The sequence below is a fragment of the Curtobacterium sp. MCLR17_036 genome, from assembly GCF_003234445.2.
Classification (GTDB): Bacteria; Actinomycetota; Actinomycetes; order Actinomycetales; family Microbacteriaceae; genus Curtobacterium.
Genome location: NZ_CP126269.1, coordinates 2,102,365 through 2,159,250, shown reverse-complemented (window position 1 = coordinate 2,159,250; position 56,886 = coordinate 2,102,365). Strand labels below are relative to the sequence as shown.

Here is a 56,886-nt window from a genome sequence, read left to right as displayed (position 1 = left end):
GCCGCTGCGGTCTACGACGACGTGCCGGGTCCGCTCGTGGCCGAGGACGTCGCCGAGGCGATCGTGCACGCGGTCGAGCTGCCGGCGCACGTCAACCTCGACCTGATCACGATCCGGCCGGTCGCCCAGTCCGCGCAGCACAAGCTCGCCCGGGGCACGCTGGCGCCGAAGGGCTGACGCACCCGGTCCGAGCCGCTGACCGCTGCTCGGCCACTGGCCGCTGACCGCTGCTCGGCCACTGGCTGCCCTGCCGCGCGCAGCGCCCGGGGTCCGGTCGCGGGTCGCGGGCGCGGGGTCGGTGCCGGTACCGTTGTCGGATGCCGATCAGCAGCGAGCCCGGGCCCACGGCACCGGCTCAGTCGACCGTGACCGTGACGAGCGGGCCCGAGGTGCTCGGATGGCTGGAGTTCGGCGACGCCGCCCGCCTGCTGGCGAAGGACGTGCTGTCCTCCGGCTTCGAGCCCGAGGTCGTCGTGGCGGTCGCCCGCGGCGGCCTGATCATCGCCGGCGCCGTGGCCTACGCGCTCGGCACCAAGGAGTGCGGCTCGATCAACGTCGAGTTCTACACCGACGTCGAGCAGCGGCTGGACGAACCGGTCGTGCTCGCGCCGGCGCTCGACGCGCCGAGCCTCGCCGGCAAGCGCGTCCTGGTCGTCGACGACGTCTCCGACTCCGGCCGGACCCTGCGCCTCGTCGTCGACATCATCCGCGACGCTGGGGCCGACGTCCGCAGCGCCTGCCTGTACTCGAAGCCCGGCACCGTCCTCGAACCCGACCACGTGTGGCGTCGGGTCGACGGCTGGATCACGTTCCCCTGGAGTGCCCTCGCACCGGTGACGGCCGAGTCGTGAGCATCCACCTCGTCGGCGGCGGACCCTTCGCCGCCTCGGACGCCGCCGCCCCGTTCCTCGCCGAGGCCACCGCGCGCTCGGCCGCCGTGGGGCGCACCGTCCCGCGCATCGCACTGCTCTCGGTCTGCCGCGCGGACGGCACCAGCCCGTCGTCCACCGCGGACATCGCCGAGGTCCTGGGCGGCGCACGCGCCGCCGAGGTCGTCACCACCGAGGTCGCGTCCGGTCAGGCCTTCGACACCACGGTCCTGAGCGACGTCGACGCCCTCGTGGTCGCCGGCGGGCTCACGCCCGACTACCTGGCCGCCGTCGCGCCGCTCGTCGACCAGGTCCGCCTGCTCGTCGCCGACGGCCTGCCGTACCTCGGCTACTCGGCGGGCGCGATGATCGCGGCCGACCGGGCCCTCGTCGGCGGCTGGCGCATCGGCGGCGTCGAGGTCTGCCCCGAGGGTGCCTCGGAGGGTCTCGACGAGGTCGAGCTCCGGGAAGGACTCGGACTCGTCGACCTGACGATCGACGTGCACGCGGTCCAGGCGGGCACGCTCGCACGGCTCGTCGCGAGCGCAGAGGCCGAGTTCGTGACCGCCGGCCTGGCCATCGACGAGGACACCGCCCTGGTCGTCGGCGAGGGCGCCCTCGAGGTCCGCGGCACCGGCAGCGTCTGGCGCGTCGTCGCGGGCGACGAGTCGGTGGCCGTCGCGACCATGGGCGCGTAGCCGCCGTGGAGCCGCGGCCCCTCGCCGACCTCGTCGACCCGGACTGGGCCACCGCGCTCGCCCCCGTCGAGGGCGACGTCCACCGCATGGGCGACTGGCTCCGCGACGAGCACGCTGCCGGCCGGCAGACCCTGCCCGCCGGCGGCGACGTCCTCCGTGCCTTCACCACGCCGTTCGACGCCGTCAAGGTCCTGGTCGTCGGCCAGGACCCGTACCCGACGCCCGGGCACCCGATCGGCCTGTCCTTCGCCGTCGACCCCGCGGTGCGGCCCGTGCCGCGCAGCCTGGCGAACGTCTACCGCGAGCTCGAGTCCGACCTCGGCACGACCCCGCCGCCGCACGGCGATCTGCGGGCCTGGGCCGACCAGGGCGTCCTGCTGCTCAACCGCGTGCTCACCGTGCGGGCGGGCGAGGCCGGCAGCCACCGCGGCAAGGGCTGGGAGGCCGTCACCGACCAGGCCGTGCGTGCCCTGGTCGGCCGGGGCAAGCCGCTCGTCGCCGTCCTCTGGGGTGCCCAGGCGGCATCGGTCCGCCCGCTGCTCGGCGACACCCCGGTGGTGGCGTCGGCGCACCCGAGCCCGCTCAGCGCCTCGCGCGGGTTCTTCGGCAGCCGACCGTTCTCGCAGGTGAACACCCTGCTCGAGGAACAGGGCGCGACGCCCGTCGACTGGTCCCTGCCCGCTCAGTAGGCTCGACGTCGTGCTCGAGGAGGAATACCAGCGACGGCGTGTCCTGCCGCGACACCTGCGTGCTCCGGCGCCGACCGAGACCGCCTTCACGTACCGCATCCGTGCGGCCGAGACCGGCGACCTGCCCCACGTCCGCGAGATCCACGCGCACTACGTCCGCAACTCGTCGGTCACCTTCGACCCGTCGGTGCTGACCTTCGCCGGCTGGAAGCAGCGCTACGACGAGATCCGCCGCCGAGCACTGCCGTTCCTGGTGGCGGAGAACCCCGCCGGCCAGATCCTCGGCTACGCCCTGGTCGACCCGTGGAACCCCCGCGACCGCTCGAACCGCGTCGTCGAGGACTCGATCTACCTGGGGGCGGCCTCCGGCGGCAAGGGCCTCGGCCGGGCGCTCATGGAGGCCCTGCTCGACGAGTGCCGCTCGGCGGGAGTGCGCGAGGTGGTCGCGGTCATCGCGGACCGGCAGGCCGAGGCGTCGATCCGGTTGCACGAGCGGCTCGGCTTCGAGGAGGTCGGGCGGATGGGCAAGGTCGGCTACAAGTACGACCGCTGGCTCGGCACGGTGACGATGCGCCTGCGCCTGCGCGGGCCCCGGCTCTTCGCGCGGCGGTAGGGGCGCGGGACGCAGCGCGGAGGGGGCCGTTCCGCGCGGAGAGGGTCGTTCCGCGCGGGGGAGGTCGTTCCGCGCGTGGGAGGTCGTTTCGCGCGTAGGAGGTCGTTTAGCGCGTGGGAGGTTCTTCCGCGCGTAGGAGGCCCGTCGTTCCGCCCTCCGACGCGCGATCTCGCTTCCCATTCCACGCGCGATGGGACGAATCGTGCGCGCACCGGCGACGACAGCACCGGCGGACGACGGCGACGGCGACGGCGACGGCGACGGCGACAGCAGCCTCAGCCGCAGCCCCGGACCCGCAGCCCCGGCCCCCTCAGCCCCGCGGCGCCTCCGCCGTGAACTCGTCGTGGGTGACCTGCACGAGCGCGGTCATCGCGGCCGATGCAGCGGCCCCGTCGCCCGCGACGACCGCCCGCCCGACGGCCTCGTGCCGGAGCGCCGCCGAGCGCGTCCACCCGGTGATGGTGTCCCGCGACTCCGAGGTGCGGGTGCGCAGCAGGGCCTCGACGGTGCCCGCGAAGTGGGCGAACACGGCGTTGCCGGAGCCGGTGAGCAGCGCCCGGTGGAAGCGGACGTCGGCTTCGAGGTAGGCGCGGCTGTCCTCCGCTGCGCAGGCGGCGAGCATGTCCTGCGCCGCGTCGAGGACGTCCGTGCCGCCGGGGCCGGTGGCGGTGAGCGACGCCGCGACGGGCTCCACGCCGAGGCGGAGTTCGAGGAGCTCCCGCTGTTGCACGAAGTACGCCGGCGATGCGCCGCGCCACCGGATGACGGTCGGCGCGAGCAGTTCCCACGACGTGGTCCCGAGCACCTGCGTCCCGACGCGCTGTCGTGGCTCGACGAGGCCGAGCGACTGCAGGACCCGGAGCGCCTCGCGGACGACGGACCGTGACACGCCGAACTCGTCCGCGACGAGCTCGGGCCGCAGGACGGTGCCCGGCGCGAGGTCGCCGTCGACGATGCGCTGCCCGATGGTGTCGAGCACGTGGGCGTGGAGACCACGGGCGGGGGGCATGGGACCTCCGGACGGGACGGGCTGGCAGGACGCGACCAGCACGGTGCGGAACGCGCTGCTCATCGAAACGGCAGACTGCGACGCACAGTGGGAGGCGCGCGGCACATCCCCGTGTAGTCTGATTAATCAGATTATTGCGGGCGAGCAAGCACGACGCCACCCGCCCTCGACACCAAGGCGACGGAGCCGCGCGGCAGCGGCTCCAGGAAGGGGCACCGATGCCTCACGCTCCAGTCCACCTCGGAACCGTGCTCGCGGCCGAGACCGGCGGCACCGAGACGGTCGACCCGTCCGGCCCGATCCCGCAGCTGATCATCGCGGCGCTGCTCGGCATCGTCGTGATCATCGCGCTCATCACCTGGCTCAAGGTGCACCCGTTCATCGCGCTCGTCATCGGCGCGCTCGGTGTCGGCATCGGCGCAGGGCTCGCGCCGGACAAGGCGGTGACGAGCTTCGGCAACGGCTTCGGTGCGACGATGACGAGCGTCGGCATCCTGGTCGGCCTCGGGTCGATGTTCGGCAAGATGCTCGTCGACTCCGGCGCAGCCGACCGGGTGGTCGACACCCTGGTCCGCAGGTCGTCGAAGGCGATGCTGCCGTGGACGATGGCACTCATCGGCGCCCTCATCGGTCTGCCGATGTTCTTCGAGGTCGGCCTCGTGCTCCTCATCCCGATCATCGTCCTCGTCGCGAAGCGCAGCGGCGTGCCGATCATGAAGATCGCCGTGCCCGCCCTGGTCGGCCTGTCGACGATGCACGCCTTCGTGCCGCCGCACCCCGGCCCGCTCGTCGCGATCTCGACGGTCGGCGCGGACCTCGGCACGACCCTCGCCTTCGGCATCGTGCTCGCGATCCCGGTCATCGTGCTCGCCGGACCGGTCTTCGCCCGCTTCGCGGCGCGCTGGGTCGACATCCCGGTCCCCGACATGTTCGGGTCGCGCGGATCGGCCACCGGTGGCGACGACCCGGCACACGCCGGACGGGAGGCACGGCGCGGCCCCGCCACGCAGGACACCGCATCCCTGCCCAACGGCAAGAGTGACTTCACGCGCGTCATCAGCGAGCCGCGCAGCCCGTCGTTCGCGGTCGCTCTCGTCGGCATCCTGCTGCCCGTGGTGCTCATGCTGGCCCAGGCGATCCGCGAGGCGACGATGCCCGACGCCGCCGGCTCGTGGGTGAGCCTGCTCGACTTCCTCGGGTCGCCGATGATCGCGATCGGGATCGCCGCGGTCTACGCCATGGTGTTCTTCGCGATCGGCGGCGGGATGGACCGGTCCGCGGTGTCGAAGTCGCTCGAGAGCGCGCTGCCCCCGGTGGCCGGGGTCCTGCTCATCGTCGGCGCCGGCGGCGGGTTCAAGCAGGTGCTCATCGACACGGGCATCGGCGGCGTGATCGCCGACGCCGTGAAGGAGTCCGGCATCTCGGTGCTGCTCGTCGCGTGGCTCGTCTCCGCCCTGGTGCGGGTCGCCACGGGGTCGGCGACGGTCGCGACCGTGACCGCCGCGGGCATCATGGCGCCGATCGCCGCGGACCTGTCCTCGCCGATGACGTCGCTGCTCGTGCTCGCGATCGGCGCCGGGTCGGTGTTCCTGTCGCACGTGAACGACGCCGGGTTCTGGCTCGTCAAGGGCTACCTCAACACGACGGTGGGGCAGACCTTCAAGACGTGGACGGTGCTCGAGTGCCTCATCTCGGTGCTCGGCCTGCTCGGTGTGCTGCTCGCCGGGGTGTTCATCCGATGAGCGGACCGACAGCGGAGACCGATGCGCTCGATGCCCGTGTCCTGGTGGTGATGGGGGTGTCCGGCTCGGGCAAGTCCACCGTCGCCGCGATGGTCGCGGAACGCCTCGGGTGGGACTTCGCCGAGGGCGATGCCATGCACCCGCAGGCGAACGTCGACAAGATGCACGCCGGCACCCCGCTGACCGACGAGGACCGCTGGCCCTGGCTCGACGTCGTCGCCGGGTGGATCCGCGGGCACCTGGACGCCGGAACGCACGGGGTGGTGACCTGCTCGGCACTGAAGCGCGCCTACCGCGACGTGCTGCGGGCGCCCGGGGTGGTGTTCGTCCACGTCGCGGGCGACGGCGCGCTCATCGAGGAGCGGATGTCGCAGCGGTCCGGGCACTTCATGCCGACGTCGCTGCTCCGGTCCCAGCTCGACACGCTCGAGCCGCCGGAGGCCGACGAGGCGCACCTGACGATCGCCGCCGACCGCACCCCGGAGCAGGAGAGCGTGGAGGTCCTGGAGCGCCTGGGTCTGCGGCCCGTCAGCTGAACCGGATCGGGGTGCCGACGGGCAGCGCCGCGAGCGTGCGGGTCATCTCCGCCGAGACCCGGACGCACCCGTGCGAGCTGCCCGTCGGGTCGGGGTAGTAGTGCAGCGCGGTGAGTGCCGCGTTGCCGCCGTAGGACGGGATGCGCGACGAGTGCGCGCCGGTCAGGATGATCGGGTTGCCCTGCGTGTACGCGACCCGGGTGTCGACGTAGGCCGCCTCGACGTAGGTGGCGGTGTCGATCGGGGTGGGGTCCTCCGGGGTCCCGAGCCGAGCGGCCTCGCTGGTCGTGACGGAGCCGTCCCGCGTGACGACGGACACCTCGCTCGTCGCGACGTCCACCCGGATCATCCGGTCGGTGGGGCGGACGGTGAAGTCCGCTGCCCGTGCCCACGCGAAGGTGGCGCTCGGGGCCTCGGCGGTGCCGCCGTCCCCGGGGGTGCGGTTCCGTGCCGGCGTCGACACGAGGAGCATGCCGCCGTCGACCCCCGGTGACCGTCCCCAGACGGCCGTCGCGGCGGGCAGGTCGATCGTCGAGACGCGGTGGGACAGCGTCGCCACCGGACGGGCCCGCGACGACGGGCTCGCGTACAGGGCGACGAGGTCGTGCCGCGGGGTGGCGATCCGGAAGGTGTCCTCGGGGGTGACGGTCGACCCGTCGAGCAGGCGCGGGACGACGGCGTCGTGGAAGGCCAGCGGCAGGGCGGCGAGCTCGGCCGGCGTCGGCGCCGCGGGGACGGCGGCCAGCGGCTCGGCCGTGGGGGTCGGCGTCGGATGCGAAGTCGCCGCCGCCCGGGTCGGGGCGACCGCGGGTGCGTCGGAGCGTGTCGTCACGACGACGACGGCACCGGCGGCGACGAGCAGCGCGCCGACGACGGTCGCGGCGATCCCGGTCCTGCGGCGCATCCGTCCCCCTCGGTGGTCAGCGTTCGGTGACCCGCCCGGCCTCCACCCGCCACTGGCGGTCCAACCGCACGGTCTCGAGCATACGGCGGTCGTGGGTGACGAGCAGGAGCGTGCCGTCGTACGACTCGAGCGCCTGCTCGAGCTGCTCGATGGCGGCGAGGTCGAGGTGGTTCGTCGGCTCGTCGAGCACGAGCACGTTGACGCCCCGTGCCTGGAGCAGTGCGAGGCCCGCGCGGGTGCGCTCACCGGGCGAGAGCGCCGACGCGGGACGACCGACGTGGTCCGCCTTCAGCCCGAACTTCGCGAGCAGGGTCCGCACGTCGGCCGTGGTGTACTCGGGCACGATCGCCTCGAACGCCGCGGCGAGGGGCTGGTCACCGGTGAAGGCCGCCCGGGCCTGGTCGATCTCTCCGATCGCGACGCTCGACCCGGTCGAGGCGGTGCCGGTCGTGGGGGACTGCGCGCCGAGCAGCGCGCGGAGCAGCGTCGACTTGCCGGCGCCGTTCGGCCCGGTGATGCCGATGCGGTCGCCGCCGTCGACCTGCAGCGACACCGGACCGAGCGTGAAGTCGCCCTGGGTGAAGGTGGCGTCGGACAGCGTCGCGACGACCGCCGACGACCGGGGTGCGCTGCCGATGGTGAACTCGAGCTGCCACTCCTTGCGCGGCTCCTCGACCTCGTCGAGGCGGGCGATGCGCGACTCCATCTGCCGGACCTTCTGCGCCTGCTTCTCGCTCGACTCCGAGGCGGCCCGGCGGCGGATCTTGTCGTTGTCCGGGTTCTTCTTCATCGCGTTCCGGACGCCCTGGCTCGACCACTCCCGCTGCGTCCGGGCACGCGAGACGAGGTCGGCCTTCGTGGACGCGAACTCGTCGTAGGCGTCGCGCTTGTGCTGCCGGGCGATCTCGCGCTCCTCGAGGAACGAGTCGTACCCGCCGCCGAACAGCCGGTGCGAGGACTGCGCCAGGTCGAGCTCGAGCACCGACGTCACCGAGCGCGCCAGGAACTCGCGGTCGTGGCTGACGAGCACCACCCCGCCGCGCAGGCCCTTGACGAACGCCTCGATCCGGTCGAGGCCGTCCAGGTCGAGGTCGTTCGTCGGCTCGTCGAGCAGGACCACGTCGAACCGCGAGAGCAGCAGTGCGGCGAGCCCGACCCGTGCGGCCTGGCCGCCGGAGAGCGCGGTCATGAGCGACTCCGGACCGACGCCGTCCTCGTCGGAGCCGACGTCGAGCCCGAGGTCGGCGAGCACCGCCGGGATCCGGTCGTCCAGGTCGGCGGCACCGGCGGCGAGCCACCGGTCGAGCGCCGCGGAGTACCGCTCGGCGGCCGCGTCACCCGCGTCGGGATCGGCGAGCGCCGCCGCGGCCGTGTCCATCGCCTCGGTCGCCTCCGCCGAACCGGTGCGCCGGGCGATGTAGCCCGCGACGGTCTCGCCCGCCACGCGTTCGTGCTCCTGCGGCAGCCACCCGACGAAGGCGTCGGCCGGGGCGGTGGACACCGTGCCGGCGAGGGGCTGGTCGACACCGGCGAGCAGCCGCAGCAACGTCGACTTGCCGGCGCCGTTCACCCCGACGACGCCGATGACGTCACCGGGGGCCACCGTGAGGTCGAGGGAGTCGAACAGCGTGCGTGCGGCGTACCCGCCGGACAGGCCCTTGGCGACGAGCGTGGCGGTCATCCCGCAATCGTCCCACGCTGCGGGAGCGCCGACCGTCAGCGGCGGGGGACGACCAACCGTCCGGGCAGGAAGGGCAGCGGCCCGACCCGGTACTCGAGCTCGGTCGCCTCGCCGACCCGCACCGCGGCGGCACCGGAGCGCCAGACCCGGTTGAACAGGAAGACCCCGACGACGGTGTCCCCGTCGTCGGCGACCGCCCACGTCCCCGTGCCCCACTGCGCCGGGTGCCCGACGCCGTCGATCGTGACGGTGGGCCGTGCGCCCCAGGTCAGCAGGGGCCGCACCAGCCGCAGGCCGACCCGGCGCTTCGTCGTGCCGGAGGCAGCGGGTGTGTCCATGCCGACAGGGTACGGGGCGCCGGACCTGTGCCCCGGTGACCCGGCCGTCCGTAGCGTGGTCGCCATGACCACCACCGTCCTCGTCGCAGGCGCCACCGGAGACCTCGGTCGCCGCATCGTCCGCGAGCTCCTGCAGCACGACACCCGTGTCCGCGTCCTCACCCGCCCAGGCAGCGACAGCGCCCGCCAGCACTTCGGCGACGAGGAGCACGTCGACGTCGTCACCGCCGCCTACACCGATCACCCCGCGCTCGTGGCCGCCGCGTCCGGCGTCGACGTCGTCGTCTCCGCGGTCAGCGGGACCCGTGCGGTGATCGTCGACGCGCAGCGCGCGCTGCTCGACGCCGCGGTCGAGGCGGGCGTGCCCCGCTTCGTGCCGTCCGACTACAGCGCCGACTACCGGTCGATCACCCCCGGGACGAACCGCAACTTCGAGCTCCGGCGCGAGTTCGCCGCGGCCGTCGACGCCGCGCCGATCCGTGCGACGTCGATCCTGAACGGCGCGTTCGCCGACATGCTCACCGGCCAGGCGCCGCTCGTGCTCTTCGACCGGCGGCGCGTCCTGTACTGGTCGTCGCCGGACCAGGTCCTCGACTTCACCACGAAGGACGACGTCGCCCGCGTGACGGCGCTCGCCGCGCTCGACCCGGACGCACCCCGGTACGTCGAGGTCGCGGGGGACCGCGTCACCTCGCGGACCATCGCCGCCACGATGTCCCGCCTGACCGGCACCACCTTCCGGCTGCAGTGGGCCGGCACCGCCGGCACCCTGTCCGCGATGGCCCGGGTCGGTCGGCGCCTGTCGAAGGACGACGACGCGCCGTTCCCCGCCTGGCAGGGCATGCAGTACTTCGTGAGCATGTTCAGCGGCGAGGCCGAGCTGCACCACGTCGACGACGACCGCTGGGGTCCGCACACCTGGACGACGGTGCACGACGTGCTGGCGGCCCACGTGGGCCGCTGACCTGACGGGAGGCCCGGCGTGCGCCCGCCGGTCGGCGCGCGTCGGGGACGCCTAGGCTCGGGAACCGTGTTCGAACTCCACCACCTCTCCGCGCAGGAACTCTGGGACTGGATCCGCCGGGGGGAGGCGACCGCCCGCGAGGTGGCCGAGCACTACCTGGCCCGCGTGGAACGCCTCGACCCCGGACTCGGCGCCTTCGTGACGGTCACGGCGGACGCGGCACGGTTGCGTGCCGACCGTCTCGGCCACCTGGTGCCGACGTCGCGACCGTTGTGGGGCCTCCCGTCCGCCGACAAGGACCTGTACGACCGCGCCGGGGTCCCCACGCGCAGCGGCACCACGAGCCTGCCGGAGCGCCCCGCCGGGGCCGACCACCCGCTCGTCGCGGCGCTCGACGCGGCCGGCACGGTGAGCCTCGGCAAGACGGCGTCGCCGGAGTTCGGCCTGTCGTCGTCGTCGGAGACACGGCTCGGGGTGACCCGGAACCCGTACGACACCGCGCGGGCGCCCGGTGGCTCGTCGAGCGGTGCCGCGGTGGCCGTCGCCGCCGGGCTGCTGCCGGCGGCGGTCGGTTCCGACGGCGGGGGTTCCGTGCGGATCCCAGCCGCGGCGACCGGACTCGTCGGCCTCAAGCCGAGCCGCGGACGCGTGCCGTCGATGCCCGGGCGGTCCGGCGTCGGCGGGCTCTCGGTGGCGGGGCCGCTCACCCGGAACGTCGCCGACGCGGGCATGCTGCTCGACGCCCTCGTGGCACCGACCGGGCTGACCGAGCCGTCGCCGTACGCGCTCGTCACCCCGGACGTCGGCGAGGGGCCGTTCACCGCGGCGGCCGTCCGCGGCGAGGGGCGCTTCGTCGTCGGGCTGCTCGAGGGCTCACCGTGGGACGACACCGTCGACGTCGTCGTCGACCCCGCGGCGCGTGCCGTCGTCGAGACCGCCGTGCGGGTGCTCGGCGAACTGGGGCACGGCGTCGAGGACGTGCGGATGCCCCGGGTGCCCTACGCCGACGCCTTCCGCACGGCGTGGGAGAGCTCCGCGGCGCGGCTGCCGACGGTCCCCGGCATCGACCTGTCCGCGCTCACTCCGCTCGTGGCGTGGCTCGTGGAGCGGGGGCAGCGGCTCAGCGGCACGCAGGTGCTCGACGCGATGACCGCGCTCGACACGTTCTCGGCGACCCTCGTCGGCGCGTTCGACCGGTACGACGCGGTGCTCACACCGACGCTCGCGCTCACCCCACGGCCCCTCGGCTGGTACGGCGACTACCCGGAGGAGGACTTCCGCCGCCAGTGCGCCTACTCGCCGTGGACCTCGATGGCGAACGTGTCGGGGCTCCCCGCGATCACGCTGCCCGTCGGCGTCACCGCGGAGGACCACCCCGACGGCGGCGGCCTGCCGATGGGCGTGCAGCTGATCGGCCGACCGGGCGGCGAGCGCGTCCTGCTCGCCATCGGCGCCCAGCTCGAGCGGCGGCTGCGGTGGCAGCGCCGGCACCCGGGGGCCTGGACGGCCTGAGGCGGGGGCCGGTGCAGTTGCCGGTGCCGGCACCGGTGCCGGCACCGGTGCCGGTGCCTGCGCGTGGATGCGGGTTCTCGTGCTGATGCGTGCCGATGCCGGTGCGTGCCGGTGCTGACGCGCTCTGCGACCGAACACCCGTCGTTCGACCGGTGTCCCGTCGCACCATGCGCTCGCATCGTCTGCGCGTGCATGTTCCGACGGAGCACGTGTCGATCGTCGCGTGGTCTGTCGCAGGATGCGCGTGCATCGACCCGCCGGGGCGTTCCGCCGCCACTGCCGAGCGGGGTCGAGGTCGCGCGGCTCCGGGGCCCAGGCGCGACCGGCTGACCTACTGCGGAGGGCCGGTGCCCCTCGCCGAGTTGGATGTGTGCGCACCTTGCGACCGGACACCCGAGGTTCGACCGGTGTCCCGTCGCACCATGCGCTCGCATCGTCTGCGCGTGCATGTTCCGACGGAGCACGTGTCGATCGTCGCGTGGTCTGTCGCAGGATGCGCGTGCATCGAGCCCCGAGCCCCGAGCCCCGAACCGCCCCGACCCGCCCGGCTCCGCGCCGTGTGGGCCCCTGCGACAATGTCGCTGTCGTACGACGTCGATGTTGTCGTGCGCGCCGCCCCGACCCGCCCGACCCCGCGCCGTGTGGGCCCGCGCGACAAGGTCGCTGTCGTACGACGTCGACGTTGTCGCACGTCCCGGCACCCCAGCGTCCGCCGCCCCGGCCGCACCAACCGCCGCCCCCCCCGCCCCCCGACGCCCTCGGCGCCGACGCCCTACGGCAACGTCGGCGCCGCCGCCACCAACGCCTGGGTCACCGGGTGCTGCGGCGCGTCGAGCAGCGACACCGGCCCCCGCTCGACGATGCGCCCCGCCGACATGACCGCGACGGTGTCGCACAGGCGCTGCACGACTCCGATGTCGTGCGAGACGAGCACGAGCGTCAGACCGAGGTCGTCGGCGAGGGAGCGGAACAGCTCGATCACGCGGGTGCGGACGACCACGTCGAGGGCGCTCATCGGCTCGTCGCCGAACAGGATGCGGGGGGAGTGCACGACGGCCCGGGCGATCGCGATGCGCTGCCGTTGGCCGCCCGAGAACTCGTGCGGGTACCGGTTCGCCGCGTCGGCGGGCAGGTCGACCCGCTCCAGCACGTCGCGCACGAGCGACGCGTGCGAGCCGTCGACCCGGAGCGCCCGGAGGGGTTCGGCGACGATCGCACCGACGCGCATCCGCGGGTCGAGCGAGGCGTACGGGTCCTGGAAGACGATGCCGGTCTCGCGGCGGAACCAGCGCATCGCGGCAGCGGAGCCGGACGCGTCCACCTGGCGGCCGGAGGCGGTGACGGTGCCGGCGGAAGGGGCCTCCAGGCCGGCGAGCAGGCGGACCAGGGTCGACTTGCCCGATCCCGACTCGCCGACGATCCCGAGGCGGGCGCCGGGGGCGACCGTCAGGTCGACACCGTCGACGGCGGTGCGCACCGGGCCGGGCTCGAAGGGTCCGCGGCGGGGGAGCCGGTAGGTGCGGTGCAGGCCGGTGGCGTGCAGGGCGTCGGTCACGCGGTGCCTCCAGGGCGGCGGGCGGTGGCGCGGGCGGCGTCGACGAGCGCGACGGTGGCGGGGTGCCGTGGTGCGGCGAGCAGGTCCGCGACCCGACCCTGCTCGATCACCCGGCCGGCGTCGAGCACCACCGCGGTGTCGGCGATGCGGGCGAGCACGGCGAGGTCGTGGGTGACGAAGACCATGCCCGCCGACAGGCCCTCGAACAGGTCGAGGATGCGTGCCTCGGTGGTGACGTCGAGCGCCGTGGTCGGCTCGTCGGCGACCAGGTAGGACGGCTCGCCGGCCATCGCCATCGCGATGCAGACGCGCTGCCGCTGCCCGCCGGAGAGCTGGTGCGGGTACTGCCGCAGCAGCGACGCCGGGTCGGGCAGCCCCACCGACGCGGCGAGGTCGACCGCGGCCGCGCGGGCTCCCCGGCGGTCCAGGCCGCGGTGCAGCCGGAGCGGTTCGGCGATCTGCGCGCCGACGCGGCGGAGCGGGTCGAGGGCGGTGCCCGGCTCCTGGAACACCATCCCGATGCCGGCGCCGCGGTACCGGGCACGTTCGCGGTCGGGCAGGCCGACGAGTTCGGTGCCGTCGAGGCGGATGCTGCCGGTGACGGTCGCGCCCGCGGGTTCCAGGCCCATCAGGGCGAGCGAGGTCATCGACTTGCCGGATCCGGACGCGCCGATCACGCCGACACGCCGGCCGGGAGGCACGGTGAACGTCACGTCGTCCAGGATCGTCCGCCCCGTGATGCGGACCGACAGCCCGGTCACCTCGAGGCCGCCGGTCGCGGCGGCGGGGTCGCCGGACCGGGCAGTGTGGTCGGTCATGCGGTCACCCCGGGAGTGGTCGTCGCGGCGTCGTCGGCACGCCCCGTGCCCGGCCCCGCACCCGGACCGGGCGGCACGGACCGGCGGTCGCCCGTGGTCAGGCGCGGGTCGGTCGCGTCGCGCACCGCGTCGCCGAGCAGGGAGAGCGCGGCGACGACGAGGGCGATCGCGGCGCCCGGCCAGGTGGCGCTCCACGGGTGCACGCCGATGTAGGTCTGCAGGTCGGACAGCAGGCTGCCCCACGACGCGGTGTCCGAGCCGGCGCCGTAGCCCAGGTAGGACAGGCCGGCCTCGGCGAGGACCGCGGTCGCCATCGCGAGCGACAACTGCACGGTGAACAGCGGCGCCGCGTTCGGCACGAGGTGGCGGAACAGCACCCCGGCACCCCCGACGCCCGAGGCCCGCGCTGCGGTGACGTAGTCGCTGCGGGCGATGCGGCGGATCTCGCCGCGGGCGACGCGGGCGATCGTCACGCCGAAGGACAGCCCGACGCTGACGACCACCACACCGAGCGAGCCACCGAACACCGCCGTCAGGAGCATCGCGGTGAGCAGGGTCGGGAACGCCACCAGGATGTCGAGCAGGACCGCCGTGCCCTCGCGGACCCAGCGGGCGGTGAGCGAGCCGACCGCGGTGAGCAGGACCCCGACGACGCTCGCGATGACCCCGGACCCGACGGCGACGAGCACCGTCGTGCGGGTGCCGGCGAGCAGGTAGCTCGCGATGTCGCGGCCGGCGGCGTCGGTGCCGAACCAGTGCGCGCCGCTCGGGCGTTCCCACTGGTGGAACGGGTCCGTGCGGAACGGGTCCTGCGGCGTCCAGACGAGCGACACGACGGCGAGCACGACGAGCAGCCCGAGCACGACGACCGCGAAGAGCCCGGTGGGGCGGGAGACCAGGCGGCGGATCACTCGTGTGCCTCTCGCTGGCGGGGGTCGAGGGCGCGGTGCACGACGTCGACGGCGAACCCGACGAGCAGGACGAGCCCGGTCAGGACGAGGAGCTCGGACTGCACCTTCGTGACGTCGCGACGGCCGACGTCGGTCACGAGCATGCGCCCGACACCGGGGAGCGAGAAGACCTGCTCGACCACGACGGCGCCGACCAGCAGCCCGGCGATCTGCACCCCGAGCACCGCGAGCACGGTCAGCGCGACCGACGGCAGCCCGTGCCGGAGCAGCGCCCCGGTCCGGGTGAGGCCGATCGCTGCCGCGGTGCGCAGGTGGTCGGCGTCGAGCACGGACAGCGTCGCGGAGCGGGTGAAGCGGAGGATGACGGCACCCTCGACGGCGCCGATCGTCAGCGCGGGCAGCACGAGCGCGGCGAACGCCCGTCCGGGTGCCGACCAGCCGTCGAGGGGGAAGCCCTGTGCGGGCAGCCAGTGCAGTGTCACGGCGAACAGGGCCACGAGGAGCATGCCGGCCCACACGATCGGTACCGCGGCCACGGCCTGGGCCGCGAAGGCGATTACGGCGCCGCCGGGGCGTCGACGGAGCACCGCGGCGAGGACGCCGAGCGGGACCCCGATGACGAGGGCCGCCAGCAACGACATCCCGGCGAGCGGCAGCGTCACCGCGAGCTTCTGGGCGATCTCCGGACCGACCCGACCGTTCGTGACGAGCGAGTTGCCGAGGTCGCCGCGGAACACCCCGCCGATCCAGTCGAGGTACTGCACGACCACGGGGCGGTCCAGCCCGAGCTCCTGGCGGAGCCGTTCAACCTGGGCCGGGGTGGACTCGGTGCCGGCGACGACCTGGGCGACGTCGCCGGGCAGCACGCGCAGCACGGCGAAGACGATGACGCTCGCCACGAGCAGGCCGACGACGAGCAGCAGCACCCGCCCGATGAGGAACCGGGTCACGACGCCGGTGCCCCGGGGACGGGACGGATCGCCGTCACTTGACCGCGAGCCGCGACAGGTCGAGTCGCGAGTTGCCGCCGTCCACCGGGAAGCCGGTCACGCCGGAGCGCACGGCGGTGATCTCGGTCGCCGTGTACAGCCACTCGCCGGCGGCGTCCTCGCTCACGATGCGCGCGGCCTTGCGGAGCGCGTCGACCTTGTCGGCCTCGGTCGTCGCTGCGATCGACTCGGCGTAGAGCGCCTGCACCTCGGGGTTGTCGTACCCGAAGTAGTACTCGGGGTTCGCCCAATTGCCGAAGTCGCGGGCCTCGACGTGGTCGACCATCGACAGGTCGAAGTCGCGGGGGCCCTTCTTCGGCGCCTGGAACACGGTCGACAGCCAGGTGGCGAAGTCAACACGGTCCACGGTCAGGGTGATCCCGACCTCGGCGAGCTGCGACTTGAGCACGTCGCCGATCACGGCCGGGTAGACGTTGGCGTACGTCAGCGTCAGGTCGAGGTCCCGGGCGCCGGCGGCCGCCAGCAGCTTCTTCGCGTTCGCGGGGTCGTACGCGTCGATGTCGGTCAGGTCCTCGTAGCCCGGGTCGAGCTCCGGGATCGGCCCGCCCTGTTCGACACCGGTGCCGCCGACGGCCTTGATGAGCGCCTTCGGGTCGATGGCCTGCCGGATCGCCTGGCGCACCCGCTTGTCGGTGAACGGCGCCTTCTGGTCGTTGAAGGCGAGCGTGTACTTGTCGGTGGTCTTGCCGGAGTGCAGCGCGATGTCGGCGTTGCCCTCGAGCTGGCTCCGCAGGGTGCCGTCGACGGGGTTGAGCACGTCGATGTCGCCCTCGGCCATCGCGTTCACCGCGGTCGAGGGGTCGGTGATGTAGCGGAAGACGATCTTCGCGACCTTCGCCTTCGTGCCCCAGTAGTCGTCGTTGCGCTCGAAGGTGAGCGAGTCGCCCTGCTTCCAGCTCGCGACCTCGAAGGGGCCGGTGCCGTTCGCGCTGTCCGAGCGGTCGTTCTCCGCGCCCTCCTCGAGCACCAGGCCGGCCCGACCGGTCAGGTTGAAGAGCAGGTCGGAGTCGGGCTGGCGCAGGCGGAGCACGACGGTGTCGTCGGCGGGAGAGGAGATCGACCGCACCTTCGCGAGCGTGGCCGAGTCGATGTACGAGTCGTTCGCCTTGACCTGCTCGAGCGACCACACCACGTCGGCGGCGGTGACCGGCTCGCCGTCCTGGAACGTCGTGCCCTTCCGCAACGTGAACGTGTACGTGAGACCGTCGTCGGAGACCTCGTGCGACGAGGCCAGCACGTCGCGGATGTCGCCCTCGGCGGTCCGACCGACGAGCCCCTGGTACACGTTGTCGATGAGCACCTGGTCGAGCGCGGCTCCGGACTGCGTCCGGATGTCGAGGCTCGTCGGTTCGAGCACCAGGCCCACGCGGACGGTGGCGTCGGGGCCGCCCGTCGGGCCGGACGAACCGGCGCAGCCGGTCAGCGCGAGGGCGGACACGACGGCGACCGCGGTGGCGGCGAGGGCCGCGCGGCCGGTGCGGCTGGTGCGGCGGAGGAGCGGACTCATGGGTTGTGGGTTCCTTCCGGGCGCGGGGACGGTGGTCGGACCTCGCGCTCGCACGAGGTTACCGGCGGTCGGTACCGTCCGGCGACGGTTCCTCGATCGGGTGCAACAATCCGTGCCGCTCGCCCCATGCCCGGATCGCCGCGGCCAGTTCGAGGGGTGCCTGGTTCTGCACCGCGTGCCGCGCGGTGACCGTGACGACCTCGGCGTCCGGCAGGCGCTCGACGAACCCGGCGTGCAGCTTCGGGGACACGTAGCCGCGGTCGCCCCGGACGAGCAGGAGCGGCACGCGGAGCGCCTCGAGGTCCGGCCACGCGTCGGCGAACCGCCCGACCGACGACGTCCGGCCGGCCGGCAGGTGCGGGAAGTGGTGCCGGCGCACGAGCCGCCCGTCGGCACCGAGCCGCGTGGTGTGCCGGGCCTCGCGGAGGAGCACCGAGCGGTCGTCGCCGACCCGTGCCTCGACCGCGCGGTCGACGACCTGCTCGAGCGACTCGAACGCCGGCTCGGTCTCGAGGGCGCGGGCGATCCGGTCCACGGCGCGCTGCGCGAAGTCCGGCGACATGTCGACGAGCACGAGCCCGGTCACCCGCTCCGGTGCCGCCGCCGCGAGTCGCGCGGCGAGGATCGCACCGAGCGAGTGCCCGACGACGACGCCCGGTCCGACACCGAGCGCGTCGAGCGCGGCGAGCACGCCCGGCGCCGTGACGGCGGCCCCGTAGTCGGCGTCGTCCCGCCAGCTCGACCTGCCGTGGCCCGGCAGGTCGAGGGCGACCGCCGGCTCGCCCAGGGCGAGCGCCGTCTGGTCGAAGCTGTGCGCGTCGATGCCGAGCCCGTGCAGGTAGGTGACCCGGGCCTCCCGTCCGTCCGTCGTGTCCCACCGGATCGCGGACGTCTCCTGTCCGTCGTCGGTGCGGACCAGCTGCCGGGAGGCGCGGAGCGGCTCCGGCACGCCGCTCGCCGCCGCGAGCGTGGCGAGGTCGGCGAATTCGTCGTCGGGGGCATCGGACACGGGGACGATCCTCGCACCGTCGGCACCTCTGGAGACGTTAGGTAAGGCATGCCATACTCGGAGACGTGGCAACCCGGTACCGCGTCTTCCCCGTCCGCGTGGCGGCCGTCACCTCGCTCACCCCGCACTTCGTCCGGGTGACGCTGACGGGCGACGCGCTCGCCGACTTCTCGTCGGTGGGCCTGGACCAGCGGATCAAGATCGTGCTGCCGCTGCCCGACGGCGGCTTCTCCGAACTGCCGGAGGACGACGACTGGTACACCGCCTGGCGGGCGCTGCCCGACGAGGCACGGAACCCGCTGCGCACCTACACGGTGCGCTCGTTCCGACCCGACGCCCACGAGCTCGACATCGACTTCGTCGCGCACGGCGACGCCGGCCCCGCCTCGCGCTGGGTGTCGTCCTGCCGTGTCGGCGACGAGATCCGCATCGTCGGGCCGCGCGTGCCCGAGTCCTCCGCCGACCTGCCGACCGGTGCCGCGGAGTTCGCACCGGGCCACGCGAACCGGATCCTGCTCGCCGGCGACGAGACCGCCGCTCCCGCCATCTGCGCCATCCTCGAGGCCCTCGACGTCTCCACCGTCGGCCACGTCTTCATCGAGGTCCCCACCGACGCCGACCGCCTGCCCGTCACCGCGCCCGCCGGGGTCGAGGTCCGCTGGATCGCTCGCAACGGCGCGACGCACGGCGTGCGGATGACCGACCAGGTGCACGCCTGGGCGTCGTCGGTCGCCCCGGCCGCCGCGTGCGCGCCCTCCGCCGAGCTGACCGACGTCGACGTCGACGAGCAGGTCCTGTGGGACGTACCGCCACCCGCCGAGGAGCGCCCGGTCTACGCGTGGATCGCTGGCGAGGCCGGCTGCGTCAAGGAGCTCCGCCGCCACCTGGTGCGCGGCGTCGGCATCGACCGCAAGCAGGTCGCGTTCATGGGCTACTGGCGGCACGGCAAGGCCGAGCATTGACCGCTCCGGGCGGTGCGCCCTCGACCGCCCTCGGTGCACGCGGCCTGACCCTGGCCTACGACGACCGGGTCGTGGTCGACGCCCTCGACGTCGACGTGCCGGACGGTGAGCTGACGGTCATCGTCGGTCCGAACGCCTGCGGCAAGTCGACGCTGCTGCGGTCCTTCGCCCGCACCCTCAAGCCGACCGCCGGAACGGTGTACCTCGACGGCGTGCCGATCACGTCGCTGCGGCCGAAGGCGGTCGCCCGCCGGATCGGCATGCTGCCCCAGACACCGATCGCCCCGGACGGCATCACCGTGCGCGACCTCGTGTCGCGCGGCCGCTTCCCGCACCAGGACCTGCTGCACCCGTCGTCCGGTTCCGACCGCCGCGCCGTGCTCGCCGCGCTCGAGCAGACGGAGACCGTGGAGCTGGCGGACCGGAGCGTCGACGAGCTGTCCGGCGGCCAGCGCCAGCGGGTCTGGATCGCGATGGTGCTCGCCCAGGAGACCGACATCGTCCTGCTCGACGAGCCGACGACGTTCCTCGACATCGCGCACCAGTACGACGTGCTCGAACTCGCCTCGGCGCTGCACGCGGCCGGCCGCACGGTCGTCGCGGTGCTGCACGACCTGAACCAGGCGGCGCGCTACGCCACCCACGTCATCGCCATGCGCCAGGGCTCGATCGTCGCCTCGGGGGCGCCGGCCTCGGTGCTCACCGCCGACCTCGTCGAGGACGTCTTCGGCCTGCCGTGCGTCGTCGTCCCCGACCCGGAGACCGGCACGCCGCTCATCGTCCCGCGGCGGCGCGCGGCCTGACGCGCGGGTCGGGTGCGCGTCGGCTCGGACTCATCGGTGAGGTCGCGCCATGTGCCGCTTGCAGGCGCCGGAAGCGGCACGACGTGCGACCTCGGCGACCGGCGCGCGGCGTGTCGTGCGACCTCGGCGTCGGGCCTCTCGCCTGCGGGGACGGCCACTCACGACCGCCGTGGCCGGTGAGATCGCACTACGGGCCGCTTGCACTGGGCGGAAGCGGCACGAAGTGCGACCTCGGCGGTCGGCGTGCGGCGTGTCGTGCGACCTCGCCAGCGAGTCACGGCAGCCCTGCAGCGCTGCCGCCGCAGGGCCGGAGTCAGCGGTAGCCGCCGTCCTCCAGGCCCGCCTCGACCTCGAACCGGTTGCGGAGCGGGTCGCGACCGGCGACGGCGTAGAGCACCGGCATGAGCACGCCGTACCGCCGCCACTGGTCGACGTGCACGCGCTCGTGCCGGAGCACCCGGTCGCCGTCGTTGTCGCGGGTCAGGTAGACCGAGCCGACACAGGTGCCGCCGCGCCGGAAGACCCAGCGCGGCAGTCCCGTGCAGACGACGAGGCCGTCGACGACGCGGATCCGGCCGGTGGACAGCGGGATGCCGATCGCCAGGCCGAGCGCCGTCGCGGCGACCCAGCCGGCGCGCGACACGGGGGAGTCGAGCACCGCCCGCCGGACGACACCGCGGCCGGTCACACCGGGCGGCCGTAGGTCTCGAGCAGGCGGAGCCAGATCTCGTTCATGGTCGGGTAGGCCGGCACGGCGTGCCAGAGGCGGGCGACCGGGACCTCGCCGACGACGGCGACGGTGGCGGCGTGGAGCATCTCGGCGACGTCCTGTCCGACGAAGGTGACCCCGACGACGACGCCGCGGTCCTCGTCGACGACCATCTTGGCGCGTCCGGTGTAGCCGTCGGCCTGCAGGGCGGAGCCCGCGACGCTGCCGAGGTCGTACTCGACCGCGCGGACGTTCAGGCCCTGCTCGCGGGCGGCCCGCTCGGTGAGGCCGACGCTGGCGACCTCCGGGTCGGTGAAGGTGACCTGGGGGACCGCGGCGTGGTCGGCGGTCGCGACGTGCGCTCCCCACGGCTCGGTCTGCAGCGTGGTGCCCTGGAAGCGCGCGGCGATGGCCTCGCCGGCGGCACGGGCCTGGTACTTGCCCTGGTGCGTCAGGAGCGCGCGGTGGTTGGCGTCGCCGACGGCGTAGAGCCAGTCGGTGCCGTGCACGAGCATGGTGTCGTCGACCTCGAGCCAGTCGCCCGCGGTGAGTCCGACCGACTCGAGCCCGAGTTCGGCGGTGTGCGGCGAGCGTCCGGTCGCGGCGAGGACCTCGCTGGTGATGACCGTCGTGCCGTCGTCGAGCGTGGTCGTCACGAGGCCGTGCTCGTCACGGTCGACGCGGACGGGGCTGACGCCGGTGCGGACGTCGACGCCGAGCTCGCGCAGGGCGTCGCCGACGAGCTCGCCGGCGAACGGCTCCATGCCGCCGAGCAGGCCGCCGCGTGCCACGAGCGTGACCTTCGCGCCGAGCGACGCCCAGGCGGTGGCGAGCTCGGAACCGGCGACGCCGCCACCGATGACGAGCAGGCTCTCCGGGACCTGCTGTGCGCTCGTGCCCTCACGCGTGCCCCACGGCTTCGCATCGGCGAGGCCGGGCACGTCCGGCAGCGCGTGCAGGGAGCCGGTGACGACGGCGACGGCCGCGCGGGCGGTGTGCGTCTCGCCGGCGACCTCGATGGTCTTCGGGCCGGTGATGCGGGCGTGGCCGCGGATCAGGGCGATGCCGGCCGACTCGAGCCAGGACACCTGGGAGTCGTCCTTCCAGTCCGAGGTGAAGGAGTTGCGGCGGGCGAGCACGTGCGCCGCGTCGAGCGTGCCGGTGACCGCCTGTGCGGCACCGTCGAGGCGCTTCGCGGCGGCGAGGGCGTGTCCGCTCCGGAGCAGGGCCTTGGACGGCATGCACGCCCAGTAGGAGCACTCCCCGCCGACGAGTTCCGCCTCGACGACGGCGACCGACAGGCCGCGCTTGTGGGCGTAGTCCGCCACGTTCTCGCCGACTGCGCCGGCGCCGATCACGATGAGGTCGTAGTCCGTCATGCCGCCGAGCGTACGCGGGGCGGCATGGGACGGCCCGGGGCGGTCAGCCGATCCGCGCCGCGCTCGTCAGGGCGCCCACGACGCGCAGGATCACGCCGAGGTCGTCGACCGCGCGGTCCGGGTCGACCGGCGCGAAGCCGGTCAGCGCGGCACCGGCGAGTCGGCGTCCGCGGGTGGCGGCCTGGATGCGTTCGACGAGGCCCGCACCGTCGAGACCGAAGGGGACGGGTTCGAGCAGCCCGTCGATCTCGGACGGGTCCAAGACGTCGAGGTCCACGTGCACGAACACCGACGACGCGCCGGTGGCGTCGACCGCCGCGCCGAGGGCGTCGGGCGTCGCCGCGTCGACGTCGAGGTGGGCGATGCCGGCCCGGTCGAGGGCGGAGCGTTCGGCGTCCTCGAGGCCGCGGACGCCGGCGAGCACGACGGAGCCGGCCGACGGGCGGGGCAGGCCGGGGAACAGGTCGTCCGGTCGGTCGACGAGGAGCCGCAGGACCGCGGTCTCGGCGGCGACCGGCTGGGCGCGGTTCAGCGGGCGGTAGCCGCTCGACCCGGCGATGCGGACGAACGCGGTGTCGGCGTCGAGCGCGACGGTGGCGCCGAGCACGCTCGCGCCGTCGCCCCCGACCACGAGGACGGGCTCGGAGGCGACGCTCGTCTCCTCGGCGACGCGCTCGGCGACGCCGAGGACGGCGGTGTAGCGGGCGACGGCGGTCTCGAGCCGGTCGCCGGCACCCGCCGGGACCTCGACCACCGTCGTCGACGCCCGGGGCAGGTCGGCGGCGATCGCCGATGCCCCGTCACCCAGCCGCATCGCGCGGGACGACGCCGAACCCTGCCACTGACCGACCACGAGGAAGTGCATCGTCTCAGTCTGTCAGGTGGGGTCCGGCGCCGTCAGGGCGATCGTCAGATGGTCGGCGAGCCGCCGGACTTCAGCGCGGCGAGGCGTGCCTCGACCTCGGCGTCCTTGCCGACGTCCTCGAGGCTCTCGAACTGGGCGTCGAGGCTCGACGACTGCAGCTCCTGCTGGCCGAGGACCTTGGCCTCCTCGCGGCGGACCTTCTCCTCGAAGCGGCCGAGGTCGCTCGTCGGGTCGAGCACGTCGATGTTGCCGAGTGCGTCGTTGACCTTCGACTGGGCCTCGGCCGTCTTGGCGCGGGCGACGAGGTTGTCGCGCTTGGCACGGAGCTGCTCGAGCTTATGCTCCATCCCGGCGAGGCCGGTCTTGAGCTTCTCGACGGCCTCGTTCTGCGAGGCGAGGTTCGGCTCGGCGTCGGAGACCTCCTGCTCGGCGGCGATCTGCTTGCCGATCGCGATCTTGGCGAGGTTGTCGAACTTGTCCGCCTCGGCGGTCTTGCCCTCGGCGCGGTAGCGGTCGGCGGCGCTGGACGCGTTGGCGGCCTTCTGCCCCCACTCGACCGCGGCGCGCTTGTCCTCCTCGTGGTCCTGCTCGAGCAGGCGCACGTTGCCGATGGTCTGCGCGATGGCGGTCTTCGCGTCGGCGATGTTGTTCGTGTAGTCGCGCACGAGCTGGTCCAGCATCTTCTGCGGGTCCTCGGCGTCGTCGATGAGCTGGTTGATGTTCGCCCGCACGAGGGTGGAAATGCGTCCGAAGATCGTCTGCTTGGCCATGTCGTGGTCCTTTCGAGAGAGGTGTGACTGGTGATGGGGCAGGTCGTGGTCTGTGGTCTGTGGTGGGGAGGTCGTGGTGGGTCGGACGGGGTCCCGTCAGAAGCGTCCGCCGCCGGAGAAGCCCCCGCCGCCGCCCCCGCCGCCGCCGCCGAAGCCCCCGCCGCCGCTGAAGCCGCCCCCGCCGCCGAAGCCGCCGCCCCCGAAGGAGCCGCCGCCGTAGCTGCCGCCGCGGCCGCCGAGGAGCCCGCCGAGCACGATGCCGGTGACGAGGCCGCCGAGCTGCGGGCCGCCGCCGCGACCGCCGAAGCCGCCACCGCCCCAGCCGCCCAGGTCGTCGTTCGCGGCGTCCATCGCCGCGGCGGCGTACTGCTCGGCCGCCCGGGCTGCCTGCAGGGCCTGCCCCGGGTCGGTGGTGGCGAGCTGGACGGCGTCGTCGAGCGCGCGCTCGGCCTCGGAGAGCCGGGTCCTGGCGACCGGCCCGACACCGCCGCGGTGCAGGGAGACGAACTCCCGCGCCTGACTGATGCGGTTCCGTGCGTCCCGCAGGGCGTCGTCGAGCGCCCGCGCCGCGCGCTGCTGCTGCTCCTGTGCGCCGCGGGCCGCGGCGATCGCGCGGTCGATCTCGGTGTTCGCCCGGGTCAGGGCGTCGACCGCGGTGAGCGGGTCGCGCGGGTCGAGGTCCTGCCGCAGCACGGTCTCGGCGGTCGTCACGGCTGCGGCGAGGTCCGGGCCGGCGGGGGACAGGGCGCGCGCCGCCGCGATGTCGCCCTCGATGTCGGCGCGCATCGCGCCGGCGCGTGCGGTCGCCTCGGCGAACGTGCGCTCGGCGCCGACGGCGCCGTTCGTCAGCTGCTCCACCTGGGCCAGGGCGTGCTGGGCGTCGCGCACCGCGACCACGGCCTCGCCCTTCGCGCCGGTACGGAGTGCCTCGTCCGCCGCGGCGGACCGCTCGGACGCGTAGGCGAGGACCTGCCGGGCCTGGTCGACGTTGTCCGCCACGGTCGCGAGCGTCCGCCCGGTGTAGTCCGAGCGGAGCCGGTCGAGGGCGGCCGCTGCGGTGTCGACCGATGCCGGCGCGGCGGCGACCGCGCGGGTCAGCGCGGCGGCGGCGTCCTCGACGCCGTTCTCGAGGGCGCGGAGCCGGTCGAACGCCTCGGTCTGCTCGTCGATCGCGGCGTGCGCCTGTTCGCAGATCACGATGATCTGGTTCGCCCACTCGGCACGCTGCTGCGGGCTGTCCGGGACCTCGTCGTCGAGTTGCTGCTGGTACGTGAAGGCGGTGCGGACGGACCGCTGCGCTGCTGCGACGGCGTCGGCGAAGGGCTTCGCGGCGTCCGCGCCGAACTGCGCGGTCGCGAACCCGACCTCTTGCTCGGCGGTGCGGAGCTCGTCGTCGATCGTGACGAGTGCACCGCCCGCAGTCCGCTCGAGGTCGGCCAGCGAGGCCTGCTGCGCACGGGTGGCGGCGGCGGTGCGCCGCTTGTTGCGCGTCCGCACGACGAGCACGACGACGACGAGCCCGACCACGACGACGAGCAGCAGGATCCACAGCCAGGTCAGGTCCGCGGGTGCCTGGGAGTCGGTCAGGCCGCTCGCGAAGGCGGTCGCGGCGCCGGCCCAGTCGTCCTGCTTCAGCGCGGGGAGCAGGTCGTCCTGCACGGCGGTCTGTACGTCGGAGCTGCTGATCGCGGTCTCGTTCGTCTGCTGGACGTCGTAGTCGCGGTCCTGCACGGCGACGGCGAGCAGGATGCTGTCGGACTCGATCTGGTTCCGCTCGAGCACGGCCGTGCCCCACGCCGTGTGGTCGGAGGGGTTCGAGAAGGTCGGGACGAAGACGACGTAGAGCTGCGTGCTGGTGTCGGCGTACAGGTCCGACACCGCGCGCTCCACCGAGGTCTGCTGCGCTGGGGTGAGCGCGTCGGCCTCGTCGAGGACGTAGGCGCTGCCGATCTCGACGGGTTCGGTGGCGTGCGCGGTCGCGGCGGGCGCCAGGACGACCAGGGTCGCGAGCAGCGCCACGGTGAGTCGTCCGAGGAGGCGCGCTGTCCCCCTCCGTGTGCTCGTCCCGCTCGTGGTCGATCCGTGTGGGACCGCTCGCATCCGTCCTCCGTCCGTCACCGGTCGACGCCGTCGACGTCGCCCGGAACCGCGCCACCGCAGCGCTTTCGCCCGGAGTCTATCCAGGCCGATCCGAGCGCGGACAGACTCCCGGGCAACCCTGTGGACGAGCGTGATCGTGAGCGTCTTGTCCCCCGGTCCGGGGTATGCTGAGGGATCTGTTCGACGACGAACGGGAAGGGGAACAGCAATGGAGCGCACCACGAGTACCGAGGTCGTCCCGCTCGAGGACGGCTACCACCGCGTGTCGACGCCGGCCACCGGCGTCATCGGCTTCGTGCGCGAGCACGACGGCCGCTACGAGGTCCTGCGCGGACGCGTCCGCCAGGCGACGCGGTCCGAAGGGCTCTACAGCACCATGAACGTCGCGCTCATCGCGCTGACGCACGCCTGAGCGCACGGATGGCCGCTCAGCGGTCGGAGGCTGCCCGGGTGGCTGAGCCGCGCCTCCGTGACGTCACGGTGACGCTCCGAGCGCCGGGCCGGGACCGCGACGCCGACCGGGAGGCCCTCGTCGCCGCCGTCGCGTCCGCTGCGGCCGTCGACGTGGCCGCCGTGCGCGTGGGGCGCGTCTGTCCGCACTGCGCGGGGACTGACCACGGACGGCCCGTGGCGACGGTGCACGGCGCCGACGTCGGGGTGAGCCTGTCGCGCACGACCGGTGTGGTCGCGATCGCCGTCGGCCCCGGACCGCTCGGTGTCGACGTGGAGCGCGTGTCGCGGGTGGCCGCCGCGCCGCTCGACGCCTTCACGGTGCGCGAGCTGGCCGATGCGCGTGGTGACGCGACGGAGCTCGCCGCGCTGTGGGCCGTCAAGGAGGCCGTGCTGAAGCGCGACGGCCGGGGTCTGCGCGTCGACCCGCGGAACGTCGAGGTCGACCTCCGCCGTGCCACCGCCGTCCAGGAGGGGACCGCGCACCCGGTGACGGTGCTGTTCCCCGCCGCCGACACGGTGCTCGCGGTGGCGGCGGGCGGGATCAGCGTCACCGTGGCAGCGTGAGCACCTCGGCGCCGTCCTCCGTGATCGCGATGGTGTGTTCCGTGTGGGCCGTCCGGGTGCCGGTGGCGCTCCGCAGGGTCCAGCCGTCGGCGTCGGTGACGAGCCGGTCGGTGTCCGCCATCACCCAGGGTTCGAGGGCGAGCAGCAGACCCGGCCGCAGGGTGTAGCCGCGGCCGGGGCGACCGGTGTTCGACACGTGCGGGTCCTGGTGCATGGTCGAGCCGATGCCGTGGCCGCCGAACTCGACGTTCACCGGGAAGCCGGCGGACTCGAGGATGGTGCCGATGGCGTGCGACAGGTCGCCGGTGCGCGCGCCGGGTCCGGCCGCGGCGATGCCGGCCGCCAGGGCGCGCTCGGTCGCGTCGATGAGTGCGAGGTCCTCGTCGCGCGGGGTGCCGACGACGAAGCTGACGGCGGCATCGGCCGCGATGCCGTCGAGGGAGACCGCGAGGTCCAGTGTGAGCAGGTCCCCGTCGGCCAGGGCGCGGTCGTGGGGGAGCCCGTGCAGGACGGCGTCGTTGACGGCGGTGCAGATGTGGTGCCCGAAGGGGCCGCGTCCGAACGAGGGGGCGTAGTCGACGTAGCAGGAGTCGGCCCCGGCGTCCTCGATCATGGCCTTCGCCCACCGGTCGACGTCGAGCAGGTTCGTGCCGACCCGGGTGCGCTCGCGGAGGGTCTGCAGGATCGTGCCGACCAGGGCGCCGGTGGCGCGGGCCCGGTCGATCTCGGCCGGGGTGAGGATCTCGATCATCCGGATGATCATACCGGTATTACCATGACGCCATGGTCCGACTGCCCCTCACCCCTGACGAGCTCGCCCGCGGCCGCCGACTCGGCGCGCTGCTCCGTGCGGCCCGTGGCCCGCGGTCGATCGTCGACACCGCGCTGCGGGCGGGCATCTCGCCCGAGACGCTCCGGAAGATCGAGACCGGCCGCATCGCGACGCCGGCGTTCTCGACCATCGCGTCCGTCGCCGGGGTCGTCGGCGTCTCGCTCGACGCCGTGTGGGCCGAGGTCAGCAGCACCCCGGCCGACGTCGGGGAACTGGCGGGCTAGCGCGGTCCGACCGCGCCGGGCACCGCCGTCCCGTCGATCCACGGGGCGGTGACCGCGTGCACGGCGTCGGACGTGGTATCGGCCGCGTGCGCGAACGCGTCGAGGACGTCCGGCACCGTCACCGAGCCGTGCCGGTGCCGCTCCGTGATGCGCCGCAGGCCGGCGAAGAAGGCGTCGTCGCCGAACGTGCGGCGGACGGCGTGCAGGGCGAGGGCGCCGCGCTTGTAGACGCGGTCGTCGAACATGTCCGCCGCGCCCGGGTCGCCGACCACCAGGTCCTCCGGCTGGTCGAGGAGTCTCTGCCGGTACTGCTCGGCGAGGGCGTCCGCGGTGTCGCCGCCGCGCTCCTCGGACCACAGCCACTCGGCGTAGCAGGCGAACCCCTCGTGCAGCCAGATGTCCCGCCACCGGGCGAGGGTCACCGAGTTCCCGAACCACTGGTGCGCGAGCTCGTGCGCGATGAGCCGGTCGGTGCCGTGCTCGCCGTCGACGTGGTTCCGGCCGAACACGGCGAGTCCGTGGGCCTCGAGCGGGATCTCGAGCTCGTCGTCGGTGACGACGACCCCGTACGCCGCGAACGGGTACGGGCCGAAGCGGTCGCCGAACAGCGCGAGCATCTCCGGCACCTGGCCGAAGTCGGTCCGCGCCGCGGCCGCCAGGTCGGCCGGGTGGTGCAGGGTCACCGGGACGTCGCCGCCGCGGAGCCGGGTCGTGCGGTACCGACCGATCTGCACGGTCGCCAGGTACGTCGCCATCGGTTCGACCGTCGCGAAGGTCCAGCGGGTCCCGGCGCGGTCCCGCTCCTTCGCGAGCAGGTCGCCGTTCGCCACGACGTCGTAGGCGTCCTCGGTGGCGATCTCGAAGCGGTACGTGGCCTTGTCGTCCGGCCGGTCGTTGCAGGGGAACCACGTCGGGGCGCCGGTCGGCTGTGCGGCGACGATGACGCCGTCGGTCAGCTCCTCCCACCCGAGGTGCCCCCAGGCGCTCCGCACCGGTCGCGGGGTGCCCCGGTACCGCACGTGCACGGTGAACGCGGCACCCGCCGGGATCGGCGTGTGCGGGGTCACCGTGGTCTTGTGCGTCGCCGTGGCGACCTTCTTCGCGCGGTGCCCGTCGACGTCGACGCGCTCGACGTGCAGCCCGTGCAGGTCGAGGACGACCCGGTCGAGTGGTTCGACCGCCCGCGCCGTGATGGTCGCCGTGGCGTCGAGCCGGTTCGTCGCGACGCGGTAGTCGAGCCGGAGCTCGTAGTGCTGGGCGCTCCACCGACGGTCGCCGTTGTGCGGGGTGTACGGGTCGGTGGTCGCGGAGGTCGGCACGGTGCCAGTCAACATCACGCCGGACGGTCCGCTGCCCAGGGCGCGATCGGGTTGCCGGACCAGCGGGACCCGCCCGGCACCTGCTCGCCCCGCATGACGAGCGAGGCGGGCCCGACGGTCGCCCCGGTGCCGATGCCCGCCGCGGGCAGGACGACGCTGTGCGGCCCGAGCGTCGCGCCCGCGTCGAGCCGGACGGCGTCGAGCTGCATCACCCGGTCGTGGAACAGGTGCGTCTGCACCACGGTGCCCCGCGCCACCGAGGCGCCGGCACCGATCGACACGAGGTCGGCCTCCGGCAGCCAGTACGTCTCGAGCCAGGTGCCGCGGCCGATCGTCGCACCGAGGCTCCGCAGCCAGACGGCCAGCGCGGGGGTGCCCGTGGCCTGCTCGGCGAACCACGGCCGGGCGACGGTCTCGACGAAGGTGTCCTGCACCTCGTTGCGCCAGACGAACGACGACCACAGCGGGTGCTCCCGGGCGGTGATCCGGCCGACGAACGCCCACTTCGCGATCGTCGACACCACGGCGGCGACGGCTCCGGCGGCGATGAGCACCGGCCCGGCGAGCAGCACCGTCCACCCGATCCCGACGGCCGACCACAGCGCCAGCAGTGCTCCGGCCACGCCGAGCGCGACGGCGGCGGAGACCATCGGAGCGACCAGGCGCAGCAGCTCCCAGCAGCCGCGGGCGACCTTCAGCCGCCTGGACGGGCGGAAGGTCCGTGCCTCGTCGAACGCCGTCGCCGCACGCCGCAGCCGCACCGGCGGGGTCCCGAGCCACGACGACCCGCGCTTGGCCTTCTTCGGCACCGCGGACAGCACCGCCACCAGGGCCTCGCGCGGCACCGAACGTCCGGCGCCCGTCATCCCGCTGTTGCCGAGGAACGCCCGACGGCCGACCTTCGACCGACCGATCCGCACCCGACCGCCGCCGAGCTCGTACGTCGCCACCATCGTGTCGTCGGCCAGGAACGCCCCCGACGCGATCTGCGTCAGCGCGGGGATGAGCAGCACCGTCGAGATCTCGGTGTCCCGACCGACCCGAGCGCCGAGCAGCCGCAGCCACACCGGCGTCACGAGCGAGGCGTACAGCGGGAACAGCAGGGTGCGCGCCGCGTCGAGCACCCGCTCGGTCGACCACACCTGCCAGCCGATCCGGGAACGCACCGGGTGCCGCCCCTCGTGCAGGCCGAGGCCGAGCAGCCGCACCGCGACCACCACCAGCAGCGCGTACACCGCACCGGCGACGACCGTCGCCAGGGGGACCGTCACGAGCGCTCGGAGCAGCGCGTCGCCCAGGGTCGACGCCCGCCCGACCAGGGCGACCGCGACGAGCAGTCCGACCGCGACGCCGACCACCGGCAACCCGGCCACGGCCAGGGACCCGGCCCCGTACGCGAGCAGCCAGCGCCTGCGGGCGGCGGGGCGGGCCTCCCGGTCGTCACGGGCCGACCCGACGCGCTCCGCCGGCGCCCCTGCCCAGCGTTCGCCTGCCGGGACCGGCCCGCCGACCGCGGAACCGGCGGTGACCTCGGCACCCGCACCGACGTGCGCCCCCGGCAGCAGCGTCGTCCGGCTGCGCACCACGGCGTCCTCGTCGACGCGCACGTGCCCCAGGTGGAACACGTCGCCGTCGAGCCAGTGCCCGGCCAGGTCGACCTCGGGCTCGATCGACGCACGCCTGCCGATCGTGAGCATCCCGGTCACGGGTGGCAGCGTGTGCAGGTCGACGTCCCGGCCGATCCGCGCCCCGAGCGCCCGGGCGTAGTAGCTGATCCACGGGGCGCCCGCCGTCGAGGGGCCGTCGACCGCCTCGGCGATGCGCTCGGCCAGCCACACCCGCAGGTGCACCGGACCGCCACGGGGGTACGACCCCGGCCGGACCCCGGCGAGCAGCAGCCGCGCCAGCACCACGGTCACCGCCATCTTGCCGATCGGCGTCACGAACACCAGGAGCGCCAGCACGAGCACCGGCCAGGGCAGCACCGGCAGGAACGGCAGCGTCGTCGCGTGCAGCACCGCCGCCACCAGCGCCGTCCAGGTCAGCACCCGCAGCCCCCGGAGCACCTGCACCGGCAGTCCGAGCAACGTCATGAGCAGGCCCGTCGCCGGGGGGACCGGAGCCACGTCGCGCGCCGAGGCCGACACCGGCCCGGACTCGTCGAGCGCCGCCGCCAACGCCCCGATCCGCGGGTGGTCGTACACGTCCGCGACCGTCGTCGTCGGGAACCGCTCCCGGACGGCCGACACGAGCTGCGCCGCCGTCAACGACCCGCCGCCGTGCGCGAAGAAGTCGTCGTCGACGCTCACCACCGGCACCCCGAGGATCGCCGACCACCGCTCGGCGATCCACGCCACCGTGTCCGGCAGCACCGCCGCGTCCGATGCCCCGGGCAACGGCCACGGCAGCGCCGCGCGGTCGACCTTGCCCGACGTCCGCGTCGGCAGGGAGTCGACCACCGCGACCAGCGGAACCAGGGCCGCGGGCAGCTCCTGCCGCAGCCGGACGTTGGCCGCGGCCACGTCCACCGTCGCGCCGGACACCGGGGCGACGTACCCGACCAGCACCTGGTTGCCCGCGGGTGTCCGCTGCACCACCGCGGCACCGCCGGCGACGTCGTCCAGGGCCTGCAGCGCCGCGTCGACCTCGCCGAGCTCGATCCGCCGACCACCGAGCTTCACCTGGTCGTCCGCACGCCCCTGGAACACCAGCCCCTCGGGCTCGTACCGCACCAGGTCCCCGCTCCGGTACGCCCGCTCCCACCCGAGCTCGGGGAACGGCGCGTACTTCTCGGCGTCCTTCGCCGGGTCCAGGTACCGCCCCAGCCCGACACCACCGATCACCAGCTCCCCGACACCACCGGGCGCAACACGGACACCCGACGCGTCGACGACGGCCAGGTCCCACCCGTCCAGCGGCAACCCGATCCGCACCGGTGACCCGCCGTCCATCAGCGCGCCGCACGCGACGACGGTGGCCTCGGTCGGACCGTACGTGTTCCAGAGCTCCCGATCGCGCGAGGCGATGCGCGCCGCCAGCTCCGGCGGGCACGCCTCACCACCGAAGATCACCAGTCGTACCTGCTCGAGCGCGTCGTCCGGCCAGAGGGCCGCGAGCGTCGGCACCGTCGACACCACCGTGATCGCGTGCGCGATGAGCCACGGCCCGAGGTCCACCCCCGTCCGCACCAACGACCGGGGCGCCGGCACCAGCGCCGCGCCGTGCCCCCACGCCAGCCACATCTCCTCGCACGACGCGTCGAACGCCACGCTCAGCCCCGCCAGCACCCGGTCACCCGGACCGATCGGCGCCGCCTGCAGGAACATCCGGGCCTCGGCGTCCACGAACGCCGCAGCACTGCGGTGGGTGACCGCCACACCCTTGGGCACACCCGTCGAACCGGAGGTGAAGATGATCCACGCGTCGTCGGTCTCGCGGGGGAGCTCGGCGCTCGCCGCAGGGTCCGTCACCGGCAGCTCGGCGCCGTCGCGGTCCCGCAGGACGCCGCCCGCACCGATCACGCCGACGACACCGGCCTCGCCGAACACCAGCGTGGCGCGTTCCTCGGGGTCGTCGGCGTCGACGGGCACGTAGGCGGCCCCCGCGGCGAGCACGGCGAGGATCGACAGGTACAGGTCACGTCCGCCGGAGGGGATCCGCACCCCGACCCGGTCGCCCCGCCGGACGCCCCGCCGGGCCAGGTCGTCGGCCCGCTCGTGCACGGTGCGCAGCAGGGCGGCGTAGTCGAGGGTGCCGTCGGGGTCCTCGAGCGCGGTGGCGTCGGGGTGCGCGGCGGCCGTCGCGGCGAGGACGTCGAGCAGGGTGCGGGGCGCGGGCGCGTGGGCCGCGCGCGCGAGCTCCTGCTGCACGGTGCCGGCGGGGGCGTCGGGGGTCATCGTGCTCGTTTCCCGGCCGCGTGCGGGACGACCGGCCCAGGAGCGTAGTGACCCGAGGTGACGCGCAGGGAAACACGGGGTGTCACGACGATGCGTGGCCCGGTGGGACGACGAGCCGGCGGGCTGCGCAGCCGCGAGAGGATGAGAAGTGTGCCCCCAGGAGGATTCGAACCTCCGCCCCTGCCTCCGGAGGGCAGTGCTCTATCCCCTGAGCTATGGGGGCCGAGGGGTGTCACCAACCGTAGCAGGTCCCGGGAGCGCTTCCGGACAGCGCGTGTCGCGCGCGGCGCAGGACGGGGCTGACGACGGACGGGAGGCCCGTGGCGGCCTGGCACCGCGCCTCCCGTCCGTCACCTCCCGCTTCGCCCTGCCCGCCGCGCCCTGCCCGCTGCGCCCTGCTCGCGGCGTCCTGCCTGCTGCGCCTTGCCCGCTGGGCGAGCCCGTCGCTCGCCGCTCGCTGCCGTCAGCGTCCGCAGCGGCGGACGCCGTCCGTCAGCCCGCCGGTGTGGCGGAGGCGGTTGCCTGCAGGGCGGAGCGAGCGGCGTCGATGACGGGCTGGGCGCCCCCGGGCTCGGTGAAGAGCGTCGACTGCGCGGTGATCCAGTACGGGTCGGCGAACGCGTCGGCCCGACCGACCCCGTCGGCGAACGAGAAGTAGCCCTCGACCCGGTAGGTCGGCACGGAACCGCCGCGCTCGAACAGGGCGTCCTTCAGGTTCGTGAGCGACTTCTCAGGCAGGTCGGCGACGGCCAGTGTGATCGTCGTGGCGTCGTCGCCGGCGCTGCGGAACCGGCAGACGCGGCCGCGCTGGGCGGCGATCGTCGCGGCCGGGGTCCGCGCGGCCGGCCGGTACGAGTCGTCGAGCGCGAAGGTCTCGCCGTAGACGGACAGGGCGGCGCTCGGCAGCAGCGCGGCGCAGGACTGCGACACCGGCGTCCCGACCGGGGTCGCGCTGGCCGACGGAGCGCGGTCCCCGCCGCCCGAGCAGCCAGTCAGCACGAGCGCGGCGACGGAGGCGGCGACGGCGAGGGTGATCGCCCGGGCACGGCTGCGGGTCGTCATCCCGACATGATGGTGCATCGTCCGGCGTGCACCTGGGTGTCCCGGTAGACTCGTCCGCCGTGACTCCTGCCGAACTCTCCGCCGCGTACCTGTCGATCCTGACCGGGATCGTCGAGCGACGAGGCGCGTCCGAGACCGTGACGATCGGGGAGTCCCACGTGGCGCTCGAGCGGCCGAAGAACCGCGCGCACGGCGACTGGGCGTCGAACGCCGCCATGCAGCTCGCGAAGCGGCTCGGCACGAACCCCCGCGACCTCGCGACCGAGATCGCGGGCGAGCTGACGGAGCTCGACGGCGTGGCATCGGTGGACATCGCCGGCCCGGGCTTCATCAACATCACGCTCGACGCCGCGGCTGCGGGGGAGATCGCCCGCACGATCGTCGACGGCGGCGAGTCCTTCGGGCACGGCGACCTGTACGACGGCGTCCGCATCGACCTGGAGTTCGTGTCCGCGAACCCGACCGGCCCCATCCACATGGGCGGCGTGCGCTGGGCGGCCGTCGGCGACTCGCTGGCCCGCGTGTTCCAGGCGCAGGGCGGCCTGGTCACCCGGGAGTACTACTTCAACGACCACGGCGCGCAGATCGACCGCTTCGCCCGGTCGCTCGTCGCGAGCGCGCTCGGCGAGCCGACCCCGGAGGACGGCTACGGCGGCTCCTACATCGCCGAGATCGCCGCCCGTGTCATCGCGACGCTGCCCGCTGGCACCGACGTCAGCGACATGCCGCGCGACGAGGCGCAGGAGCTCTTCCGCCGCGAGGGCGTCGACTTCATGTTCGCCGACATCAAGTCCTCGCTGCACGACTTCGGCGTGGACTTCGACGTCTACTTCCACGAGAACGCCCTGCACGAGTCGAAGGCGGTCGACCGCGCGATCGAGCGGCTGCGGTCGCTCGGCATGATGTACGAGGCCGAGGGGGCGCTCTGGCTCCGCACGACCGACTTCGGCGACGACCGCGACCGCGTCGTCATCAAGTCCGACGGCGAGCCCGCCTACATCGCCGGCGACCTGGCGTACTACCTCGACAAGCGCGAGCGCGGGTTCGAGCGCAACCTCATCATGCTCGGCGCCGACCACCACGGCTACGTCGGCCGCATGATGGCGATGTGCGCCGCGTTCGGTGACGAACCGGGCAAGAACCTCGAGATCCTCATCGGGCAGATGGTCAACCTGCTCAAGGACGGGCAGCCGTTCCGGATGTCGAAGCGCAACGGCACGATCGTGTCGATGGAGGACCTCGTCGACGCCGTCGGCGTGGACGCCGGCCGCTACGCCCTCGTGCGGTTCGCGAGCGACACCTCGATCGACATCGACCTCGACCTGCTCACCAAGCGCACGAACGACAACCCCGTCTTCTACGTCCAGTACGCCCACGCCCGCACGCAGTCGGTCGCGCGCAACGCCGCTGCCGCCGGGGTCGACCGCTCCGCCTTCGACGCCTCGCTGCTGACGCACGAGTCCGAGGGGGCGCTGCTCGGGGCCCTCGCCGAGTACCCGCGCGTCGTGCGCCAGGCCGCCGAGCTGCGCGAGCCGCACCGCATCGCCCGGTACATCGAGCAGCTCGCCGGGCTCTACCACCGCTGGTACGACTCCTGCCGCGTGACGCCCCTCGGCGACGAGCCGGTGACCGACCTGCACCGCACCCGCCTCTGGGTGAACGACGCCACCGGCCAGGTCGTGCGCAACGGCCTCGGGCTGCTCGGCGTGAGCGCCCCCTCGCGCATGTAGTACTTCGCGCAGAGCCAGGTTCCGGACACAGCACCGCAGCTTCCCGCGGTGCTGTGTCCGTCCCGCGGTGTGCACGACCGCCACCCCGCACCTCCCGGCGCGCTGCCGGGAGCGCCTGGCAGGGTGGGACGCATGTCCGCCGCCACCGAGACCCCCCGGAAGCGCCGTCGCTGGCCCGTCGTCCTCGTCGTGGTGCTCGTCGTGCTCGCCGGACTCGTCGTCGTCGCCGAGTTCGTGCTCCGCGGCGTCGTCGACCGCATCATCGCCGAGCAGGTCGAGCAGGCGCTGCCCGACGGCACGACCGGCCAGGTGGACGCGCACGCCGACGGCATCGTCATCCCGCAGCTCCTCCGCGGCACGCTCGACCGGGTGGCGATCTCGTCGTCGAAGCTCACCGTCGACGGCGTCCCGCTCGCCGCCGAGGTCACCGCCGAGGACGTCCCGGTCGACGGGAAGGGCGACGTGCACGACGTCGACGGACACGTCACGCTCGCGGCGTCGAGCATCAAGGACCTGGCGAAGTACAGCCCGCTGTTCGACCGGATGACCCTGGTGGACGGCGGCGTCGAGCTCTCCGGCTCGACGGCCGTGCTCGGCTACGACATCACCTACGCGGCCCGCGGCCAGGTCGTCGCGCAGGACGACGGCAAGGGCGTGACGATCACGCCGAAGACGGTGCGCATCACGAACTCGGCCCTCGGCCTGCAGCTCGAGAAGATCCCCGGCGTCACGAACGTGCCCGTGCAGGTGTGCACGGCGACGTTCCTGCCGGAGGCGCTCCGCGTCCGCTCCTTCGACGTCTCGCAGCGGCAGGCCACGGTGCGCATCACCGCCGACGCCCTGCCCCTCACCGAGCAGGGACTCCGCACCGTCGGCAGCTGCGGCTGACGACGCGGTTCCGTCACACGACGAGGAGGCGCGGTTCGGCTCGCTAGGATCGGGTCCCGTGAGCGAGAACCCCCTTGCCCCGCAGCGACTGCGGTTCCCGACGGACGCCTCCGAACTGGTGGACCGCATCTGGCCAGCGTCCGCGACGCGGACGGACGACGGCACGCTGGTCGTGGGCGGTGTCACCGCGACGGACCTCGTCGCGCAGTTCGGTACGCCGCTCTACGTGGTCGACGAGCGCGACGTGCAGTCCCGCGCCGTGCGGGTCCGCGACGCCTTCGCCGAGGCGTTCGGCCGGATCGGCACGCGGGCGCACGTCTACTACGCCGGCAAGGCGTTCCTGACGACGCAGGTCGTGGCGTGGATGGCCGAGGCGGGCCTGCGCGTCGACGTCTGCACCGGTGGCGAGCTCGCGGTCGCCCTGGCCGGCGGCATCGACCCGGCGAGGCTCGGGTTCCACGGCAACGACAAGTCGGACGCCGAGATCGCCCGTGCGGTCGAGGTCGGTGTCGGCACCATCGTGCTCGACAGCCACGAGGAAGTGCAGCGCGTCGCCCGCGCCGCCGCCGACGCCGGGGTCGTGCAGCGCGTCCGCATCCGGATCAACAGCGGGGTGCACGCCTCGACCCACGACTACCTGGCCACGGCGCGCGAGGACCAGAAGTTCGGCATCCCGCTGACCGAGGCCGTCACCGCTGCCGAGGCCGTCCGTGCCGAGCCCTCGCTCGCGTTCGTCGGCCTGCACTCGCACATCGGGTCGCAGATCTTCGACGAGTCGGGCTTCCGCGAGGCCGCTCGGCGCCTCGTGGACGTGCACGCCACCCTGGTCGCGTCCGGCCCGGTGCCGGAGCTCAACCTCGGCGGTGGCTGGGGCATCGACTACACCGAGGCCGACGCGGCCTTCGCGCCGGAGGACGTCGCCGAGGCACTCGCCACGATCGTCGCCGAGGCGTGCGCCGAGCGCGACGTCCCGGTGCCGGAGATCGCGGTCGAACCCGGCCGCTACATCGTCGGCCCGGCCGGCATCACGCTGTACTCCGTCGGCACGATCAAGCCCGTGACGCTGGAGCTCGAGCCGCCCGTGTCCGACGGGACCGAGCAGGTGCTCGCGACCGAGGACCACGCCCTCGCCGCCGACGCGCCGACCGCCCACGCCGCGACCCGCACCTACGTGTCCGTCGACGGCGGGATGAGCGACAACGCCCGCCCCGCCCTGTACGGCGCCGACTACACGGCCCGGCTGGCCCGGACGTCCGAGGCGCCGGCGGTGCTCACCCGGGTCGTCGGCAAGCACTGCGAGAGCGGTGACGTCGTGGTGCAGGACGAGTACCTGCCCGGCGACGTGCAGCGCGGCGACCTGCTCGCCGTCGCCGCCACCGGTGCGTACTGCTGGGCGCTCTCGAGCAACTACAACCACGTCGGACGCCCGCCGGTCGTCGCGGTCGCCGACGGCACAGCCCGTATCCTCGTGCGGGGCGAGTCGATCGACGACCTCCTCGCCCGTGACACCGGGGTCGTGCCCGTGCCCCTCGACGGCAGCGGCCACTGACCCCCGACCCGACGGGCCGCGGCCCGATGACAGGAACCACCAGATGATCGAATACCGCAACGTCCGCGTCGCGCTGCTCGGGGCCGGCTCGGTCGGATCCCAGGTCGCGCGGCTCCTCCTCGAGCACGGCGACGAGCTCGCCTCACGCGCGGGTGCCGGGCTCGAGCTCGTCGGGATCGCCGTGCGGGACGTCGACGCCGCGCGCGACGTCGACCTGCCGAAGGACCTCTTCACCACCGACGCCGAGTCGCTCATCCTCGGCGCCGACATCGTGGTGGAGCTCATCGGCGGCATCGAGCCGGCGCGCACGCTCGTCCTGCAGGCGCTGCAGTCCGGGGCCGACGTCGTCACCGGCAACAAGGCGCTCCTCGCGACCCACGGTCCGGAGTTGTTCGCCGCGGCCGAGCAGGTCGGCGCGCAGCTGTACTACGAGGCGGCCGTCGCCGGGGCGATCCCGATCATCCGTCCGCTGCACGACTCGCTCGCGGGCGACCGCATCGAGCGGATCATGGGCATCGTCAACGGCACCACGAACTTCATCCTCGACCTGATGGACCGCGAGGGCGCCACGTTCGAGGACGCCCTGGCCACCGCGACCGAGCTCGGGTACGCCGAGGCCGACCCGACGGCCGACGTCGAGGGCTACGACGCCGCGCAGAAGGCCGCGATCCTGGCGTCGCTGGCGTTCCACACCTCGGTGCCGCTCGCCGCCGTGCACCGCGAGGGCATCACCCACGTGACCATCGACCAGGTCCGCGCCGCCCGCAAGGCCGGCTACGTCGTGAAGATCCTCGCGACCGCGGAGCGCCTGACCGACGCGGACGGCCGCGAGGGCGTCAGCGCCCGCGTCTACCCCGCGCTCGTCCCCGAGTCGCACCCGCTCGCGAGCGTGCACGGCGCGAAGAACGCCGTCTTCGTCGAGGCCGAGGCCGCCGGCGACCTCATGTTCTACGGCGCCGGTGCCGGCGGCGTCGAGACGGCCTCGGCCGTGCTCGGCGACCTCGTTTCCGCCGCCCGTCGGCACGTCATCGGCGGCCCCGGCGTCGCCGAGTCGACGCAGTCTGCGCTGCCGGTCTTCCCGATCGGCACGGTGCGCACCCGCTACCAGATCGCCCTGCAGGTCGCCGACGCCCCCGGCGTGCTGTCGACCGTCGCCGGGGTGCTCGCGAAGCACGGCGTGAGCGTCGAGACCGTCGAGCAGACCACCGAGGGTGCCGCGGAGCAGACCGCCGCGCTCGTCATCGGGACCCACCTGGCACGCGAGTCGGACCTGGCGGACACCGTCGCGGCCCTCCGCGGCGAGGACGTCGTCCTGGACGTGACCAGTGTCCTGCGCTTCGTCGGCGCCTGACGCACCACGGGCCTCCCGACCGACCCGCACCACCACCAGACCGACCCACCGGACAGAGAGAGAAGCCTGATGGCCCACCAGTGGCAGGGTGTCCTGCGCGAGTACGCCGACCGACTCGACGTGACGGCGGCGACGCCGATCGTCACGCTCGGCGAGGGCGGCACGCCCCTCATCCCGGCCCGTCGACTGTCCGAGCGCACCGGCGCCCAGGTCTACGTCAAGTTCGAGGGCATGAACCCGACCGGGTCCTTCAAGGACCGCGGCATGACGATGGCGATCTCGAAGGCCGTCGAGCACGGCGCGAAGGCCGTCATCTGTGCCTCGACGGGCAACACGAGCGCCTCGGCCGCCGCGTACGCGACCCACGCCGGCATCACCGCAGCGGTGCTCGTACCGGAGGGCAAGATCGCCATGGGCAAGCTCAGCCAGGCCGTCGCCCACGATGCTCAGCTGCTGCAGGTGCAGGGCAACTTCGACGACTGCCTCGACATCGCCCGCGACCTGGCGGCCAACTACCCGGTGCACCTCGTCAACTCGGTCAACAACGACCGCATCGAGGGGCAGAAGACCGCCGCGTTCGAGGTCGTCGACGTGCTCGGCGACGCGCCGGACTTCCACTTCCTGCCCGTCGGCAACGCGGGCAACTACACCGCGTACTCGCGCGGCTACCGCGAGGACGTCGCTGCCGGCCGCAGCACGAAGCTGCCCCGCATGTTCGGGTTCCAGGCCGCCGGCTCCGCCCCGATCGTCCGCGGCGAGGTCGTCAAGAACCCGGACACCATCGCGTCGGCGATCCGCATCGGCAACCCGGCGTCGTGGAAGTACGCGCTCGAGGCCCGCGACGAGACCGACGGCTACTTCGGTGCGATCTCCGACGAGGCGATCCTCGCGGCGCACCACATCCTGTCCGCCGAGGTCGGCGTCTTCGTCGAGCCGGCCTCGGCCATCGGTGTCGCCGGGCTGCTCGAGCGCGCCGACGCGGGCGCGGTGCCGAAGGGCGCCACGGTCGTCATCACGGTGACCGGCCACGGTCTGAAGGACCCGCAGTGGGCACTCCGCACGCAGGACGGCGGCGAGGTCACCCCGACGAGCGTGCCGGTCGACACGAAGTCGATCGCCGACGTGCTCGGACTGGTCAGCGAGCAGTGAGCGCCGACCGCTCGTCCGGACCGGGGGAGGGCGTCGCCGCCCACAGTGCTGCACCGGCCGGACGGGTGGTCAGTGCCGGTCGCGTGCCCGCCGGGCGCGCGGTCCGCGTGCGCGTGCCGGCGACCTCGGCGAACCTCGGCCCGGGGTTCGACTCGCTCGGGCTCGCGTTGTCGCTGTACGACGAGGTCACGGTCCGCGTGCGGCGCGAGCCCGGATCGACCGTCACGGTCGAGGGGGTCGGCGCCGGCGAGGTCCCGACGGACGACACGAACCTCGTCGTCCGCGCCGTGCGCCGCGGCCTCGAGCACGCGGGCGTGCCGCAGCCCGGCCTCGCGCTGCACGGGACGAACGCGATCCCGCACGGCCGCGGCCTCGGGTCGTCGGCCGCGGCGATCGTCGCCGGGCTGATGGCGGCCCGCGGACTCCTCGAGGGCGTCGTCGACCTCGACGCGTCGACGCTGCTCGCCCTCGCCACCGAGATGGAGGGGCACCCCGACAACGTCGCGCCCGCGCTCTTCGGCGGGCTCACGATCGCGTGGATGACCGCCGACGGGCCGGCGTACAAGCGGCTCCTCGTGCACCGCGGTGTCGCGCCGGTGGTGTTCGTGCCGACGTCGACCCTGTCGACGAAGCTCGCACGGTCCCTGCAGCCGGAGCACGTCCCGCACGCCGACGCCGCGTTCAACGTCTCGCGCTCGGCGCTGCTCGTCGCGGCGCTCATCCAGAGCCCGGAGCTGCTGCTCGCCGCCACCGAGGACCGACTGCACCAGTCGTACCGGGCGAGCGCGATGCCGGAGACCGACGTGCTCATCGGGTTGCTGCGGCAGCACGGTCTCGCCGCCGTGGTCTCCGGTGCCGGCCCGAGCCTGCTCGTGCTCGGCAGCGACCCGGCGCAGCGCCTGACGGCCGCCGACCTGGTCGACCGACACGCGCAGAGCGACTGGCGGGCGCTCATGCTGGCCGTCGATCTGGGTGGTGCTACAGTGGGGGCGCACTCGGCGCTCGAAGCCGAACCCGCGTAACCGCACGGATCGCCCGTCCCCCTGGACAGCTCCTGCGACGTCGCAGGGTCCGGTGCGCGGGGGCACATCTCTTTCTGATCACCGAATCCCGGTCCGTCGTCTGAACGGCGGTCGACGCACACCCGTGCGTCCGGGACGGTGGAAACTCTCCGCGTTCTGCGGTTCGAAAGGAAACACCGACCGTGACCGACAACAACTCCGCCCAGGTGGAGATCCCCGCCGACCTGCGCGCCCTCCGGCTCCCGGAGCTCCAGCGCATCGCCTCCTCGCTCGGCATCACCGGGCTCTCGAAGCTCCGCAAGGGCGACCTCATCGCCTCGATCGAGGACAAGCGCCCCGTCGCCGACGAGACCCCGGCCGCCCCGGCGACCACGCAGCCGACGCTGCCCGAGCCGACCGCCGACGCGACCCCCGCCGCGTCGACCCCGGCCACCGACGCGCCCGTCGCCGACACCACCGACGCTCCCGCCGCCGACGCCCCGGCCGCGCCGTCACGTGCCCGTCGCTCGCGCCGTGCCTCGTCGGGCGGCACCGTGAACGCCGCGCCGACCTCGGCCGCCGAGCACACGAACCACGCGCACACCGGCACCGAGGACCTGCTCGCGGGCCTCGACCAGGTGCGCGCCGAGAAGGACGCACAGGAAGCAGCGCAGGCCGGTGGCCAGCGCCGCGGGCGCGGGCAGCGCGGTGCCGACCAGCAGGGCCAGGCAGCAGCCCAGCCGGAGCAGCAGGGCCAGCAGTCGCCGACGTCGGCGGACCAGGCGGAGCAGTCCGGCGCCGAGACCGGCGACCAGCAGGACCAGAACGGCGAGCAGCAGGACCAGAACGGCGAGCAGGGCGAGGGCGGCCAGCGCCGCGGTCGTCGCAGCCGCGGACGCGGTCGCGGCCGTGGGCAGAACGCCGAGAACGGCGAGCAGCAGAACGCCGACCAGGGCGCCGGCCAGCAGAACGGCGCGCAGCAGAACGGCGGCCAGCAGAACGGTGGCCAGCAGAAGCAGGACGACCGCGCGGAGCAGCAGAAGCAGGGCAACGCCCAGCAGAAGCAGGGTGACGCGAAGCAGGGCGACGCCAAGCAGGACGACCGTGCCGAGCAGCAGAAGCAGGGCAACGCCCAGCAGAAGCAGGCCCAGCAGAAGCAGGCCCAGCAGAACGCCGACGAGACCGAGGGCGGCCGCAGCCGTCGCCAGCGTGACCGCAAGCGCGGCCGTGGCGGCCAGAACGACGACTTCGAGCCCGAGGTCACCGAGGACGACGTCCTGATCCCGATCGCGGGCATCCTCGACGTCCTCGACAACTACGCCTTCGTGCGCACCACCGGCTACCTGCCCGGCCCGAGCGACGTCTACGTCTCCCTCGGCCAGGTGAAGAAGTACCACCTGCGCAAGGGCGACGCGGTCGTCGGCTCGATCAAGCAGCCGCGCGACGGCGAGCAGCAGAGCCGCCAGAAGTACAACGCGCTCGTCACCGTCGACTCGATCAACGGTCAGACCACCGACGAGGCGGCGGCCCGGGTCGACTTCTCCGACCTCACCCCGCTGTACCCGAACGAGCGCCTGCGCCTCGAGACCGAGCCCGGCAAGCTGTCGACCCGCATCATCGACCTCGTGTCGCCGATCGGCAAGGGCCAGCGCGGTCTCATCGTGTCCCCGCCGAAGGCCGGCAAGACCGTCGTGCTGCAGGCCATCGCGAACGCCGTCGCCAAGAACAACCCCGAGGCGCACCTCATGGTCGTCCTCGTCGACGAGCGGCCCGAAGAGGTCACCGACATGCAGCGCACGGTGAAGGGCGAGGTCATCGCCTCGACCTTCGACCGTCCCGCCGAGGACCACACCACCGTCGCCGAGCTCGCCATCGAGCGTGCGAAGCGCCTGGTGGAGCTGGGCCACGACGTCGTGCTGCTGCTCGACTCGATCACCCGCCTGGGCCGTGCGTACAACCTGTCGACCCCGCCGTCGGGCCGCGTGCTCTCCGGTGGCGTCGACTCGGCGGCGCTGTACCCGCCGAAGCGCTTCTTCGGCGCCGCGCGCAACATCGAGGACGGCGGCTCGCTGACCATCCTCGCGACCGCGCTCGTCGAGACCGGCTCCAAGATGGACGAGGTCATCTTCGAGGAGTTCAAGGGCACCGGCAACATGGAGCTCCGCCTGAACCGGCACCTCGCCGACAAGCGGATCTTCCCCGCCGTCGACGTGAACGCCTCGGGCACCCGTCGCGAGGAGCAGCTGCTCTCCGCCGACGAGGTCACGATCACGTGGCGTCTGCGCCGCGCCCTCGCCGGGCTCGACCCGCAGCAGGCCCTCGAGATCGTGCTGCGGAACCTCAAGGAGACGCAGTCGAACGTCGAGTTCCTGGTGCAGGTGCAGAAGTCGGTCCCCACGACCGGCGGCGCCCACCACAACGGTCACCAGGAGTAACGCGTGTTCGAGTCGGTGGCAGGGCTGCTGGCGGAACACGAGGACCTGACACAGCAGCTGTCGGACCCCGCGCTCCACGCCGATGCGGCCCGGGCGAAGAAGGTGAACCGGCGGTACGCCGAGCTCAACCAGATCAAGTCCGCGTACGAGGCCTGGCAGGCGGCGGGGGACGACCTCGCCGCCGCCCAGGAGCTCGCCCGTGAGGACGAGGCGTTCGCCGACGAGGTCCCCGGCCTCGAGGAGCAGCTGTCGGAGCGCCAGGAGCGTCTCCGCCGGCTGCTCATCCCGCGGGACCCCGACGACGGCCGCGACGTCATCATGGAGATCAAGGGCGGCGAGGGCGGCGAGGAGTCGGCGCTCTTCGCGGCCGACCTGCTGCGCATGTACTCGCACTACGCAGAGACGAAGGGCTGGAAGGTCGAGCTCCTCGAGCGCACCGAGTCCGACCTCGGCGGCTACAAGGACGTCCAGGTCGCGATCAAGTCGAACGCGACCGACCCGTCCCAGGGCGTCTGGGCGCACCTGAAGTACGAAGGCGGCGTGCACCGCGTGCAACGCGTGCCGCAGACCGAGTCGCAGGGGCGCATCCACACCTCGACCACCGGCGTGCTGGTGTTCCCCGAGGTGGACGAGCCCGAAGAGGTCCAGATCAACCAGAACGACCTGAAGATCGACGTCTACCGGTCCTCCGGCCCGGGCGGCCAGTCCGTCAACACGACGGACTCCGCGGTCCGCATCACCCACCTGCCCACGGGCATCACGGTGGCGATGCAGAACGAGAAGTCGCAGCTGCAGAACCGCGAGGCCGGCATGCGCGTGCTCCGCGCACGCATCCTCGCGCGCCAGCAGGAGGAGCTCGACGCGATCGCCTCGGACGCGCGCAAGTCGCAGATCCGCGGGATGGACCGTTCGGAGCGCATCCGCACGTACAACTTCCCGGAGAACCGGATCGCGGACCACCGCACCGGCTACAAGGCGTACGACCTGGACCGCGTGATGAACGGTGCGCTCGAGCCCGTCGTCCAGTCCGCCATCCAGGCGGACGAAGAGGCACGTCTGGCCGCCATCGGCGACCAGGACGCGTGAGCGACGCCCCGTCGGACGGCCAGGAGGCCCGGATCACCTCCGACACGGCCGTCACGTTCGCCGCGGATCGCCTCCTGCGGGAGGCGTCCGCGGCGCTCGGCGCTGCGGGAGTCCCGACGCCGCAGGTCGACGCCGAGCTCCTGCTCGCCTGGGCGACCGACACCTCGCGCGGCGCCGTGCAGGCCCGCGCGCTGATCGGCGGGACGATCGAGCCGTCGCACGTGGCGCGCTTCCGGCACGCCGTCGCCCGGCGCACCACGCGCGAGCCCCTGCAACACATCACGGGCGAGGCGTACTTCCGCGCACTGACCCTGGCGGTGGGACCCGGTGTGTTCGTCCCGCGGCCCGAGACCGAGGGCGTCGTGCAGTTCGGCATCGACGCGCTGCGGGCCACCGCGGTGCCCGCGCCGGTGGCCGTCGACCTGGGCTCCGGCAGCGGTGCGATCGCGATCGGGATGGACACCGAGGTGCCGAACGCCGTGGTCTACGCCGTCGAACGCTCACCCGAGGCCCTGCCCTGGACCCGCCGCAACGTCGACGCCCACGGCGGCACCGTCCGGCTCGTCGAGGGCGACCTCGCCGACGCGCTGCCCGAACTCGACGGCACCGTCTCCGTCGTCGTCTCGAACCCCCCGTACGTCCCCGACGACGCGATCCCGATCGACCCCGAGGTGCGTGACCACGACCCGGCGATGGCGCTCTACGGCGGGCCGGACGGTCTCGACGCCGTCCGGGCACTCGCCGAGACGGCCTGGCGGTTGCTGGTGCCCGGGGGAGTCCTGGTCATCGAGCACGCCGAACCGCAGGGCGCCGGCGTCCGCGAGGTCCTGGCGCGCCGCGGCTTCCGCACCCCCGAGACGCACGTCGACCTGACCGGCCGCGACCGCACCACCACCGCGACGCGCTAGGCGGGTTGGGCGCGGCGGGTGCTCGCGTGCTCGGGCTCGGGTGCTCGGGCTCGGGTGCTCGGGTGCTGTTCCGCGCGTGGTGGGGTCTTTCGCGCGTAGGGAGCCGTTCTTTCCTGCTGTCTACGCGCGGTTCTGCTTCCCATGCCGGGCGCGATGGGACGGAACGTGCGGGGCGGGCCTCCTGGCCGGGGCGAGGCGAGGCGAGGCGAGGTGTTCCGCGCAAGGGGTGCTGTTCCGCGCGTGGGAAGCCGTTTCTTCCTGCCTCCTCCGCGCGATCCTGCTTCCCATGCCGAGCGCGATGGGACGGAACGAGCGAGGCGGGGGCGGGGCGGGCCTCCTGGCCGGGGCCAGCCGGGCTGTTCTGCGCGTGGTGGGGTCTTTCGCGCGTAGGGAGCCGTTCTTTCCTGCTGTCTACGCGCGATTCTGCTTGCCATGCCGAGCGCGATGGGACGGAACGAGCGAGGCGGGGCGGGGCGGGCCTCCTGGCCGGGGCAGGAGAGCTGTGCCGTGCGTGGGGAGCCCCGTCGTTCCTGCTGACTACGCGCGGTTCTGCTCCCCGTGCCGTGCGTGACGGGACGGAACGCCCGCGGTCAGGCGACGGGGGAGGCCTCGCGCTGGGCGGCGACGAAGGCGCGCACGTGGTCGCGCAGGTCGGTGTCGTGTTCGACCAGGACCGCGTGGATGCCGACGCTGCGGGCCCCCGCGACGTTCTCCGGCATGTCGTCGGCGAAGAAGGTGCGCTCGGCGGGGACGTCGTGGTGTTCGAGCGCGCGGAGGAAGACCTCGGGCTCGGGCTTGCGGGCGCCGAAGTTGCTCGAGGTGTCGAGGTGCTCGCCGAAGAGCTGCGGCAGCGACGGGGCCCACTCGTGGATCCAACGGCCGGCGAGGGGGCCGTTGTTGGTGAGGAGGCCGACGCGCCCGTGCTCGCTCGCGATGCGGACCGCCTCGATGCGCTCGGGCAGCTCGGTCATCGCGGCCCCGCGGATCCGGGCCCACTCGGCTTCGGGGACGTCGCACTCCATGGCCTCGGCGAACGCGGCGAGGTAGGCGTCGGCGTCGAGGAAGCCACCGGCCTCGGCCCGCTGCTCGTTGCCGGAGTCCCACCAGCGGCGACGGAGTTCCTGGAACTCGTGCCCGGTGAAGTCGGAGAGGGCGGCCATCCGGACCCGCCAGTCGTACCGGACGAGCACGTCGTCCATGTCGAAGAGGAACAGGAGCGGGGGCGCGGAGGTCTCGTTCACGATGTCCTCCATTGTGTCGCACTATCATCGTCGAGTCATGGCATCCCGATACGACTGCACCGACTCCGACGGGCTCCTGACCGGGATGCGGCTCGCACGAGCCGCGCTCGGACGCGGAGAGCTCGTCGTCGTCCCCACCGACACCGTCTACGGCGTGGCCGCGGACGCCTTCAGCGCGACGGCGGTCCAGCGGCTGCTCGACGCGAAGGGCCGGACGCGGCAGTCGCCGCCGCCGGTGCTGATCCCGGGGCCGCCGACACTCGACGCGCTGGCCGTCGACGTGCCGCAGGCGGTGCGCGACCTCGTCGCCGAGTTCTGGCCGGGCGGGCTGACGGTGATCCTCCGGGCGCAGCCCTCGCTCGACTGGGACCTCGGCGAGACGCGGGGCACGGTCGCCCTGCGGATGCCGGACTCCCGGATCGCGCTCGAGCTGCTGCAGGAGGTCGGGCCGTTGGCGGTGTCCTCCGCGAACTCGACGGGCGACCCGGCGGCGATGGACGCGGACGACGCCGAACGCATGCTCGGTGACAGCGTGGCCGTCTACCTGGACGGCGGACCGATCGAGCTGCACGACGGCTTCGAGGCGTCCACGGGCTCGACGATCGTCGACGCCACCGGGCTCTCCGACGGCGGCACGTTGCGCATCGTCCGTCACGGCGTGATCCCCGACGAGGAGATCATCCGGGTCGTCGGAGCCGACCTCGTCACATGAAGTACTACCTGCTGGCGGGGGCGATCGCCGCGGTCGTGAGCTTCTGCGTCAGCTGGCTCGTCTGGAAGCTCGGGCTCCGGTACGGGTGGTACCCGAAGGTCCGCGAGCGGGACGTGCACCGGACGCCCACGCCACGGCTCGGCGGGATCGCCATGTACCTCGGCGTCATCGCCTCGCTGCTGGCCGCCTGGTTCCTGTTCCCCTCCATCGCGGGGACCGACTACTTCCGGCTGGTGTTCTCGGAACCCGGCCGGGTGCTGGCGGTGCTCGGCGGAGCGACGATCATCGTCGTGCTCGGTGTCGCCGACGACATCTGGGACCTCGACTGGATGACGAAGCTCGCGGGGCAGATCATCGCCGCCGGCATCCTCGCGTGGCAGGGCGTGGCCATCGTGTCGCTGCCCATCGGGAACACGCTCGGCGTCGGATCGTCGTACATGAGCCTGATCTTCACCGTGCTGGCGGTGGTGCTCGTGATGAACGCGGTGAACTTCATCGACGGGCTCGACGGTCTCGTGGCGGGCGTCGCGATCATCGCCGGTGGCGTGTTCTTCCTGTACACGTTCTTCATCAACCGCGTGGTCGTCGAGACCGAGTTCTTCTTCAACCTGCCGTCGCTGCTCACCGCGGTGCTCGTCGGCTCGTGCTTCGGCTTCCTCATCCTCAACTGGCACCCCGCGAAGCTCTTCATGGGCGACGCCGGCGCCCTGCTCGTCGGGTTCCTCATGGCCACGAGCGCGGTGTCCGTGACCGGGAACATCGATCCAGCAGCGGTGCAGACACGCCAGGCGCTGCTGCCGGCCTTCATCCCGATCCTGCTGCCGTTCGCGATCCTCATCGTGCCGATCCTGGACTTCGGGCTCGCGGTGACCCGACGGCTCAGCGCCGGCAAGTCGCCGTTCTCGGCTGACCGGAAGCACCTGCACCACCGCCTGCTCGACATGGGGCACTCGCACTTCCACGCGGTGCTGATCTTCTACGCGTGGACGGCCACCGTGGCCTTCGGCTGCCTGCTGTTCCTGTTCCTCGACTGGTACTGGGTCGTCACCTTCGTCGCCGTCGGCTTCACGGTGTGCGCCGTGGCCACCTTCGCGCCGCTCGGCCGGAAGCGCACCGAGATCGCCGCCCAGACCGCCAACCGTTCCGCCGCCGTGGTGGACCCCGCCCTCGACCCGCTCGACCGGGCAGCCAACGACCGCACGATCCCTGGAGACATCACGTGACCGCACCGAACGCGCTCGACCACGTCCGGCCGGTGTTCCGCCGCATCATCCTGTGGGGCGCCGTCCTCGCCGTCGCCCTGGCGGTGGTGGGGGGAGTCGTCGGCCTGCTCGTGGCCGACACGCCCGGCCTGCTCGGTGGCCTGCTCGGCGCCGTGCTGAGCGTGGTGTTCCTCGGGCTCACCGCGGTCAGTGTCCTGGTGGCGCTGCGGGTCTCGAAGGGGCAGATGATCTCGGGCGCCTTCTTCGGCATCGTGATGGGCACCTGGTTGCTCAAGTTCGTGGTGTTCATCGTGGTGCTCGTGCTGCTGCGCAACCAGGACTGGGTGGACTTCCCGGTGCTCGCATTCGTGATCATCGCGGGCGTCGTCGGCTCCCTCGTCATCGACGTGGTCGCCGTGGCCAAGGCACGCATCCCCGTCGGGGTGTCGCTGCCGGGCGACAGCGGGTACCCCTCGGACGGCGCGCGACAGGTGTCGGGCGGCTCCACGGAGCCTGGGAAGTCCGGTCCGAGCGACTGAGAAGCCGGGAAGCCTCTCGCACCTGATAGGCTTCTCGGAGTCCGCAACCGGAGCCTGCGCTCGGAGCGGACGAGCCTCCACAACGTCCACCATCGCGTGCCATGATGTGCGCGCGCCGACACAGGAGACAGCGCTGCTATCCCACGCTCTTCCCCTGTCCCTCTCCGCTGCGGTTGACACCGTCGCGGCGGGGAGCAGCAAGGCCGCCGAGTTCCATGGTCCGTCGATCAACGAGTTCTTCCCGGATGCGATCTTCTTCGCCGGGACGCCGTTCGAGATCGATCGGCTCGTCCTCATCCGCTTCTTCGCCGTCGCCGTGCTCCTGGTGTTCGCGTTCGTCGGCACCCGTGCACTGAAGCTCGTGCCGGGTCGCGGTCAGGCGTTCATCGAGTACGCGTTCGACGTCGTCCGCCGCAACACCTTCGACAACCTCGGAGAGAAGGACGGCAAGCGCTTCCTGCCGCTCCTCGCGACGATCTTCTTCGGCGTGCTGTTCATGAACCTGACCGGTCTGGTGCCGTTCATGAACCTGGCCGGCACGAGCCGCATCGCGATGCCGATGATCCTCGCGATCGTCGCGTACCTCGCGTTCATCTACGCCGGCCTCCGCAAGCACCCGGGCACGTTCCTCCGGAACTCGCTCTTCCCGCCCGGGGTGCCGTGGTTCCTCTACATCATCGTGACGCCGATCGAGCTGGTCTCGACCTTCGTGCTCCGTCCGGTGACGCTGACGCTGCGACTCCTCATGAACATGGTCGTCGGCCACCTGCTGCTCGTCCTGTTCTTCTCGGCCACACAGTTCTTCTTCTTCGACGCTTCCCTGGGCTTCAAGGCCTTCGGCGTCGGCACCATCGCGTTCGGCATCGCGTTCAGCTTCTTCGAGGTCCTCGTCGCGCTGCTCCAGGCCTACGTCTTCATGCTCCTCACCGCCGTCTACATCCAGCTGGCGCTGGCCGACGAGCACTGATTCCTCACTGACCCCCTACGGGGCCGACGACCGTCGGGCCCGCACCTCGAAAGGAAAACACGTGGACGCAACGACCGTTCTCGCGGAGATCAACGGCAACATCGCGACGGTTGGCTACGGCCTCGCAGCGATCGGCCCGGCCATCGGCGTCGGCATCGTCGTCGGCAAGACGATCGAGTCCGTCGCTCGCCAGCCCGAGCTCCAGGGCCGCCTGACGACCCTCATGTACATCGGTATCGCCTTCACCGAGGCCCTGGCCTTCATCGGTATCGCCACGTACTTCATCTTCACCGGCACCAACTAAGGCCCCTCGATGCACAACGCACTCATCATCGCGGCGGAGGAGACGCACAACCCGCTGATCCCGCCGTTGTACGACGTCGTTTGGTCGGCGCTCGCCTTCGTCATCATCTTCCTGGTGATGTGGCGTGTCGTCACGCCGCGCATCACGAAGATGCTCGATGAGCGCACCGAGGCCATCGAAGGTGGCATCAAGAAGGCGGAAGCTGCGCAGCAGCAGGCCGCTGCGGCGCTCGACGAGTACAACAAGCAGCTCGCCGACGCCCGTGCCGAGGCATCCCGCATCCGCGAGCAGGCCCGCGCCGACGCCACGGCGATCGGCAACGAGGTCCGCGAGCAGGCGTCCGCCGATGCAGCACGCATCACGGCGAACGCCCAGGCGCAGATCGAGGCCGAGCGGCAGAGCGCCGTCCAGGCACTGCGTGCCGAGGTCGGCACCCTCGCGCTGGACCTCGCGTCCGGTGTGATCGGTGAGTCCCTCAAGGACGACGCCAAGTCGACCGCCGTCGTCGATCGCTTCCTCGCCGACCTCGAGGCCTCGCAGGGCACGAAGACGGGGGAGCACTGAGCATGCGCAGCGCTACCAGAGAAGCACTCGCGTCCACCAGGGCGGTGCTGACGGACCTCGGTCCGAGTGCCGACCTGGCCGCGGGTGCCGAGATCCTCGCCTCCGGGCGAGCGATCGCCGGTGCGCCGCAGCTGCTCGGGCTGCTGTCCGACCCGACGGCCGACCCGGCCGGCAAGAAGGTCCTCATCGACCGCGTCTTCGCCGGACAGTCGGACGCGACGCGCGCGGTGCTGACCGCGGTGGCCGGCTCGCGCTGGTCCTCGCAGCAGGACCTCCTCGCGGGCATCGAGGACGCGGGCATCCGCGCCGTCGCCGCCACCGCGGGTGCCGAGTCGCCCATCGAGTCAGAGCTGTTCGCCTTCGAGACCGCCGTCCGCTCGGACGCCGGCCTCGAGCTCGCGCTCGGCACGAAGCTCGGCAGCCCGGACCAGAAGGGTGCGCTCGTCGAGCGTCTCCTCGGGTCCAAGGCCTCGCCGCAGACCGTGACGATCGTCTCCGCGCTCGTGCAGCAGCCCCGTGGCCGCCGCATCGGCGAACTGGTCCGCGATGCCTCGCGCATCGTGGCCGAGCAGAACGGCAAGCTCGTCGCCACCGTGGTCACCGCCACGGAATTGACGACCGCCCAGTCGGCCCGCGTCGCGCGCGGTCTGGCCGAGCGCTACGGCAAGGACATCAGCATCAACCAGGTCGTCGACCCCTCGGTCGTCGGCGGGGTTCGGGTGCAGATCGGCGGGGACGTCATCGACGGCACCGTGTCCACGCGGCTCTCGGAGCTCCGGCTCCAGCTCGCCGGCTAGGCGTACGGTCGAAGCCGCTCCTCCCAAGTCCACAACGGGAACTGCCGAGTCCGGCAGCGTCACCCTCTCGGAGCCGAAGGGCCCCGGAAAACCACAAGGAAAATCCCATGGCAGACATCACCATCAGCCCCGATGAGATCCGTGATGCCCTGAAGGACTTCGTCTCGAACTACGAGCCGACGAAGGCCTCCACGGCCGAGGTCGGGCACGTCACCGACGCCGGTGACGGCATCGCGCACGTCGAGGGCCTCCCCGGCGTCATGGCCAACGAGCTCATCCGCTTCCAGGACGGCACGCTCGGCCTCGCGCAGAACCTCGACGAAGACGAGATCGGCGCCATCGTGCTCGGCGAGTTCGCCGGCATCGAGGAGGGCATGGAGGTCACCCGCACCGGCGAGGTCCTCTCCGCCCCCGTCGGCGACGGCTTCCTCGGCCGTGTCGTCGACCCGCTCGGCGCCCCGATCGACGGTCTCGGCGAGATCGCAGCCGAGGGCCGCCGTGCCCTCGAGCTCCAGGCCCCGGGCGTCATGTCCCGCAAGTCGGTCCACGAGCCGCTGCAGACCGGCATCAAGGCCATCGACGCGATGATCCCCGTCGGTCGCGGTCAGCGTCAGCTGATCATCGGCGACCGCCAGACCGGCAAGACGGCCATCGCGATCGACACGATCATCAACCAGAAGGCCAACTGGGAGTCCGGCGACGAGAACAAGCAGGTCCGCTGCATCTACGTCGCCATCGGTCAGAAGGGCTCCACGATCGCCTCCGTCAAGGGCGCGCTCGAGGACGCCGGTGCGATGGAGTACACGACGATCGTCGCCGCTCCCGCGTCGGACCCGGCCGGCTTCAAGTACCTCGCCCCCTACACCGGCTCGGCCATCGGCCAGCACTGGATGTACCAGGGCAAGCACGTCCTCATCATCTTCGATGACCTGTCCAAGCAGGCCGAGGCCTACCGTGCGGTGTCGCTCCTCCTGCGTCGTCCGCCGGGCCGCGAGGCCTACCCGGGTGACGTCTTCTACCTGCACTCCCGTCTGCTGGAGCGTTGCGCGAAGCTGTCCGACGAGCTCGGCGCCGGTTCGATGACGGGTCTCCCGATCATCGAGACCAAGGCGAACGACGTCTCGGCGTACATCCCGACCAACGTCATCTCCATCACCGACGGCCAGATCTTCCTGCAGTCGGACCTCTTCAACGCGAACCAGCGTCCGGCCGTCGACGTGGGCATCTCGGTGTCGCGCGTCGGTGGTGACGCCCAGGTGAAGTCGATCAAGAAGGTCTCCGGCACGCTGAAGCTCGAGCTCGCGCAGTACCGCTCGCTCGAGGCGTTCGCGATGTTCGCGTCCGACCTCGACCAGGCGTCGCGTCGCCAGCTGGACCGCGGTGCCCGCCTCACCGAGCTCCTCAAGCAGCCGCAGTACTCGCCGTACCCGGTCGAGGAGCAGGTCGTCTCGATCTGGGCCGGCACGAACGGCAAGCTCGACACCGTCCCGGTGCCGGACGTGCTCCGCTTCGAGTCCGAGCTGCTCGACCACCTGCGTCGCAACTCCGAGGTCCTCACGACCCTGCGCGAGACGAACCAGCTCAGCGACGAGACCGTCGCCGAGATGGAGAAGCAGATCGACGAGTTCTCGAAGAGCTTCCAGACGAGCGACGGCAAGACCCTCGGCTCCGAGCAGTTCGACGCGGCTGACGCCGAGGACGTCGACCAGGAGCAGATCGTCAAGGGTCGTCGCTAGATGGCAGCGCAGGTCCGGGTCTACCGACAGCGAATCAAGTCCGCGAAGACCACGAAGAAGGTCACTCGCGCGATGGAACTGATCTCGGCGTCGCGGATCCAGAAGGCGCAGGCCCGCATGGCTGCGTCCGGCCCGTACTCGCGAGCCGTGACGCGTGCGGTGTCGGCCGTGGCGACGTTCTCGAACGTCGACCACGTGCTGACCACCGAGCCGGAGTCCTCGACCCGCGCGGCCGTGGTGCTCTTCACCTCGGACCGCGGTCTGAACGGTGCGTTCAGCACGAACGTCCTCAAGCAGGGCGAGGAGCTCGCCTCCCTGCTCCGCAGCGAGGGCAAGGACGTCGTCTACTACCTGGTCGGCCGCAAGGCCGTCGGGTACTTCGCGTTCCGTGAGCGCGCGTCGGAGCAGCAGTGGGTCGGCAACACCGACCAGCCGGAGTTCTCGACGGCCAAGGAGATCGGCGACGCCGTCGTGGCGAAGTTCCTGCAGGACACGGCCGAGGGCGGCGTGGACGAGATCCACATCGTCTTCAACCGCTTCCTGAGCCTGGCGACCCAGGAGCCGCAGGTCGTGCGCCTGCTCCCGCTCGAGGTCGTCGACGGCGTCGAGGAGCCCGCGGGCGACGAGCCGCTGCCGCTCTACGAGTTCGAGCCGGACGCCGACGCGGTGCTCGACTCGCTGCTCCCGGTCTACATCGAGAGCCGCATCTTCAACGCCATGCTGCAGTCGGCTGCTTCCGAGCACGCCGCCCGTCAGAAGGCGATGAAGGCGGCCAGCGACAACGCCGACTCGCTGATCCGTGACTTCACCCGACTCGCGAACAACGCGCGTCAGGCGGAGATCACCCAGCAGATCTCCGAGATCGTCGGCGGCGCCGACGCCCTCTCGTCGAAGAAGAAGTAGTCCGCGTCGTTCGCGGACAGATACCCACCCTCAGGAAGGCACCAGCCATGACCGACACCGCAACCACCGCGGTCGAGACGTCGTCGGCGCCCGGTGTCGGCCGGATCGCCCGTGTCACGGGCCCCGTCGTCGACATCGAGTTCCCCCACGACGCAATCCCGGAGATGTACAACCTCCTGTTCACGACCATCACCATCGGTGACTCGTCGCAGGAGATCGGCCTCGAGGTCGCGCAGCACCTCGGCGACGACCTCGTCCGCGCCATCTCCCTGAAGCCGACCGACGGTCTGGTCCGTGGCCAGGAGGTCCGTGACTCGGGCGCTCCGATCTCGGTCCCCGTCGGCGACGTCACCAAGGGCAAGGTCTTCGACGTCCTCGGCAACGTGCTCAACACGGACGAGAAGCTCGAGATCACCGAGCGCTGGCCGATCCACCGCAAGGCCCCGGCCTTCGACCAGCTCGAGTCCAAGACCTCGATGTTCGAGACCGGCATCAAGTCCATCGACCTCCTCACCCCGTACGTGCAGGGTGGCAAGATCGGCCTCTTCGGTGGTGCGGGCGTCGGCAAGACCGTCCTCATCCAGGAGATGATCCAGCGCGTCGCGCAGGACCACGGCGGTGTGTCGGTGTTCGCCGGTGTCGGTGAGCGCACCCGTGAGGGCAACGACCTCATCGGTGAGATGGAAGAGGCGGGTGTCTTCGACAAGACGGCCCTCGTGTTCGGCCAGATGGACGAGCCGCCGGGAACGCGTCTGCGCGTGGCCCTGTCGGCGCTGACGATGGCGGAGTACTTCCGCGATGTCCAGAAGCAGGACGTGCTCCTCTTCATCGACAACATCTTCCGCTTCACGCAGGCCGGTTCCGAGGTCTCGACGCTGCTCGGCCGCATGCCGTCCGCGGTGGGCTACCAGCCGAACCTCGCCGACGAGATGGGTGTGCTCCAGGAGCGCATCACCTCGACGCGTGGTCACTCGATCACCTCGCTGCAGGCGATCTACGTGCCGGCCGACGACTACACCGACCCGGCTCCGGCCACCACGTTCGCGCACCTCGACGCGACGACCGAGCTCTCGCGTGAGATCGCGTCGCAGGGTCTGTACCCGGCAATCGACCCGCTGACCTCGACGTCCCGCATCATGGACCCGCGGTACCTGGGCGCCGACCACTACGAGACGGCCACGCGCGTCAAGCAGATCCTCCAGAAGAACAAGGAGCTGCAGGAGATCATCGCCATCCTCGGTGTCGACGAGCTCTCCGAAGAGGACAAGATCACGGTCGAGCGCGCTCGTCGGATCCAGCAGTTCCTCTCGCAGAACACCTACATGGCGAAGAAGTTCACGGGTGTCGAGGGCTCCACGGTGCCGCTCAAGGACACCATCGAGTCCTTCCGCGCCATCGCGGACGGCGAGTTCGACCACGTCGCGACGCAGGCGTTCTTCAACGTCGGTGGCATCAACGACGTGGAAGAGAAGTGGGCGCAGATCCAGAAGGAGAACCGCTGACATGGCGGGTCTCAGCGTG

The 56,886-nt window shown here is 72.7% G+C and carries 54 protein-coding genes and 1 tRNA gene (2 of these 55 cut by a window edge); 34 read left to right on the top strand and 21 right to left on the bottom strand.

The genetic code is table 11. The features are described 5' to 3' along the window. The 5 genes from DEI99_RS10150 to DEI99_RS10130 all read left to right on the top strand — a co-directional run. Positions 1-177, top strand: the 3' end of a protein-coding gene (locus tag DEI99_RS10150; protein ID WP_111042745.1) for an SDR family oxidoreductase. It extends 600 nt beyond the left edge of the window; only the last 177 of its 777 coding nucleotides appear in the window; its start codon lies beyond the left edge, outside the window; it ends in the stop codon at positions 175-177. A gap of 140 nt (positions 178-317) precedes the next feature. Continuing rightward, positions 318-851, top strand: a complete 534-nt coding sequence (locus tag DEI99_RS10145) for a phosphoribosyltransferase (RefSeq protein WP_175472127.1) — start codon at positions 318-320, stop codon at positions 849-851. Further along, positions 848-1,567 (top strand): Type 1 glutamine amidotransferase-like domain-containing protein, encoded by a 720-nt coding sequence (locus DEI99_RS10140; RefSeq protein WP_071256032.1) that lies wholly within the window; start codon positions 848-850, stop codon positions 1,565-1,567. The genes DEI99_RS10145 and DEI99_RS10140 overlap by 4 nt, the downstream gene beginning before the upstream one ends. Before the next feature lie 5 nt (positions 1,568-1,572). Further along, complete coding sequence (locus tag DEI99_RS10135) at positions 1,573-2,256, top strand: uracil-DNA glycosylase (RefSeq protein WP_111042746.1); 684 nt, start codon at positions 1,573-1,575, stop codon at positions 2,254-2,256. Between the two features lie 10 nt (positions 2,257-2,266). Further along, positions 2,267-2,869, top strand: a complete 603-nt coding sequence (locus DEI99_RS10130) for a GNAT family N-acetyltransferase (RefSeq protein ID WP_111042747.1) — start codon at positions 2,267-2,269, stop codon at positions 2,867-2,869. Between the two features lie 310 nt (positions 2,870-3,179). Here DEI99_RS10130 and DEI99_RS10125 read toward each other — a convergent pair whose 3' ends face one another. Further along, entirely contained in the window at positions 3,180-3,878 is a 699-nt protein-coding gene (locus DEI99_RS10125; protein WP_284180795.1) for a FadR/GntR family transcriptional regulator, read from the bottom strand. A 218-nt stretch (positions 3,879-4,096) separates the two neighbouring features. On the opposite strand from DEI99_RS10125, the gene DEI99_RS10120 reads away from it, so the two are divergent. Continuing rightward, complete coding sequence (locus tag DEI99_RS10120; protein WP_220037193.1) at positions 4,097-5,620, top strand: GntP family permease; 1,524 nt, start codon at positions 4,097-4,099, stop codon at positions 5,618-5,620. Beyond that, positions 5,617-6,156: a gluconokinase gene (locus DEI99_RS10115; protein WP_071297165.1), complete on the top strand. Its 540-nt coding sequence runs from the start codon at positions 5,617-5,619 to the stop codon at positions 6,154-6,156. Before DEI99_RS10120 ends, DEI99_RS10115 begins: the two co-directional genes overlap by 4 nt. Here the strand turns inward: DEI99_RS10115 and DEI99_RS10110 are convergent. The 3 genes from DEI99_RS10110 to DEI99_RS10100 are packed head-to-tail and all read right to left on the bottom strand — an operon-like array spanning position 6,149 to position 9,079. Beyond that, positions 6,149-7,060 carry a L,D-transpeptidase gene (locus tag DEI99_RS10110; RefSeq protein ID WP_111043125.1) on the bottom strand — a complete coding sequence of 304 codons (912 nt, stop codon included), beginning with the start codon at positions 7,058-7,060 and terminating at the stop codon, positions 6,149-6,151. The genes DEI99_RS10115 and DEI99_RS10110 overlap by 8 nt on opposite strands. A 16-nt stretch (positions 7,061-7,076) precedes the next feature. Further along, the gene (locus tag DEI99_RS10105) at positions 7,077-8,741 is read right to left on the bottom strand and encodes an ABC-F family ATP-binding cassette domain-containing protein (protein WP_111043124.1); all 1,665 of its coding nucleotides are present in this window, start codon (positions 8,739-8,741) and stop codon (positions 7,077-7,079) included. Between the two features lie 35 nt (positions 8,742-8,776). After that, positions 8,777-9,079: a hypothetical protein gene (locus DEI99_RS10100; protein ID WP_111043123.1), complete on the bottom strand. Its 303-nt coding sequence runs from the start codon at positions 9,077-9,079 to the stop codon at positions 8,777-8,779. 64 nt (positions 9,080-9,143) lie between these two features. Between DEI99_RS10100 and DEI99_RS10095 the strand changes: the two genes are divergently transcribed. Both DEI99_RS10095 and DEI99_RS10090 read left to right on the top strand, forming a co-directional pair. Continuing rightward, positions 9,144-10,043 carry an NmrA family NAD(P)-binding protein gene (locus DEI99_RS10095; RefSeq protein ID WP_111043128.1) on the top strand — a complete coding sequence of 300 codons (900 nt, stop codon included), beginning with the start codon at positions 9,144-9,146 and terminating at the stop codon, positions 10,041-10,043. A 66-nt stretch (positions 10,044-10,109) separates the two neighbouring features. Beyond that, complete coding sequence (locus DEI99_RS10090; protein WP_111043122.1) at positions 10,110-11,555, top strand: amidase; 1,446 nt, start codon at positions 10,110-10,112, stop codon at positions 11,553-11,555. A 772-nt stretch (positions 11,556-12,327) separates the two neighbouring features. Here DEI99_RS10090 and DEI99_RS10085 read toward each other — a convergent pair. From DEI99_RS10085 to DEI99_RS10060, 6 genes are read right to left on the bottom strand one after another with little or no spacing between them, the layout of a single operon-like run. Beyond that, on the bottom strand, positions 12,328-13,110 hold the full coding sequence (locus DEI99_RS10085; protein WP_111043084.1) for an ABC transporter ATP-binding protein: 783 nt from the start codon (positions 13,108-13,110) through the stop codon (positions 12,328-12,330). Next, entirely contained in the window at positions 13,107-13,928 is an 822-nt protein-coding gene (locus DEI99_RS10080; RefSeq protein ID WP_111043083.1) for an ABC transporter ATP-binding protein, read from the bottom strand. The genes DEI99_RS10085 and DEI99_RS10080 overlap by 4 nt, the downstream gene beginning before the upstream one ends. After that, positions 13,925-14,839, bottom strand: a complete 915-nt coding sequence (locus DEI99_RS10075) for an ABC transporter permease (protein ID WP_258369673.1) — start codon at positions 14,837-14,839, stop codon at positions 13,925-13,927. The genes DEI99_RS10080 and DEI99_RS10075 overlap by 4 nt, the downstream gene beginning before the upstream one ends. Then, entirely contained in the window at positions 14,836-15,789 is a 954-nt protein-coding gene (locus DEI99_RS10070; protein ID WP_111043082.1) for an ABC transporter permease, read from the bottom strand. The genes DEI99_RS10075 and DEI99_RS10070 overlap by 4 nt, the downstream gene beginning before the upstream one ends. 34 nt (positions 15,790-15,823) lie before the next feature. Continuing rightward, positions 15,824-17,356: an ABC transporter substrate-binding protein gene (locus DEI99_RS10065; RefSeq protein ID WP_111043081.1), complete on the bottom strand. Its 1,533-nt coding sequence runs from the start codon at positions 17,354-17,356 to the stop codon at positions 15,824-15,826. 58 nt (positions 17,357-17,414) lie between these two features. Continuing rightward, positions 17,415-18,365, bottom strand: coding sequence for an alpha/beta fold hydrolase (locus tag DEI99_RS10060; protein ID WP_071297164.1), 951 nt, complete (start codon positions 18,363-18,365; stop codon positions 17,415-17,417). Positions 18,366-18,430: 65 nt separating this feature from the next. Between DEI99_RS10060 and DEI99_RS10055 the strand changes: the two genes are divergently transcribed. Together DEI99_RS10055 and DEI99_RS10050 are read left to right on the top strand one after the other, a co-directional pair. Then, the gene (locus DEI99_RS10055; protein ID WP_111043080.1) at positions 18,431-19,327 is read left to right on the top strand and encodes a siderophore-interacting protein; all 897 of its coding nucleotides are present in this window, start codon (positions 18,431-18,433) and stop codon (positions 19,325-19,327) included. Next, positions 19,324-20,130 (top strand): ABC transporter ATP-binding protein, encoded by an 807-nt coding sequence (locus DEI99_RS10050; protein WP_071255981.1) that lies wholly within the window; start codon positions 19,324-19,326, stop codon positions 20,128-20,130. The genes DEI99_RS10055 and DEI99_RS10050 overlap by 4 nt, the downstream gene beginning before the upstream one ends. Before the next feature lie 313 nt (positions 20,131-20,443). On the opposite strand, the gene DEI99_RS10045 is transcribed toward DEI99_RS10050, so the two are convergent. From DEI99_RS10045 to DEI99_RS10025, 5 genes are all read right to left on the bottom strand, one after another. Beyond that, on the bottom strand, positions 20,444-20,818 hold the full coding sequence (locus DEI99_RS10045) for a Fe-S oxidoreductase (protein ID WP_111043079.1): 375 nt from the start codon (positions 20,816-20,818) through the stop codon (positions 20,444-20,446). Next, on the bottom strand, positions 20,815-22,218 hold the full coding sequence (locus DEI99_RS10040) for a dihydrolipoyl dehydrogenase family protein (RefSeq protein WP_111043078.1): 1,404 nt from the start codon (positions 22,216-22,218) through the stop codon (positions 20,815-20,817). Before DEI99_RS10040 ends, DEI99_RS10045 begins: the two co-directional genes overlap by 4 nt. 43 nt (positions 22,219-22,261) lie before the next feature. After that, positions 22,262-23,083, bottom strand: a complete 822-nt coding sequence (locus DEI99_RS10035) for an arginase family protein (RefSeq protein WP_111043077.1) — start codon at positions 23,081-23,083, stop codon at positions 22,262-22,264. A 44-nt stretch (positions 23,084-23,127) separates the two neighbouring features. Beyond that, positions 23,128-23,853 carry a PspA/IM30 family protein gene (locus DEI99_RS10030; protein WP_111043076.1) on the bottom strand — a complete coding sequence of 242 codons (726 nt, stop codon included), beginning with the start codon at positions 23,851-23,853 and terminating at the stop codon, positions 23,128-23,130. A gap of 96 nt (positions 23,854-23,949) precedes the next feature. Continuing rightward, a complete protein-coding gene (locus DEI99_RS10025; RefSeq protein WP_284180794.1) occupies positions 23,950-25,872 on the bottom strand; it encodes a TPM domain-containing protein in 1,923 nt (640 codons plus the stop codon). Between the two features lie 289 nt (positions 25,873-26,161). Here DEI99_RS10025 and DEI99_RS10020 point away from each other — a divergent pair, with 289 nt between their 5' ends. Together DEI99_RS10020 and DEI99_RS10015 are read left to right on the top strand one after the other, a co-directional pair. Beyond that, positions 26,162-26,365, top strand: coding sequence for a hypothetical protein (locus DEI99_RS10020; protein WP_071255966.1), 204 nt, complete (start codon positions 26,162-26,164; stop codon positions 26,363-26,365). A 38-nt stretch (positions 26,366-26,403) separates the two neighbouring features. Continuing rightward, positions 26,404-26,970 carry a 4'-phosphopantetheinyl transferase family protein gene (locus tag DEI99_RS10015; RefSeq protein WP_111042073.1) on the top strand — a complete coding sequence of 189 codons (567 nt, stop codon included), beginning with the start codon at positions 26,404-26,406 and terminating at the stop codon, positions 26,968-26,970. On the opposite strand, the gene map is transcribed toward DEI99_RS10015, so the two are convergent. Beyond that, positions 26,954-27,721, bottom strand: a complete 768-nt coding sequence (gene map, locus DEI99_RS10010) for a type I methionyl aminopeptidase (protein WP_111042079.1) — start codon at positions 27,719-27,721, stop codon at positions 26,954-26,956. The genes DEI99_RS10015 and map overlap by 17 nt on opposite strands. A gap of 32 nt (positions 27,722-27,753) precedes the next feature. Here map and DEI99_RS10005 point away from each other — a divergent pair, with 32 nt between their 5' ends. Further along, the gene (locus DEI99_RS10005; RefSeq protein WP_111042072.1) at positions 27,754-28,026 is read left to right on the top strand and encodes a helix-turn-helix domain-containing protein; all 273 of its coding nucleotides are present in this window, start codon (positions 27,754-27,756) and stop codon (positions 28,024-28,026) included. Here DEI99_RS10005 and DEI99_RS10000 read toward each other — a convergent pair. The 4 genes from DEI99_RS10000 to DEI99_RS09985 all read right to left on the bottom strand — a co-directional run bounded on the left by DEI99_RS10000 (position 28,023) and on the right by DEI99_RS09985 (position 34,303). Then, complete coding sequence (locus DEI99_RS10000) at positions 28,023-29,345, bottom strand: M1 family metallopeptidase (protein ID WP_258369449.1); 1,323 nt, start codon at positions 29,343-29,345, stop codon at positions 28,023-28,025. The genes DEI99_RS10005 and DEI99_RS10000 overlap by 4 nt on opposite strands. 14 nt (positions 29,346-29,359) lie before the next feature. Continuing rightward, complete coding sequence (locus DEI99_RS09995; protein ID WP_111042070.1) at positions 29,360-33,241, bottom strand: Pls/PosA family non-ribosomal peptide synthetase; 3,882 nt, start codon at positions 33,239-33,241, stop codon at positions 29,360-29,362. Positions 33,242-33,392: 151 nt separating this feature from the next. Further along, a tRNA-Arg gene (locus tag DEI99_RS09990) sits at positions 33,393-33,464 on the bottom strand. 269 nt (positions 33,465-33,733) lie between these two features. Further along, entirely contained in the window at positions 33,734-34,303 is a 570-nt protein-coding gene (locus DEI99_RS09985; protein WP_111042069.1) for a hypothetical protein, read from the bottom strand. A gap of 59 nt (positions 34,304-34,362) precedes the next feature. Between DEI99_RS09985 and argS the strand changes: the two genes are divergently transcribed. From argS to prmC, 9 genes are all read left to right on the top strand, one after another. Continuing rightward, positions 34,363-36,033: an arginine--tRNA ligase gene (argS, locus tag DEI99_RS09980; protein WP_111042068.1), complete on the top strand. Its 1,671-nt coding sequence runs from the start codon at positions 34,363-34,365 to the stop codon at positions 36,031-36,033. Positions 36,034-36,165: 132 nt separating this feature from the next. Continuing rightward, positions 36,166-36,921 carry a DUF2993 domain-containing protein gene (locus DEI99_RS09975; protein WP_111042067.1) on the top strand — a complete coding sequence of 252 codons (756 nt, stop codon included), beginning with the start codon at positions 36,166-36,168 and terminating at the stop codon, positions 36,919-36,921. Positions 36,922-36,979: 58 nt separating this feature from the next. Next, the gene (locus tag DEI99_RS09970; RefSeq protein WP_111042066.1) at positions 36,980-38,470 is read left to right on the top strand and encodes a diaminopimelate decarboxylase family protein; all 1,491 of its coding nucleotides are present in this window, start codon (positions 36,980-36,982) and stop codon (positions 38,468-38,470) included. A gap of 43 nt (positions 38,471-38,513) precedes the next feature. Further along, positions 38,514-39,821 (top strand): homoserine dehydrogenase, encoded by a 1,308-nt coding sequence (locus tag DEI99_RS09965; RefSeq protein WP_071255944.1) that lies wholly within the window; start codon positions 38,514-38,516, stop codon positions 39,819-39,821. A gap of 69 nt (positions 39,822-39,890) precedes the next feature. Then, entirely contained in the window at positions 39,891-40,970 is a 1,080-nt protein-coding gene (gene thrC / locus DEI99_RS09960) for a threonine synthase (RefSeq protein WP_071255939.1), read from the top strand. 83 nt (positions 40,971-41,053) lie between these two features. Further along, positions 41,054-41,992 (top strand): homoserine kinase, encoded by a 939-nt coding sequence (gene thrB, locus DEI99_RS09955; RefSeq protein WP_111042078.1) that lies wholly within the window; start codon positions 41,054-41,056, stop codon positions 41,990-41,992. Between the two features lie 182 nt (positions 41,993-42,174). Continuing rightward, complete coding sequence (rho, locus tag DEI99_RS09950) at positions 42,175-44,406, top strand: transcription termination factor Rho (RefSeq protein WP_111042065.1); 2,232 nt, start codon at positions 42,175-42,177, stop codon at positions 44,404-44,406. Positions 44,407-44,409: 3 nt separating this feature from the next. Continuing rightward, positions 44,410-45,492 (top strand): peptide chain release factor 1, encoded by a 1,083-nt coding sequence (gene prfA / locus DEI99_RS09945; RefSeq protein WP_071255935.1) that lies wholly within the window; start codon positions 44,410-44,412, stop codon positions 45,490-45,492. 32 nt (positions 45,493-45,524) lie between these two features. After that, positions 45,525-46,400 carry a peptide chain release factor N(5)-glutamine methyltransferase gene (gene prmC, locus DEI99_RS09940; RefSeq protein ID WP_111042077.1) on the top strand — a complete coding sequence of 292 codons (876 nt, stop codon included), beginning with the start codon at positions 45,525-45,527 and terminating at the stop codon, positions 46,398-46,400. Between the two features lie 590 nt (positions 46,401-46,990). Here prmC and DEI99_RS09935 read toward each other — a convergent pair. Then, positions 46,991-47,641: an HAD family hydrolase gene (locus DEI99_RS09935; RefSeq protein WP_181434473.1), complete on the bottom strand. Its 651-nt coding sequence runs from the start codon at positions 47,639-47,641 to the stop codon at positions 46,991-46,993. Between the two features lie 37 nt (positions 47,642-47,678). Between DEI99_RS09935 and DEI99_RS09930 the strand changes: the two genes are divergently transcribed. The 11 genes from DEI99_RS09930 to DEI99_RS09880 form a co-directional block, all read left to right on the top strand. Continuing rightward, positions 47,679-48,353, top strand: a complete 675-nt coding sequence (locus tag DEI99_RS09930) for an L-threonylcarbamoyladenylate synthase (protein WP_071255930.1) — start codon at positions 47,679-47,681, stop codon at positions 48,351-48,353. Next, on the top strand, positions 48,350-49,576 hold the full coding sequence (locus DEI99_RS09925; protein WP_071255927.1) for an MraY family glycosyltransferase: 1,227 nt from the start codon (positions 48,350-48,352) through the stop codon (positions 49,574-49,576). Before DEI99_RS09930 ends, DEI99_RS09925 begins: the two co-directional genes overlap by 4 nt. Continuing rightward, entirely contained in the window at positions 49,573-50,094 is a 522-nt protein-coding gene (locus DEI99_RS09920) for a Cg1360 family ATP-synthase-associated protein (RefSeq protein WP_181434472.1), read from the top strand. Before DEI99_RS09925 ends, DEI99_RS09920 begins: the two co-directional genes overlap by 4 nt. A gap of 106 nt (positions 50,095-50,200) precedes the next feature. After that, entirely contained in the window at positions 50,201-51,061 is an 861-nt protein-coding gene (atpB, locus tag DEI99_RS09915) for a F0F1 ATP synthase subunit A (RefSeq protein ID WP_258369446.1), read from the top strand. Positions 51,062-51,122: 61 nt separating this feature from the next. Then, the gene (gene atpE / locus DEI99_RS09910) at positions 51,123-51,365 is read left to right on the top strand and encodes an ATP synthase F0 subunit C (protein ID WP_017885749.1); all 243 of its coding nucleotides are present in this window, start codon (positions 51,123-51,125) and stop codon (positions 51,363-51,365) included. Positions 51,366-51,374: 9 nt separating this feature from the next. After that, positions 51,375-51,929, top strand: coding sequence for a F0F1 ATP synthase subunit B (locus DEI99_RS09905; protein ID WP_111042063.1), 555 nt, complete (start codon positions 51,375-51,377; stop codon positions 51,927-51,929). A gap of 2 nt (positions 51,930-51,931) precedes the next feature. Continuing rightward, positions 51,932-52,726 (top strand): F0F1 ATP synthase subunit delta, encoded by a 795-nt coding sequence (locus DEI99_RS09900; protein ID WP_071297156.1) that lies wholly within the window; start codon positions 51,932-51,934, stop codon positions 52,724-52,726. 107 nt (positions 52,727-52,833) lie between these two features. Then, a complete protein-coding gene (gene atpA / locus DEI99_RS09895) occupies positions 52,834-54,462 on the top strand; it encodes a F0F1 ATP synthase subunit alpha (protein ID WP_071255919.1) in 1,629 nt (542 codons plus the stop codon). Continuing rightward, complete coding sequence (locus DEI99_RS09890) at positions 54,463-55,365, top strand: F0F1 ATP synthase subunit gamma (protein WP_111042062.1); 903 nt, start codon at positions 54,463-54,465, stop codon at positions 55,363-55,365. A gap of 47 nt (positions 55,366-55,412) precedes the next feature. Next, positions 55,413-56,867, top strand: coding sequence for a F0F1 ATP synthase subunit beta (gene atpD, locus DEI99_RS09885; RefSeq protein ID WP_065959250.1), 1,455 nt, complete (start codon positions 55,413-55,415; stop codon positions 56,865-56,867). Between the two features lies 1 nt (position 56,868). Continuing rightward, positions 56,869-56,886, top strand: the start of a protein-coding gene (locus DEI99_RS09880) for a F0F1 ATP synthase subunit epsilon (RefSeq protein WP_071255911.1). The gene runs 246 nt beyond the window's last position; 18 of the gene's 264 nt are visible here — the first part of the coding sequence; its start codon is at positions 56,869-56,871; its stop codon lies beyond the right edge, outside the window.

What these genes read in the sequence shown, in the direction of transcription:
- DEI99_RS10145 (WP_175472127.1), top strand. Translation starts at nt 318, where the DNA reads ATGCCGATCAGCAGCGAGCCCGGGCCCACGGCACCGGCTCAGTCGACC.
- DEI99_RS10125 (WP_284180795.1), bottom strand. Translation starts at nt 3,878, where the DNA reads ATGCCCCCCGCCCGTGGTCTCCACGCCCACGTGCTCGACACCATCGGG.
- DEI99_RS10120 (WP_220037193.1), top strand. Translation starts at nt 4,097, where the DNA reads ATGCCTCACGCTCCAGTCCACCTCGGAACCGTGCTCGCGGCCGAGACC.
- DEI99_RS10115 (WP_071297165.1), top strand. Translation starts at nt 5,617, where the DNA reads ATGAGCGGACCGACAGCGGAGACCGATGCGCTCGATGCCCGTGTCCTG.
- DEI99_RS10110 (WP_111043125.1), bottom strand. Translation starts at nt 7,060, where the DNA reads ATGCGCCGCAGGACCGGGATCGCCGCGACCGTCGTCGGCGCGCTGCTC.
- DEI99_RS10105 (WP_111043124.1), bottom strand. Translation starts at nt 8,741, where the DNA reads ATGACCGCCACGCTCGTCGCCAAGGGCCTGTCCGGCGGGTACGCCGCA.
- DEI99_RS10100 (WP_111043123.1), bottom strand. Translation starts at nt 9,079, where the DNA reads ATGGACACACCCGCTGCCTCCGGCACGACGAAGCGCCGGGTCGGCCTG.
- DEI99_RS10095 (WP_111043128.1), top strand. Translation starts at nt 9,144, where the DNA reads ATGACCACCACCGTCCTCGTCGCAGGCGCCACCGGAGACCTCGGTCGC.
- DEI99_RS10080 (WP_111043083.1), bottom strand. Translation starts at nt 13,928, where the DNA reads ATGACCGACCACACTGCCCGGTCCGGCGACCCCGCCGCCGCGACCGGC.
- DEI99_RS10065 (WP_111043081.1), bottom strand. Translation starts at nt 17,356, where the DNA reads ATGAGTCCGCTCCTCCGCCGCACCAGCCGCACCGGCCGCGCGGCCCTC.
- DEI99_RS10040 (WP_111043078.1), bottom strand. Translation starts at nt 22,218, where the DNA reads ATGACGGACTACGACCTCATCGTGATCGGCGCCGGCGCAGTCGGCGAG.
- DEI99_RS10035 (WP_111043077.1), bottom strand. Translation starts at nt 23,083, where the DNA reads ATGCACTTCCTCGTGGTCGGTCAGTGGCAGGGTTCGGCGTCGTCCCGC.
- DEI99_RS10030 (WP_111043076.1), bottom strand. Translation starts at nt 23,853, where the DNA reads ATGGCCAAGCAGACGATCTTCGGACGCATTTCCACCCTCGTGCGGGCG.
- DEI99_RS10020 (WP_071255966.1), top strand. Translation starts at nt 26,162, where the DNA reads ATGGAGCGCACCACGAGTACCGAGGTCGTCCCGCTCGAGGACGGCTAC.
- map (WP_111042079.1), bottom strand. Translation starts at nt 27,721, where the DNA reads ATGATCGAGATCCTCACCCCGGCCGAGATCGACCGGGCCCGCGCCACC.
- DEI99_RS10005 (WP_111042072.1), top strand. Translation starts at nt 27,754, where the DNA reads ATGGTCCGACTGCCCCTCACCCCTGACGAGCTCGCCCGCGGCCGCCGA.
- DEI99_RS09995 (WP_111042070.1), bottom strand. Translation starts at nt 33,241, where the DNA reads ATGACCCCCGACGCCCCCGCCGGCACCGTGCAGCAGGAGCTCGCGCGC.
- DEI99_RS09985 (WP_111042069.1), bottom strand. Translation starts at nt 34,303, where the DNA reads ATGACGACCCGCAGCCGTGCCCGGGCGATCACCCTCGCCGTCGCCGCC.
- DEI99_RS09975 (WP_111042067.1), top strand. Translation starts at nt 36,166, where the DNA reads ATGTCCGCCGCCACCGAGACCCCCCGGAAGCGCCGTCGCTGGCCCGTC.
- DEI99_RS09965 (WP_071255944.1), top strand. Translation starts at nt 38,514, where the DNA reads ATGATCGAATACCGCAACGTCCGCGTCGCGCTGCTCGGGGCCGGCTCG.
- thrC (WP_071255939.1), top strand. Translation starts at nt 39,891, where the DNA reads ATGGCCCACCAGTGGCAGGGTGTCCTGCGCGAGTACGCCGACCGACTC.
- DEI99_RS09930 (WP_071255930.1), top strand. Translation starts at nt 47,679, where the DNA reads ATGGCATCCCGATACGACTGCACCGACTCCGACGGGCTCCTGACCGGG.
- DEI99_RS09925 (WP_071255927.1), top strand. Translation starts at nt 48,350, where the DNA reads ATGAAGTACTACCTGCTGGCGGGGGCGATCGCCGCGGTCGTGAGCTTC.
- DEI99_RS09905 (WP_111042063.1), top strand. Translation starts at nt 51,375, where the DNA reads ATGCACAACGCACTCATCATCGCGGCGGAGGAGACGCACAACCCGCTG.
- DEI99_RS09900 (WP_071297156.1), top strand. Translation starts at nt 51,932, where the DNA reads ATGCGCAGCGCTACCAGAGAAGCACTCGCGTCCACCAGGGCGGTGCTG.
- atpA (WP_071255919.1), top strand. Translation starts at nt 52,834, where the DNA reads ATGGCAGACATCACCATCAGCCCCGATGAGATCCGTGATGCCCTGAAG.
- DEI99_RS09890 (WP_111042062.1), top strand. Translation starts at nt 54,463, where the DNA reads ATGGCAGCGCAGGTCCGGGTCTACCGACAGCGAATCAAGTCCGCGAAG.
- atpD (WP_065959250.1), top strand. Translation starts at nt 55,413, where the DNA reads ATGACCGACACCGCAACCACCGCGGTCGAGACGTCGTCGGCGCCCGGT.